Source organism: Alteribacter natronophilus, from assembly GCF_006007885.1.
Classification (GTDB): Bacteria; Bacillota; Bacilli; order Bacillales; family Salisediminibacteriaceae; genus Alteribacter; species Alteribacter natronophilus.
Genome location: NZ_VCRO01000006.1, coordinates 1 through 56,498, shown reverse-complemented (window position 1 = coordinate 56,498; position 56,498 = coordinate 1). Strand labels below are relative to the sequence as shown.

Annotated in this window: 63 protein-coding genes and 1 riboswitch (1 of these 64 running past the window's edge); of the genes, 40 read left to right on the top strand and 23 right to left on the bottom strand. The window is 48.8% G+C overall.

Translation table 11 applies throughout. The annotated features are described in order from the left end of the window. Positions 1–49 carry the end of a hypothetical protein gene (locus FGB90_RS16695; protein WP_138812008.1) on the top strand. Its footprint begins 938 nt before the window's first position, so 49 of the gene's 987 nt are visible here — the last part of the coding sequence; the start codon falls outside the window, past its left edge; its stop codon occupies positions 47–49. A 397-nt stretch (positions 50–446) separates the two neighbouring features. Here FGB90_RS16695 and FGB90_RS16690 read toward each other — a convergent pair whose 3' ends face one another. After that, the gene (locus tag FGB90_RS16690; RefSeq protein WP_138812007.1) at positions 447–959 is read right to left on the bottom strand and encodes a hypothetical protein; all 513 of its coding nucleotides are present in this window, start codon (positions 957–959) and stop codon (positions 447–449) included. A 124-nt stretch (positions 960–1,083) separates the two neighbouring features. Continuing rightward, a complete protein-coding gene (locus FGB90_RS16685) occupies positions 1,084–1,224 on the bottom strand; it encodes an FbpB family small basic protein (RefSeq protein ID WP_138812006.1) in 141 nt (46 codons plus the stop codon). 246 nt (positions 1,225–1,470) lie between these two features. Here FGB90_RS16685 and arsC point away from each other — a divergent pair, with 246 nt between their 5' ends. Beyond that, positions 1,471–1,890, top strand: a complete 420-nt coding sequence (gene arsC, locus FGB90_RS16680; RefSeq protein ID WP_138812005.1) for an arsenate reductase (thioredoxin) — start codon at positions 1,471–1,473, stop codon at positions 1,888–1,890. Positions 1,891–1,947: 57 nt separating this feature from the next. Here the strand turns inward: arsC and FGB90_RS16675 are convergent, their stop codons facing one another. After that, positions 1,948–2,814: a GNAT family N-acetyltransferase gene (locus FGB90_RS16675; protein WP_138812004.1), complete on the bottom strand. Its 867-nt coding sequence runs from the start codon at positions 2,812–2,814 to the stop codon at positions 1,948–1,950. 667 nt (positions 2,815–3,481) lie between these two features. Here FGB90_RS16675 and FGB90_RS16670 point away from each other — a divergent pair. Both FGB90_RS16670 and FGB90_RS19775 read left to right on the top strand, forming a co-directional pair. Then, positions 3,482–3,919, top strand: coding sequence for a hypothetical protein (locus FGB90_RS16670; RefSeq protein ID WP_138812003.1), 438 nt, complete (start codon positions 3,482–3,484; stop codon positions 3,917–3,919). A gap of 14 nt (positions 3,920–3,933) precedes the next feature. Further along, the gene (locus FGB90_RS19775; protein WP_171051891.1) at positions 3,934–4,110 is read left to right on the top strand and encodes a hypothetical protein; all 177 of its coding nucleotides are present in this window, start codon (positions 3,934–3,936) and stop codon (positions 4,108–4,110) included. A gap of 57 nt (positions 4,111–4,167) precedes the next feature. On the opposite strand, the gene FGB90_RS16665 is transcribed toward FGB90_RS19775, so the two are convergent. Beyond that, positions 4,168–5,271, bottom strand: coding sequence for a peptidoglycan-binding protein (locus FGB90_RS16665; protein WP_138812002.1), 1,104 nt, complete (start codon positions 5,269–5,271; stop codon positions 4,168–4,170). Between the two features lie 437 nt (positions 5,272–5,708). On the opposite strand from FGB90_RS16665, the gene FGB90_RS16660 reads away from it, so the two are divergent. Beyond that, entirely contained in the window at positions 5,709–6,017 is a 309-nt protein-coding gene (locus FGB90_RS16660; RefSeq protein ID WP_138812001.1) for a (2Fe-2S) ferredoxin domain-containing protein, read from the top strand. A 59-nt stretch (positions 6,018–6,076) separates the two neighbouring features. On the opposite strand, the gene FGB90_RS16655 is transcribed toward FGB90_RS16660, so the two are convergent. From FGB90_RS16655 to FGB90_RS16645, 3 genes are all read right to left on the bottom strand, one after another. Next, positions 6,077–6,619, bottom strand: a complete 543-nt coding sequence (locus FGB90_RS16655) for a GNAT family N-acetyltransferase (RefSeq protein WP_138812000.1) — start codon at positions 6,617–6,619, stop codon at positions 6,077–6,079. A 688-nt stretch (positions 6,620–7,307) separates the two neighbouring features. Continuing rightward, complete coding sequence (locus tag FGB90_RS16650; protein ID WP_138811999.1) at positions 7,308–7,961, bottom strand: response regulator; 654 nt, start codon at positions 7,959–7,961, stop codon at positions 7,308–7,310. After that, the gene (locus tag FGB90_RS16645) at positions 7,954–9,075 is read right to left on the bottom strand and encodes a GAF domain-containing sensor histidine kinase (RefSeq protein WP_138811998.1); all 1,122 of its coding nucleotides are present in this window, start codon (positions 9,073–9,075) and stop codon (positions 7,954–7,956) included. The genes FGB90_RS16650 and FGB90_RS16645 overlap by 8 nt, the downstream gene beginning before the upstream one ends. Positions 9,076–9,256: 181 nt before the next feature. Between FGB90_RS16645 and map the strand changes: the two genes are divergently transcribed. The 18 genes from map to FGB90_RS16555 all read left to right on the top strand — a co-directional run bounded on the left by map (position 9,257) and on the right by FGB90_RS16555 (position 24,921). Then, positions 9,257–10,012 (top strand): type I methionyl aminopeptidase, encoded by a 756-nt coding sequence (map, locus tag FGB90_RS16640; protein WP_138811997.1) that lies wholly within the window; start codon positions 9,257–9,259, stop codon positions 10,010–10,012. Positions 10,013–10,079: 67 nt separating this feature from the next. After that, positions 10,080–10,811, top strand: a complete 732-nt coding sequence (locus FGB90_RS16635; RefSeq protein ID WP_246056244.1) for a DUF421 domain-containing protein — start codon at positions 10,080–10,082, stop codon at positions 10,809–10,811. 77 nt (positions 10,812–10,888) lie between these two features. Continuing rightward, positions 10,889–11,341 carry a hypothetical protein gene (locus FGB90_RS19845; RefSeq protein WP_210237254.1) on the top strand — a complete coding sequence of 151 codons (453 nt, stop codon included), beginning with the start codon at positions 10,889–10,891 and terminating at the stop codon, positions 11,339–11,341. Between the two features lie 222 nt (positions 11,342–11,563). Next, positions 11,564–12,460: an STAS domain-containing protein gene (locus FGB90_RS16625; RefSeq protein WP_171051890.1), complete on the top strand. Its 897-nt coding sequence runs from the start codon at positions 11,564–11,566 to the stop codon at positions 12,458–12,460. A 440-nt stretch (positions 12,461–12,900) separates the two neighbouring features. Further along, a complete protein-coding gene (locus FGB90_RS16620; RefSeq protein ID WP_138811995.1) occupies positions 12,901–13,563 on the top strand; it encodes a CAP domain-containing protein in 663 nt (220 codons plus the stop codon). Positions 13,564–13,880: 317 nt separating this feature from the next. Next, positions 13,881–14,720: a GNAT family N-acetyltransferase gene (locus tag FGB90_RS16615; RefSeq protein ID WP_138811994.1), complete on the top strand. Its 840-nt coding sequence runs from the start codon at positions 13,881–13,883 to the stop codon at positions 14,718–14,720. A gap of 97 nt (positions 14,721–14,817) precedes the next feature. Further along, entirely contained in the window at positions 14,818–15,522 is a 705-nt protein-coding gene (locus FGB90_RS16610; protein WP_138811993.1) for an aspartate/glutamate racemase family protein, read from the top strand. A 112-nt stretch (positions 15,523–15,634) separates the two neighbouring features. Further along, positions 15,635–16,423 (top strand): GNAT family N-acetyltransferase, encoded by a 789-nt coding sequence (locus tag FGB90_RS16605; RefSeq protein ID WP_138811992.1) that lies wholly within the window; start codon positions 15,635–15,637, stop codon positions 16,421–16,423. 24 nt (positions 16,424–16,447) lie between these two features. Continuing rightward, positions 16,448–17,134, top strand: a complete 687-nt coding sequence (locus tag FGB90_RS16600; protein ID WP_138811991.1) for a carboxylesterase family protein — start codon at positions 16,448–16,450, stop codon at positions 17,132–17,134. A gap of 6 nt (positions 17,135–17,140) precedes the next feature. Next, the gene (locus FGB90_RS16595; protein ID WP_138811990.1) at positions 17,141–17,803 is read left to right on the top strand and encodes a Type 1 glutamine amidotransferase-like domain-containing protein; all 663 of its coding nucleotides are present in this window, start codon (positions 17,141–17,143) and stop codon (positions 17,801–17,803) included. A gap of 123 nt (positions 17,804–17,926) precedes the next feature. Next, a complete protein-coding gene (locus FGB90_RS16590; protein WP_138811989.1) occupies positions 17,927–18,721 on the top strand; it encodes a hypothetical protein in 795 nt (264 codons plus the stop codon). 100 nt (positions 18,722–18,821) lie between these two features. Next, positions 18,822–19,385: a GNAT family N-acetyltransferase gene (locus FGB90_RS16585; RefSeq protein WP_138811988.1), complete on the top strand. Its 564-nt coding sequence runs from the start codon at positions 18,822–18,824 to the stop codon at positions 19,383–19,385. Positions 19,386–19,437: 52 nt separating this feature from the next. Then, positions 19,438–19,782, top strand: a complete 345-nt coding sequence (locus FGB90_RS16580) for a hypothetical protein (protein WP_138811987.1) — start codon at positions 19,438–19,440, stop codon at positions 19,780–19,782. 250 nt (positions 19,783–20,032) lie between these two features. After that, a riboswitch (TPP riboswitch) is annotated at positions 20,033–20,137 on the top strand. Between the two features lie 156 nt (positions 20,138–20,293). After that, entirely contained in the window at positions 20,294–20,896 is a 603-nt protein-coding gene (locus tag FGB90_RS16575; protein ID WP_138811986.1) for a YkoF family thiamine/hydroxymethylpyrimidine-binding protein, read from the top strand. A 44-nt stretch (positions 20,897–20,940) separates the two neighbouring features. After that, complete coding sequence (locus FGB90_RS16570) at positions 20,941–21,546, top strand: ECF transporter S component (protein WP_138812162.1); 606 nt, start codon at positions 20,941–20,943, stop codon at positions 21,544–21,546. Next, entirely contained in the window at positions 21,527–23,203 is a 1,677-nt protein-coding gene (locus FGB90_RS16565; RefSeq protein WP_138811985.1) for an ABC transporter ATP-binding protein, read from the top strand. The genes FGB90_RS16570 and FGB90_RS16565 overlap by 20 nt, the downstream gene beginning before the upstream one ends. Further along, positions 23,187–23,966: an energy-coupling factor transporter transmembrane component T family protein gene (locus FGB90_RS16560; RefSeq protein ID WP_138811984.1), complete on the top strand. Its 780-nt coding sequence runs from the start codon at positions 23,187–23,189 to the stop codon at positions 23,964–23,966. The genes FGB90_RS16565 and FGB90_RS16560 overlap by 17 nt, the downstream gene beginning before the upstream one ends. Before the next feature lie 115 nt (positions 23,967–24,081). Next, positions 24,082–24,921 (top strand): nucleotidyltransferase domain-containing protein, encoded by an 840-nt coding sequence (locus tag FGB90_RS16555; protein WP_246056242.1) that lies wholly within the window; start codon positions 24,082–24,084, stop codon positions 24,919–24,921. Positions 24,922–25,221: 300 nt separating this feature from the next. Here FGB90_RS16555 and splB read toward each other — a convergent pair whose 3' ends face one another. The 8 genes from splB to FGB90_RS16515 all read right to left on the bottom strand — a co-directional run bounded on the left by splB (position 25,222) and on the right by FGB90_RS16515 (position 32,930). Beyond that, on the bottom strand, positions 25,222–26,250 hold the full coding sequence (gene splB / locus FGB90_RS16550) for a spore photoproduct lyase (RefSeq protein WP_138811982.1): 1,029 nt from the start codon (positions 26,248–26,250) through the stop codon (positions 25,222–25,224). 16 nt (positions 26,251–26,266) lie between these two features. After that, on the bottom strand, positions 26,267–26,518 hold the full coding sequence (locus FGB90_RS16545) for a transcriptional regulator SplA domain-containing protein (protein WP_138811981.1): 252 nt from the start codon (positions 26,516–26,518) through the stop codon (positions 26,267–26,269). Between the two features lie 124 nt (positions 26,519–26,642). Further along, complete coding sequence (locus FGB90_RS16540; protein WP_138811980.1) at positions 26,643–27,029, bottom strand: phasin family protein; 387 nt, start codon at positions 27,027–27,029, stop codon at positions 26,643–26,645. Between the two features lie 12 nt (positions 27,030–27,041). After that, positions 27,042–28,703, bottom strand: a complete 1,662-nt coding sequence (locus tag FGB90_RS16535; RefSeq protein ID WP_171051888.1) for an ABC1 kinase family protein — start codon at positions 28,701–28,703, stop codon at positions 27,042–27,044. Between the two features lie 160 nt (positions 28,704–28,863). Next, entirely contained in the window at positions 28,864–30,285 is a 1,422-nt protein-coding gene (treP, locus tag FGB90_RS16530; RefSeq protein WP_138811978.1) for a PTS system trehalose-specific EIIBC component, read from the bottom strand. A gap of 368 nt (positions 30,286–30,653) precedes the next feature. Next, positions 30,654–31,679, bottom strand: a complete 1,026-nt coding sequence (locus tag FGB90_RS16525) for an ABC transporter permease (RefSeq protein WP_138811977.1) — start codon at positions 31,677–31,679, stop codon at positions 30,654–30,656. Next, positions 31,669–32,544, bottom strand: coding sequence for an ABC transporter ATP-binding protein (locus FGB90_RS16520; protein WP_138811976.1), 876 nt, complete (start codon positions 32,542–32,544; stop codon positions 31,669–31,671). Before FGB90_RS16520 ends, FGB90_RS16525 begins: the two co-directional genes overlap by 11 nt. Next, positions 32,541–32,930, bottom strand: coding sequence for a GntR family transcriptional regulator (locus tag FGB90_RS16515; protein ID WP_138811975.1), 390 nt, complete (start codon positions 32,928–32,930; stop codon positions 32,541–32,543). The genes FGB90_RS16520 and FGB90_RS16515 overlap by 4 nt, the downstream gene beginning before the upstream one ends. Positions 32,931–33,148: 218 nt before the next feature. Here FGB90_RS16515 and FGB90_RS16510 point away from each other — a divergent pair, with 218 nt between their 5' ends. Then, on the top strand, positions 33,149–34,045 hold the full coding sequence (locus tag FGB90_RS16510; protein WP_138811974.1) for an NAD-dependent epimerase/dehydratase family protein: 897 nt from the start codon (positions 33,149–33,151) through the stop codon (positions 34,043–34,045). 83 nt (positions 34,046–34,128) lie between these two features. On the opposite strand, the gene cydS is transcribed toward FGB90_RS16510, so the two are convergent. Genes cydS through FGB90_RS16500 form a run of 3 tightly spaced genes read right to left on the bottom strand, consistent with a single transcriptional unit; the run spans position 34,129 to position 36,640 of the window. Next, the gene (gene cydS / locus FGB90_RS20225; protein WP_438502710.1) at positions 34,129–34,236 is read right to left on the bottom strand and encodes a cytochrome bd oxidase small subunit CydS family protein; all 108 of its coding nucleotides are present in this window, start codon (positions 34,234–34,236) and stop codon (positions 34,129–34,131) included. Between the two features lie 14 nt (positions 34,237–34,250). After that, complete coding sequence (locus FGB90_RS16505) at positions 34,251–35,264, bottom strand: cytochrome d ubiquinol oxidase subunit II (protein WP_138811973.1); 1,014 nt, start codon at positions 35,262–35,264, stop codon at positions 34,251–34,253. A gap of 14 nt (positions 35,265–35,278) precedes the next feature. Beyond that, the gene (locus FGB90_RS16500) at positions 35,279–36,640 is read right to left on the bottom strand and encodes a cytochrome ubiquinol oxidase subunit I (RefSeq protein WP_138811972.1); all 1,362 of its coding nucleotides are present in this window, start codon (positions 36,638–36,640) and stop codon (positions 35,279–35,281) included. Between the two features lie 245 nt (positions 36,641–36,885). On the opposite strand from FGB90_RS16500, the gene FGB90_RS16495 reads away from it, so the two are divergent. Next, a complete protein-coding gene (locus FGB90_RS16495) occupies positions 36,886–37,377 on the top strand; it encodes a carboxymuconolactone decarboxylase family protein (RefSeq protein ID WP_138811971.1) in 492 nt (163 codons plus the stop codon). Between the two features lie 36 nt (positions 37,378–37,413). Continuing rightward, the gene (locus FGB90_RS16490; RefSeq protein WP_138811970.1) at positions 37,414–38,043 is read left to right on the top strand and encodes a response regulator transcription factor; all 630 of its coding nucleotides are present in this window, start codon (positions 37,414–37,416) and stop codon (positions 38,041–38,043) included. A gap of 12 nt (positions 38,044–38,055) precedes the next feature. On the opposite strand, the gene FGB90_RS16485 is transcribed toward FGB90_RS16490, so the two are convergent. Then, on the bottom strand, positions 38,056–38,679 hold the full coding sequence (locus FGB90_RS16485; protein ID WP_138811969.1) for an NAD(P)-dependent oxidoreductase: 624 nt from the start codon (positions 38,677–38,679) through the stop codon (positions 38,056–38,058). A 133-nt stretch (positions 38,680–38,812) separates the two neighbouring features. Between FGB90_RS16485 and FGB90_RS16480 the strand changes: the two genes are divergently transcribed. Next, entirely contained in the window at positions 38,813–39,538 is a 726-nt protein-coding gene (locus tag FGB90_RS16480) for an urease accessory protein UreH domain-containing protein (protein WP_138811968.1), read from the top strand. Between the two features lie 46 nt (positions 39,539–39,584). On the opposite strand, the gene FGB90_RS16475 is transcribed toward FGB90_RS16480, so the two are convergent. Then, positions 39,585–40,130, bottom strand: coding sequence for a transcription repressor NadR (locus tag FGB90_RS16475; RefSeq protein WP_138811967.1), 546 nt, complete (start codon positions 40,128–40,130; stop codon positions 39,585–39,587). A gap of 6 nt (positions 40,131–40,136) precedes the next feature. Further along, positions 40,137–41,282, bottom strand: coding sequence for a cysteine desulfurase family protein (locus tag FGB90_RS16470; RefSeq protein ID WP_138811966.1), 1,146 nt, complete (start codon positions 41,280–41,282; stop codon positions 40,137–40,139). A 94-nt stretch (positions 41,283–41,376) separates the two neighbouring features. On the opposite strand from FGB90_RS16470, the gene nadB reads away from it, so the two are divergent. From nadB to FGB90_RS16405, 13 genes are all read left to right on the top strand, one after another. Continuing rightward, positions 41,377–42,927 (top strand): L-aspartate oxidase, encoded by a 1,551-nt coding sequence (gene nadB / locus FGB90_RS16465; protein WP_246056226.1) that lies wholly within the window; start codon positions 41,377–41,379, stop codon positions 42,925–42,927. Next, positions 42,924–43,784: a carboxylating nicotinate-nucleotide diphosphorylase gene (gene nadC, locus FGB90_RS16460; protein ID WP_138812161.1), complete on the top strand. Its 861-nt coding sequence runs from the start codon at positions 42,924–42,926 to the stop codon at positions 43,782–43,784. Before nadB ends, nadC begins: the two co-directional genes overlap by 4 nt. Next, complete coding sequence (gene nadA, locus FGB90_RS16455; protein WP_138811964.1) at positions 43,771–44,877, top strand: quinolinate synthase NadA; 1,107 nt, start codon at positions 43,771–43,773, stop codon at positions 44,875–44,877. Before nadC ends, nadA begins: the two co-directional genes overlap by 14 nt. Before the next feature lie 419 nt (positions 44,878–45,296). After that, the gene (locus FGB90_RS16450; protein ID WP_138811963.1) at positions 45,297–46,481 is read left to right on the top strand and encodes an acyl-CoA dehydrogenase family protein; all 1,185 of its coding nucleotides are present in this window, start codon (positions 45,297–45,299) and stop codon (positions 46,479–46,481) included. Between the two features lie 114 nt (positions 46,482–46,595). Next, a complete protein-coding gene (locus FGB90_RS16445) occupies positions 46,596–47,951 on the top strand; it encodes an acetyl-CoA carboxylase biotin carboxylase subunit (protein WP_138811962.1) in 1,356 nt (451 codons plus the stop codon). Between the two features lie 18 nt (positions 47,952–47,969). After that, positions 47,970–48,182, top strand: a complete 213-nt coding sequence (locus tag FGB90_RS16440; RefSeq protein ID WP_138811961.1) for an acetyl-CoA carboxylase biotin carboxyl carrier protein subunit — start codon at positions 47,970–47,972, stop codon at positions 48,180–48,182. 223 nt (positions 48,183–48,405) lie between these two features. Continuing rightward, positions 48,406–49,323, top strand: a complete 918-nt coding sequence (locus FGB90_RS16435; protein ID WP_138811960.1) for a hydroxymethylglutaryl-CoA lyase — start codon at positions 48,406–48,408, stop codon at positions 49,321–49,323. 16 nt (positions 49,324–49,339) lie between these two features. Next, the gene (locus FGB90_RS16430; protein WP_138811959.1) at positions 49,340–50,116 is read left to right on the top strand and encodes an enoyl-CoA hydratase-related protein; all 777 of its coding nucleotides are present in this window, start codon (positions 49,340–49,342) and stop codon (positions 50,114–50,116) included. Between the two features lie 27 nt (positions 50,117–50,143). Next, positions 50,144–51,673, top strand: a complete 1,530-nt coding sequence (locus tag FGB90_RS16425; RefSeq protein WP_138811958.1) for an acyl-CoA carboxylase subunit beta — start codon at positions 50,144–50,146, stop codon at positions 51,671–51,673. A 153-nt stretch (positions 51,674–51,826) separates the two neighbouring features. Beyond that, on the top strand, positions 51,827–52,522 hold the full coding sequence (locus tag FGB90_RS16420; RefSeq protein WP_138811957.1) for a CoA transferase subunit A: 696 nt from the start codon (positions 51,827–51,829) through the stop codon (positions 52,520–52,522). A gap of 18 nt (positions 52,523–52,540) precedes the next feature. After that, positions 52,541–53,200 (top strand): CoA transferase subunit B, encoded by a 660-nt coding sequence (locus FGB90_RS16415; protein WP_138811956.1) that lies wholly within the window; start codon positions 52,541–52,543, stop codon positions 53,198–53,200. 237 nt (positions 53,201–53,437) lie between these two features. Further along, positions 53,438–53,629: an alpha/beta-type small acid-soluble spore protein gene (locus FGB90_RS16410; RefSeq protein WP_138811955.1), complete on the top strand. Its 192-nt coding sequence runs from the start codon at positions 53,438–53,440 to the stop codon at positions 53,627–53,629. 161 nt (positions 53,630–53,790) lie between these two features. Continuing rightward, complete coding sequence (locus tag FGB90_RS16405) at positions 53,791–54,072, top strand: hypothetical protein (RefSeq protein WP_138811954.1); 282 nt, start codon at positions 53,791–53,793, stop codon at positions 54,070–54,072. Between the two features lie 60 nt (positions 54,073–54,132). On the opposite strand, the gene FGB90_RS16400 is transcribed toward FGB90_RS16405, so the two are convergent. Together FGB90_RS16400 and FGB90_RS16395 are read right to left on the bottom strand one after the other, a co-directional pair. After that, positions 54,133–55,224, bottom strand: coding sequence for an ABC transporter ATP-binding protein (locus FGB90_RS16400; protein WP_138811953.1), 1,092 nt, complete (start codon positions 55,222–55,224; stop codon positions 54,133–54,135). Positions 55,225–55,417: 193 nt separating this feature from the next. Next, on the bottom strand, positions 55,418–56,311 hold the full coding sequence (locus FGB90_RS16395) for a PucR family transcriptional regulator (protein ID WP_138811952.1): 894 nt from the start codon (positions 56,309–56,311) through the stop codon (positions 55,418–55,420). Positions 56,312–56,498 lie beyond the last annotated feature (187 nt).

Genomic DNA, 56,498 nt, shown 5'->3' with positions numbered 1-56,498 from the left:
CGAGAGAGAGCAGTATGTAAATCAGCTGGAAAAGGTTAAAGTGAAATGAAAAAGTTCTTTTCGTAAAGATTGTTGCTATTGCTATTATTAATTTCGGAGCGAAAGGCCGCAACTCCCAGCGACGAACGTTTACTGCGTGATTAATCTGCGAGTTGCTTCGACGTACCTGGCTGCGGAGCTTAACTGGCAGAGGAAGAAGCAGGAACTTTCCCGAGGAGGCTGAGGTGTTGCCCGCGGAAAGAGTCGGTCTGTAGCGTAGAAAAACAACAATCTTTGATAAAACAGCCAATGAAAAAAGTCTGCTTCCACCACTGGTGGGGCAGGCTTTTTCGGATGAAGGGTACTGACCCGGCTGGGCCCGGCCGCTGGAAGCAGCAGAGGACAATAAAACCGTGTGAAGGGCAGTAAGCCATTATACATCCCAAAAATTCCGTTCGCCGCTCCCTCTATGAAAACAGCAGCTTATAAGTACCGATCACAATGAGAATCAGCGATGGCAGCACCTTATTGTTTCGCGCCAGAAATTTAAACCGGGCCGAACTGCCGGCAACCATTCCGAACACAAAGAGCACAAAAAATGCCGCTGCCACAAATACACCGGTAACCGGATGCACTTCCTGCACACCGGACACAACTCCGTAGCCGATATTATCAATATTGACGATAATAAACAGGTTTCTCACAAGCCTGGCAAACAGAAACCGGCCTGAGTGGGTGAGCTGCAGAAGACCGACAGCGAGAAAAACCATGCCGCTCAGTCGGTTAAGAAGTGAGGTGGAGATCTCGACGCCAACAAGAGAGCCGAACAGATAAGTAAAAAAGAAGATTACCCCCACGCCGGCAGAAAGAAACAGAAGCTGGCCCAACGAAAAATAGACGCGCTTATAGCCGATAATCGCGCCCCACAGAAGACCGTCAAACCCGATCAGCATACAGAAAAGCAGAGTAGTCAGCACCATGTCCCCTCACACACCTTTACACTATCGTATTAGGCAGTGAAGAGGGTTAGGACATGAAATAATCCGGTATGATCGAAGAATAATAAAAGGCCCGATATGAATTGTTCATATCAGGCCCTGATCTTTATTTGTTTTCAAATTTCCGGGTTGTTTTTCGTGTCAGCTTCTGATCAAGTTTCTCTTCAATACGATCGAGTTCGCGCTCATTTTTAAGGATTTCTTCTTTATTCTGGTTAATGAGCATTGTCATGGACTTCCTGAGCATATATACCATCCTTTCGTGATTGTTTTAACCCAAAAGAATCGCTTTTCCCCTGTGAAGAAGTACACTATTAATATAATTGAAAACGATTATCAGGGTCAATAAAGATGCTCTCTTTTTGAAACTCTCACACAACTTTGCGTCAATCCCGTGAACATTCGAGGTTGATTATATAAATGTTTGATTATATAATAGGCTTGAAAATGGAGAGGATCCTGAAAATACTTCCCTTTAAAGGAGTTATTTAAAATGACAAAGCCGGTAATCTACTTTCTATGTACAGGAAATTCCTGCCGCAGCCAGATGGCTGAAGCGTGGGGAAAGCACTACATTGGTGACAGATATGAAGTTTATTCTGCAGGAATCAAGGCCCACGGAGTAAATCCGAAAGCCGTAAAGGCTATGGAGGAAGTGGACATCGATATTTCCGAACAGACATCCGATACGATTGACAAAGACCTCCTTGACCGTGCTGACCTGGTGGTTACTCTCTGTGGCCACGCCAGCGATGTATGTCCGGCAACACCTCCGGACAGGGAACGCGTGCACTGGGGATTTGATGATCCGGCGAAAGCAGAAGGAACCGATGAAGAAAAGTGGGCTGTATTCCAGCGCGTCCGTGATGAAATTGGAAGCCGAATCCGGCACTTTGCTGAGACAGGGAAGTAATAAGTCACATAAAAAGAGAGAGAGCTGCATGGGAGCTCCCTCTCTTTTCTGCTGTAATTAAACCGGCTTTTTTTCCCCGTGAAGAATCCATGGTGACGGAAGCCTGAACGGGTGCTCTGCAGGGAGGGACTTAACCCCCTCTTTTGTCAGGTCCATCCACACGTATGTTTCCTCGTCGGTATGTTCTGCCGCAAGTTTCCGGTAATCCTGAGTGATCGTTTCCCAGAGGCCGGGCTGCCCAGTGAAATCGTTCCACGGGTAAATTGCATGCAGGTAGTGATACTTTTTCTGGTCGTACTTTGTAATGAGTACCCGTGTACCATCACTGTTTTCGTAAAAGTTCCAGTCCCTGATGGCATCCTCCACGAACAGGTCATCCGATGCTGGGAACGGATAGTAGCATTCATATGGAAAAACAGCTTCAGACTCGGTAAATACGTGTTTGAGCCACTGTTTTTTTCCGGTATCGGTTTTAACGGGTTTCCAAGTGCTGCAGCCTGTTTCAAGAGCAGCTGTATTTTTAGTAACTGCCCCGTGAAGCACTGCACACGGCGTCAGCCCTGCCTTCTCAAGAACGCGCCGGGCAGCTGTGTTTTCCTCCTGGGTATTGGCACCGGCCCAGCGGATCTCATCCAGCCTGAATGCCTCTTCTTTTACAAAGCGAAGAAGTTCGGTTGTATGATTCATGCCTCTGTAGTTCCGGTCACTTCTAAGACGCCCGAGCATGGCGTAGCTCCTTGCGAAAATGGAATATCCCCCAACACTTACGAGACGATCGTCCAGAAACATGCCGTACAGTTTGTGCGGGCCGCTCGTCAGCCTTTCAAAAATCCGTTTTATATAGTCGTCCTCAATTGCCGTATCCATCGCTTTCATATAAGGATAGTCTTCCATCGTAAGCATACGAATCATCTTCGTCGTCATGACTGCTCCTCCTCTGATTCTCATTTTCTCTGTTTCCCATTTTAAAGGATTACGCTGCGAATCGCGACAATATGGCACTGCTGGATTTTTTTAGCAACCGAACAGGCGGCAGGTGATCTTTAAAATGGCAAAAGAGTGATTCCAGCGAAAGTAAGTATTTCATATCCGTTTCAAAAGCGCAGGGCAGGGATAACAGCATAAATAGAAGCATTTATAACCCTGTCAAAATAGAGGTGTGGTAATTACCTTTAAATAAAACCATTCAACCCTTGTCAAAAGAGCGGCGTGGGAATTACGGTATTAATAGAAGCATTTATAACGCTGTCAAAAGAGTGGCGTGGGAATTACGGTATTAATAGAAGCATTATAACGCTGTCAAAAGAGCGGCATGGGAAATACGGTATAAATAGAAGCGTTCATAAACCTGTCAAAAGAGCAGCGTAGGAATTACCTTATAAATAAAATCATTCATAACCGTGTCAAAAAAGCATGGTGGGAATTACGGCATAAATAGAGCATTTACTGCTGAACAAAGAGATGTGCTGCGATAAAAGTAAGAACTCTAAGCAGTGAACATCCGTAAATCCGTACATTCAGACGGGCAGTCACATGATATACTGTTACAGGACTAATGGGGGCCTGCAGAGCTTTTTGGAGGGAGAATACTGTGGAATATTTATTTGCAGCCGCGAGCATCGGCTATATGGTCTGTTTCTATTTTCTTTTCTCCGAAATAATGAAGCCCGTGGCATCAGGGAAACGCGGCGCTGAAGAACTCTCCCGAGCCCAGGGCCCTTTCTACCTGAAAGCGGCACTGATGGAGACACCTTTTATACTCGGCGTTGTACTGCTGTTTTTCTTCATGGACGGCAGGGGGACGATCGATCCGGTCATTCCGGTGGTACTCATTGCTGCACCGGCAGCCATGATGAAAATATGGATGTTTAAGCTCGGAGGAGAGGCAGTGCGCAAATCGGGGGCGGACAAAAAGCTCAGGGAAACAGCCCAGCTGATTCTGGTTGCCGGCTTTGCTCTTGTAACAGCGGTACCGATCGTATCCATTGTTTTTCTGCTGATCCTTGGCGATATGGCTTCAATCAGGTAAGGGGAGTGATAGCCGTGGAAAAACAGGATGTATTTATACCTGTTTATGTGATTGGGGTAATCTGCTTTCTGACTGCGCTGGCGGCAGCGTATATGTACGATTCGGAAGCTCTTCACCTGACGGGGAGAATCGGGCTTGCCGGACTCCTTGTCATTTTTCTGATCCGGCAGAGGAAAAGAAAGAGAACATAACAAAGCAAACCCGGTATTCACATTGGAATACCGGGTTTTAATGCTCTGTTTTTACAATTAGTCGAGTACTTCTACTGTTACAGTACGACGGCCGAATTCGAGTGCTTCTTCTTTTGTTGCCATGTGAAGATCGATTCTGTTACCCTGGATCGCACCGCCGATGTCGCCGGCAATCGCTTCACCATAGCCTTCAACATATACTGTTGAACCAAGCGGGATAACGTCAGGGTCTACAGCTACAACCTTCTTGTCAGGGTTGGCGCGAAGATCCTGGCCAGTGTAAGTGATGCCTGTGCATCCGTCACAGTAAGCTGTGTAAGCAGTTGCTTCCATCTCATAAACAGCACCTACTTCACTGCTGTCACCGGAGCTGCTTTCTTCAGAAGAAGTGCTTTCTTCGGAAGAGCTGCTCTCGCTGGAAGAACTGTCGTCACTTGATGTGCTTTCTTCGGAAGAGCTGCTCTCGCTGGAAGAACTGTCGTCAGTTGAAGTGCTTTCTTCGGAAGAGCTGCTTTCGCTGGAAGAGCTGTCTTCACTTGAAGTGCTTTCTTCAGAAGTGCTTCCTTCATCGGAGCTGCTCTCGCTTCCACTCTCAGAAGAAGAATCGGAAGCGGATTCTTCACGTGCTTCACCGGAACCGGTAAGTGCTGCGTGAAGGGTGCCGTAAGTTTGTGGTCCGGCAAGACCATCTACAAGAATATCCTCAGCAGACTGGAAGTCTACTACCGCGTCGTGTGTGGACCGGTCAAACTCGCCATCTGCATTGTTGTCAAAGTAACCAAGTTCTTTCAGGTCTTCCTGAAGGGCTGCCACTGCTGGACCTTCATCACCTTCACGAAGAATGGCAAGAGCTCCAATCGTCTGTACACCTGCAAGTCCATCTACCAGAATGTTGGAATCTTTCTGGAATGCTGTTACTGCGTCCCTTGTATCGCGATCAAAGAATCCGTCAACTGCATCTTCTTCTAAGTATCCGCGCTCAGAAAGCAGTTCCTGGAGTTCCTCCACCTGCGCGTTTTCCTTGCCTTCAAGGAGAAGGCGGTCACCTAAGGATACATTGTCCGAAGCTTCACTGACCATCGGTGCTGCAAAGAAAAAGGCGCCTGCAGCCAGAACCGGCAGACTCAGCTTTTTCAGTTTGGATAAACCAAAGCTTTTCATATGTCAGCCTCCTTAATATTTCATTGGTGTTCGCTAACGAGTCTAATACTACCAATCCGGCTGATAGAAAAGCAATGGAAAAAGGGCAACTTAAAGGAATTGAAATATAGTTGTAACTGATGTCATTTCTCTTAACATTCCTGCTGTTTTTGTCACATTTGATTCGCCAAAAACTACGTTTTATCGCGCTTTTTCTGGGGTAATTGGAAATGTTGTCCTCTATATCCAGTAGTCGATAAAAGTATATTAATATAATAATGTGCCCGTTCAGCTTAATAAAGATGTGTTACCCTGCAGGCTTTTTTTCTATAATACCTGCGAGGGAGAAATAATTTATAAGGGAGAGATCGGCTGTGGCAATGTGGAATTTCAGCAGGACACAACATCATCTGCTGCTCTGTAATGGAGGAACCTGTGCAAAAAACGGGGGAGATGATATGACAAAAGCTGTAAGGGATGAAATAAAAAAACGGGGACTGGATGATCAAATCCATACGACCAGAACAAAATGCAACGGGCGCTGTGACGATCACTGTGTAGCGATAGCCTACCCGGAAGGCAGCTGGTACAGAGGACTGAAACCTGAAGACGCGGGGGCGCTCCTTGACTCTCTTGGGAAAAAAGATGACGCGACCGGAAAACGGAGTCATACCTACAGCAGAGAAACCAATACGTTCGTCCAGGAAAAAGGGGCGGAAAAGGGGCGGTTTAAAAGTGACCCTTCCGGGGGTAAATGCTGTTCCTGATTATCCTGTCCGGTGAAGTTCAAAACATAAAAAGAGAAGGAAGCCGGGGATTATTCCTTTCAGCTTCCTTCTTTTTTCTTTTTATATTCCGGTGCCAGCATGCTCATCTCGTACATATCCCAGTACTCATCACCGACTCTCCTGAAGTCACGGAAGTACCCCTCTTCGCGAAACCCCACTTTCCTGTAAAGCCTGTAAGCCGGTCTGTTAAAGGAAAACACACCAAGAGCCAGGCGGTGGAGGTGCTCTGTCTCGAATGCTTCCGTCAGCGCTTTTTCGATCATAGGAACGGCAAGTCCCATCCCACGCCATTCAGGTGCGATTAATACTTTTCCCAGTCTGGCGCTGTTATGAAAGCGGTCGATCTTTCTGATAGCGAGATGTCCGATCGTCTCACCGGATGGCTGGTGGACAGCTTTATATATGCGGTCTCCACCTTCGGGGGGATCAGCGTTTTTAATATAGTCCTTCAGCTGCTCACATGTAAGAGGATATGTAAATGTGGGGCCGCTCCACTGCATAAAAAAGCGTTCGGAAGTATCGTTGACCCAGCCCATCAGCTGTTCGAAATCGTTTTCGGTAAAAAAATCAAGCCTGATCAATGGGTCCGGCTCCTTTCTTTTGCTGGATAACTTTCATTTTATCATTAGAAGCAGCATGTGCTACTGTTGTGCCTTTGAGGTTACAGCAAAATAATAATCAGGTATTGCCGAAAGAGCAATGAGGCTGGGACATAAGGGAAGTGTTTAGATTAAAATCCGAACAAAAAGCTGATAAGCGGATGAAAATTCGCCGACTCCTGCGGAAGGAAAAGCGCAGGTGAAACCCCTTAAGCAGCGAAGCACGCGGAGGCTCAGCCGCTTCCCGCGGAAAGCGGCGAATATTTCAGGAGCGATTTCCCTGCACCGCATATTGGTTGTTCGGATTTTCGTAAGAAGATACTTCTGTCCCAGCCACTTAACAGAATCAGATGCGGTAGTATCTTTGTGACAGGAACTGATTGTAGTGTTCCGAATGGATGACTTTTTTATCTTTATTGAGTGAACAGATCGCAGCTGGACGGAAGGAAGTGATAATACTCATTAGTGTTTTAATCATGGAAAACACCCTTTCTTTTAGTAACTGAATGTTTTTGGTTTCTACATTCAGTATAGGAAGGAAAGGGTGCCGTTTCTTCCGTACAGCGGTTGATTTTCACAGGGATGGCAGGATGATTTTTTCTCAGACCCTGGTCGGAGAGGTCTGCATATATTGATAAGGTGATCCCCGGATAATGAAGAGGCAGTGCTGTCATTTTTCCAGCAGCTGTTTATTACGCAGGGCAAGAAGGGCAGCCTGGGTCCGGTCCTCGCACGGAAGCTTTGAAAACAGGTTTGTAATGTGCGTCTTGACGGTTTTCTCCGAGATAAACAGCCGTTCTGCAATCTGAACATTCGTATGACCGAGAGCGATTTCAAGTAGGACCTCCCGCTCCCGGCGGGTAAGGCTCTTCAGGGCTCTTGTCTCGTCGGATTCTTCTTTATTGACGTGGTGAAACAGGTGGGTGGCGACTTTTGGATCGATGTTTTTCGTTCCTTCGGCAACCTGGTGAATGGCTCTGAGCAGCTCTTCAGGCTCCGTGTCTTTCAGGCAGTAGCCGTCAGCTCCGGCCTGAACAGCCCGGATAACGTGATCTTCGTCTTCAAAACTGGTAAGAACGAGAATCCTGATGTCAGGGAAAGTCCTTTTCACTTCAGCGGTCACTTCCACCCCTGACATCCCGGGCATGTTCAGATCAAGGAGCATCACATCAGGCCGGAGTCCTGCTTTAAGCATGTCGAGTGCTTCGCGCCCGTCCGACGCCTCGCCTGCAATTTCCACCGATGGCTCGCCTTTAAAAAAATAAATGAGTCCTTTCCTTACCACCTGGTGATCATCAACAATAAAAATGGAACGTTTATCCATATTCGTTTTCCTCCTTTCCTGCAGTAACGGTTATGGAGGTGCCTATTCCCGGTGTGCTCTCGATGCTCATAAGGCCGTTCAGGAGTACAGCGCGTTCACGCATGCTGATCAGGCCGAGGCATCCGGAATCTGCCTGGCCCTCAGGAAACCCTTTTCCCCTGTCCGTAATTGTCATGATGTATTGTTCCTTTGTTTCATCCAGGGTGACTTCGGCTTCCCTTGTACCGGCATGTTTACGGATATTGTTCAGCGCCTCCCTGGCAATTTTCCAGAATCCGTTCTGAACGTGAGGGGGAAGCTGAGCAGGGATAGTCCGGCAGCTTACATGGAGATCCTGTTCTTTACCGTAGGCAGTAATTCTTCGCTGAAGTCCTTCAGGTATACTGTCCGGACGAAGCTGCCATATGAGGGTTTTCATCTGAGCGAGGGCCTCTTTAGTCATTGTGTGGACTTCCTTAAGACCTGTACTTACGGCCGGATCCGTTACATTCCGCTCCAGCCCTTTTGCTGTAAACATAATTGAAAAAAGCTGCTGGTTTACAGAATCATGAAGGTCCCTTGCCAGTCTGTTCCTCTCTTCAAGAACAAGAGAATCCTTTTCCCGTTCAGCGAGCCGGATTCGTTCCCATGCTGTGCCAATCTGTAAGGAGACCGATTCAAGAATCATCAGCTCTTCGGAGGAAAATGTCTTTTTTGCAGGAGAGGCTACATTAAGAAGGCCGAACGTCTCTGTTCCTGATTTCAGCGGAACACTGGCGTGGTGGGTAATGCCCCCAATATCCCCGCGCTTCTGCTCAATGGCATCCTCAATCCGTTTACATTCAATTATATTTGATGCTTCAGTCAGGCTGCCGTCAAAGCACTGGTTAAGGCAGTAACAACCACCGGTGCGCATATATCGTCTGTCCTCACACGAAAGAGCCTGCGGCAGGTGTGAGGATGCAGCCAGTTCAAAAGAGCGGCCGGGACCTGTAAGGAAAATCCACCCCGCTTTAAGGCCGGTTAATTCCAGCAGCTGCTCGAGTACTCCCTGAAGCATATTATTTAAAGTTGTTTCTTTATTAAGGCGTTCTGCGATCGATTTGATCAGAAAAAGTTCATCTTGACGGTTCAAGGTCTTTCATCCTCCCGTACCGGTTCTTTTGTAAGTGTAGCAGAAATCTGAAAATTCGTCTGAACGTGTTCCTGTTGAAATCCAAAATTAAACATTGGTATGATGTATACGTTCGAAAAACGGGTGTCATCTCCAATTGAATGAATAAAGTATATAGAAAAACCAGGAAGGGGCTCTCAGCGTGATAACATTAAAATCGGAACGTGAAATTGCACTGATGCACGAAGCGGGCAAGCTTCTGGCCAGCTGCCACCGGGAGGTTGCAAAGCGGATTAAACCGGGTGTAACAACGCTTGAAATTGACACGTTTGTGGAGAAGTATCTGAAAAAGCACGGTGCAGTACCGGAGCAGAAGGGCTATCAGGGCTATGAGTTTGCAACCTGTGCTTCGATCAATGATGAAATCTGTCATGGTTTTCCCCGGAACGAACCGCTTAAGAGCGGAGATATTGTCACGATTGATTTTGTGGTGAATTTAAACGGAGGTCTGGCCGATTCGGCATGGACATATACAGTTGGAGATGTTTCAGATGAAGCGAAGGAACTCTGCAAAGTCACAAAGCAGTGTCTTTACCGTGCGATCCGCCAGGCCAGACCGGGCAAAAGACTCGGGGATCTCGGTCACGCCATTCAGTCCTACGCTGAGGCAAAAGGGTATTCTGTTGTCCGCGATTTTGCCGGTCATGGCCTGGGGCCGACGATACACGAGGAACCGAACATCCCCCACTTTGGCAGTCCGGGGCGTGGCCCGAGGCTGAAAGAGGGGATGGTTATTACAATTGAACCAATGATCAATATCGGACTGTGGGGGTCCCGGATGGATGCCAACGGCTGGACTGCAAGGACCGTTGATGGAACCCTTTCAGCGCAGTACGAACACACCCTTGCCATTACAAAGGACGGTCCGATCATTCTTACAGAACAGGATGACGTGTAAATAATAATACGAAAGCACCCGGCCCTTTTTCAAAGGAATAAAGGCTTCGGGTGTTTTTTTCGTGCCGATGGTAAAAGCTTTTAGTAAAGACCAGGGTACAGAAGGTGAACACATGGAGTCCCATATCATTGAAGTCATCATCCGAAGCTTTGGCGCGTACACGCTCCTGCTGATTATTAATACATTCCTCGGGAAACAGACACTTTCCCAGATGACAAACCATGACTTTATTACCGCTGTTATGATGGGGGCAATCGGCGCAAACCTTGCCTTTGATGTACAGGTAAACTACTGGTATTCATTTACGGCACTCGTCATTATCGGTGGAATCGGCTATGTCACCACATTTCTGTCTCTTAAAAACAGAGGATTGCGGAAATGGTTTTCCGGCTCCCCGACAGTGCTTATTGAAGACGGCAAAATACTTGAACGAAACCTTAAAAAGCAGAAATACAATATCGATTCCCTGAACCAGGCACTGAGGGAAAAAGACATTTTTGACCCGCAGGAAGTAAAGTATGCTGTACTGGAGCCGGACGGGCACCTGTCTGTGATGAAAAAGGCGGAAGCATCCGGTGAAAGGAAACAGCAGTTTCCTGTGGAGCTGATTATGGACGGGAAAATCGTAAAACGGAACCTGGAAAGTATTAGACTGTCCGAAGAGTGTCTCCATCAGCACCTTCGCCGCAGAAAGGTCCGTCTAGAAGAGGTGTTTTACTGTGTGAGAGGCCCGGACGGGACTCTTGCATTTGATTTTTATGAGGACCGGATCGACCGCCCGGTGGACAAAGAGAAGTAGTTTTCACAATCAGTCAGGCACTTTCCCATATCCTCTCACATAGGCTTTAAGGAAGGAATGTGAAAGGAGCGGTAAATATGGACAACGATCAGAGACAGTTTCAAGTGGGGGGATTCACGATCGGGCTGCCTGGATTCGGTCAGCCTGCCACCGGTTTTCAGCAGTTCGGCCCAGGAGGTTACGGCCCGCCGGCAGGTCCGCCCCCGGGTGGACCGGGACAGCAGCAGGGATTTGCAGGCCCACCTTCCGGCCCACCACCGGCCACACCGCCATCACCCCAGTCCTTTTCAGCAGGACCTGCTGCATTAGGAGGAGCAGGGGGACCCGCTGCACTAGCAGTTGATCCCGGTGCCCTGTTTGGCTGTCTGTTCCGGTACACGTATATCATTCTGGAAACCGGTCAGCGTTTCTGGTTTTATCCGGTCTTTATCGGGAGGACATCTGTAGCAGGATGGCGCTGGCGTCCGAGACAGTTCAGATGGGTGTATACAGGATTTGATACGAGGCTCATTCGATCATTTTCATGCTGATGCGAAAACCAGGCTCCCTTCAGGGAGGGCCTGGTTTTTCTTTGTTTTTGTTACAGTCATTAACTGGTAAAAAGTAAGCATTTGATCTTTTTTTAAGGAGTATATTACAATTGGATTACAATTACATTTGTAATGTTACCTGAAATTAGGTTTAAGGACGTACTGCTTGTGGTACGGGCCTACATGATTTTTTATTATGAAGGTTATTGGAGGAAGGGAAAAATGGTGTGCGGTAACGATCTGATAAAGCTCGGGGAAGCTGTAAAAGAAAACAGTCTTCAAATGTCCCGGGATTTGTATGAGGAGTATGATGCAAAATACGAATTTGATCATCACTTCAGCTTATCAAAGGATGAATTAATTGCTTTTCGTCAGGAGTTTTTTGATCACCTTGGAGAAGGTCTGATCACCGAAGATGTACAGCAGGTGGGAAATAATGTCTACCACTGGGCCAAGGAAGCAGGCCGCAAAGCTGTAAGAGGCGGGCTGTCTGCTGATATGGCTATGATGGGCCTTTCGCCTGTTAGGAAGGTCGTTCACGATCTGCTGAGAGAAGAATTCAGGAATTTTAATTTTGGGATAGACATGTACTTTGACGTATTTGACCGTCTTAATCCGTTAATTGATAAGGCTGTCTATTCCTTTGCACAGGCGTACACAGAGTATAACGAGGAGACATTTTCCCATGCACAGGAGGAGCTGCTGGAGCTGTCTGTTCCTATAGTGCCGTTGACTGACAGTGTGGCACTTCTGCCGGTTGTGGGAACAATTGACACCTACCGTTCAAAGAAAATGCTGGACCAGGCACTAGAACAGGGAAATGAACTAGGGCTTGACTATTTAATCATTGACCTCTCAGGGGTCCATATGATTGATACAGCCGTTGCCCACAATCTTTTCCAGCTTCACGATGCTCTCAAAATCATCGGTGTGACAGCGATTATCAGCGGCCTTCGTCCTGAACTGGCACAGACCATTGTGAATCTGGGGATCTCCTTTAAGCACATGAATGTTACGAGCCGGCTTGAACAGGCACTTGAAAAAACAGGTCTTGTTATTCAGTCCGAGAATGACGTGCCCGGTTCCGAGATCTTTGATGCGGAGAAACTGAAGGCATAAATACTCTGCAGCCCCGCCCGCCTGTCCGGCGGGCTTTTTCATTCAGCTGTTTGAGGATAAATTGCTGCTTTTCGTAAAATTAATAATGGAGCAGAAGGCGGTGACTCCTGCAGCGTTTTTGCCGAGGAGGCTGAAGCAACGCCCGCGGAAAGCGTCAGCCAGAAGCGTAGAAAAAGAACAATCTTTCCGAAAAGATCCTTTCATTACAGTGACCTATTTTACAAAATGATTACAGCAGTGTAAGCAGTATTTCGCCGGTCTGTTTTCTGTCCGTTCCAAACCTCCTGTTTTGAGCGGCAATATATGTTATTAAATGGATCATAATGGAACCGTTCACAGACTTTAGCGCGATTTCTATGTTTTGATGACTGGTAATACTTTCCCCTTGTCCAAAGAGGTTTTTATTTATGGCATAATGTCCACGTGGAGGTGTTGAGTACATGTTGAAAAAACTCATTTACTCAGTATTGGCTGTAGCTGTTGCGGCTCCGCTTGCATTTTCCGATGCAGCAGAAGCTTCAGACACGCATACAGTCGAATCAGGAGACACACTGTTCCAAATCTCTCAGCAGTACGGTGTAAGTCTTTCTGATATCATTGATGCCAACAGTGACATCCAGGATCCAAATATGATCTATCCTGGACAGGTTGTAACACTGCCGTCATCCGATTCTGCACAGCAGTCACGTCAGACTTCCGAGCAGACGTCAAGCGAACTTTCCCAGTTTGAACAGGAAGTGGTGCGCCTTACAAACGAAGAGCGTACACAGCGCGGCCTGCCTGAACTGGAGATTGCAGAAGACGTGGCCGATGTTGCACGGGACAAGTCAGCGGACATGAGAGACCAGGGCTATTTCTCACACAACAGCCCGACTCACGGAAGCCCGTTTGACATGATGAGAAGCTACGGTGTTGACTACAATGCTGCCGGTGAAAACATTGCTGCAGGCCAGCAGACTCCGGAGCAGGTTGTTGATGCGTGGATGAACTCCCAGGGTCACCGTGACAACATTCTCAGCAGCAGCTACACTGAAATCGGTGTAGGTCATGTCGAAGGTGGACAGTACGGTCACTACTGGACACAGATGTTTATTTCAAGATAAGCTTGTTTCAGTTAGTCTTACAGAGGCGTTAAACGAAATAATAGATTGATATTTTACCCGGATCTTCCGCAGCGAAGATCCGGGTTTTTTCCTGTTTCAATACGGGGCGGGCAGGTTAATTGGAGATAGGTGAAATGAGGCTTTCATACTGGCACCGGTTATTGTGAAACTCCACTTTGACTGACATGGGCAGAGTGGTGTTTTAATTTCCGGATTTTTCAAAATATTGCGTACGATTTAAGGGAATTATGGTACGATAGAAAGCACAATCTATAACTTTTGAACTTCTTAAACCGGCACAGGGAGGGAGACTCATCGTGACTTTCAGAAGGTTTACTTCAGCAGGTAAGCTGCTTGAGCATGTAAAAGAAAAACTTGAGGTGGAAGAAGCAAAGCACAGTCTTCCTCTTGGGATTCTCGCAAATTTAATAAAAACAGAAAATCCTGGTGATGAAACACAAAGCGGGGATGCCCCGTTTCTTGCAGCAAACGATCGTGGAACGATGACACTGATCCAGACGCCTCCCTGGAATCTCATCGCAGCCGGCAGCCCGGAAGACGTTCCGGCTGCAGTTGAATGGCTGAAGGACTCCGGGGCCTCCTTTCCCGGAATCACAGGGGAAAAGGAGCTTGTGAAGGCGTTCATACAGGAATTGAACCCCGAAAACGCCTCGGTTTTTATGCGCCAGAGGATTTACCGGCTGGATGAAGTTAATCCGTTACCGCGGCAGAAGGGGACTTTTGGGAAGGCAGAACACGGGGATCTTGATCTCGTAACGGACTGGGTGATGCAGTTTTCCGAACAGGCGCTAACCCCGACTTCCAAAGAAGAAGCGAGAGAGCTTGCTGAGCACTCGATCAGCGAGAACCGCCTTTATCTGTGGAAAAACGAAGAAGGAACGCCTGTGTCCATGGCAAAAAAAGCGAGGGAAACAGCGCACGGAGCCTCTGTGAATCTGGTATTTACTCCTGACGAATACAAGCGGCAGGGCTATGCCACAAGCTGTGTGGCCGCATTAAGTGAACTGCTTCTCAGCGAGGGCTTTCATTTCTGCAGTCTTTACACTGATCTGGATAACCCTGTTTCAAACAGTATTTATACAAAAATCGGCTACAGACCTGTTGCCGATTCAGTGGATTACCGTTTTAACGCTTAAATTTTCACGGCAGCCTGCCCGCGCTTCAACCGTGAGGCAGGCAGTCCGCCTGTGTTTTTGTTCTATGCAGCGTCAGATACTGGAGGAGGAACAAGGAATGAAAACGATTGGAATGATCGGCGGTATGAGCTGGGAGTCTACACAGATTTACTACCGGATGCTGAATGAGCTGACGAGGCGTCACCTCGGCGGGCTTCACTCGGCCTCCTGTATCATCCACAGTGTGGATTTTGCACCGGTGGAAAAAATGCAGAGCGATGGGAATTGGGGAGAGGCTGGAAAGCTTCTTGCCTCCATTGCCGTAAATCTGGAGCAGGCAGGTGCGGATGCTATTGTGATCACTTCGAATACGATGCACAAACTGGCCCCTGAGATTGGCAAAGCCTGCTCTCTTCCTTTGCTGCACATCGGAGATGCAGTCGCAGAAAATGTAAAGAAGCGGGAAATTGGCCGCGTTGCCCTGCTTGGTACCCGCTATACGATGGAAGAACCTTTCATGAAGGAGCGTCTGGAGGAACACGGTCTTGAAGTCTTTACTCCCGATTCCAATGACCGGGATCTCATTAATCACATCATTTTTCAGGAGCTCTGTGTGGGAAAAGTAAGGGATATTTCCAGGAAGCGTATGCTACAGGTCATTGAAAAGCTTTACGATGAAGGCATTCACGGCATTGTTCTCGGGTGCACGGAACTTCATATGCTTGTAAAACAGGAGGAACTTAATCTTCCGCTGTTTGATTCCACCCAGCTGCACGTGGAAAGCATTGCTGAATATATGCTTGAAGGTGTTTTGGCAGGCTGATCTTTCTGCTGGTATACAGACTGGTAAAATGAGAGAATACAGGGGTACCGCGCTTCCTGAGCAGGAGCCGAGGTACCCTCTTTCAGTCTGTTAATAAAGGTGGGATTCTGTAATGAGTAACCGATGCAGGCTGCTTCGGCCTGATGATCTTGAATATCTTAAAGTGAAAACCGACTGTGAAAAGGAACAGCTGTTTTATACATATCTCACGGCAAGAAGAAGCCGCTGTTCCTTTGCAGGCCTGGAGAATGGGAACCGGGAGATCCGGCATGCAGCGGGATATCTCAGCGGCATGCCGTTTCAGGCGTTTGCCTTTCTGATTGGAGAAGAAATGGAAAGCGCGCAGACCGGGGATCTTGTAAGGATGCTGGCTGAACAGAACAGTCTTTCCGGTACAGGTACGACTATGGTGCAGCCGCACGAGCTTCCGGTAGTTATGAACGAGCTGGACATTGTATCTCCGCCCAGGAGACAGTTTCATATGAAACTGGCAGACAGGGAACGTCTTATGCGGAATCCGGAAGCAATCCGGCTTTCGGAAGGACACCGTTTTTATACTGAACAATTTGCCAGTGAACTGGATATGATCGCATTTACGAAAGAACAGAGCGATTCGAGTCCGCTGTACGGGATTTTCAGAAACGATGAACTTGCGGCGCTCGGCGGGTTCCATGTATATGACACACAGATCATGGAAATTGGCAATATCGGCACCCTTCCTGAATACAGAGGGCAGGGGCTTGCAAAGGACGTGACAAGTGCCCTGGTACATGAGGCGCTGAAGCATTCCGGGGAAGTGTATCTCTATGTGTTTGCTGATAACACAGAAGCCGTATCCCTCTATGAAAGCCTCGGTTTTGAAATTGCGGGGGAACGCTTTTTTACTGAATTCCGAATATAAGCTACAGCCTGGGAGTGATATTGCATGCAGAAACATGTACATGTTGAGAAGACGTTTAAAAAAGAAATGACCTTCCGTTATGTGGTCGATTTTCCTGAACAATACGGAGAAACAGAAGAGAATTATCCACTTATTCTTTTTCTTCACGGGATGGGCCAGAGAGGGGAAAGCTTTGAAGATATGAAAGTATACGGCATGCCGAAATTGGCAGCGGAAAGAAACATTCCGGCCGTAATTGTATCTCCAGTTTGTCCGGAAACAACAACGTGGATCGAGGAGCTCGATGCTCTTCACTCACTTGTGATTCACGCAGCGAGGGAATATCGTGTAGACCCGGAGCGGATTTATCTTACAGGACTCAGCATGGGCGGATTCGGCGCTTGGCACCTGGCAGAAAAGTATCCTTACCTGTTCGCGGCTCTGGCTCCGATCTGTGGTGGGGCTCTTCATGAGTTCGGTTTTCTCGACCGGATCCACCGGATTGCCCATATGCCTGTTTGGACATTCCACGGGGCAAAGGACGATGTTGTTCCAATTGAACGGACGCAGGTGCTTGTTGACCGTCTCAGAAAGGATGGGGGAAACGTGGAATTTACCGTCTATCCTGAAGCCGGTCACGATTCCTGGACTGAAACGTATGATGATCCGCGGTTTTTGGACTGGCTGCTCCGCCAGCGGAATCCGGAAGTGGACTTTTACCGGAAGGGATGATGAACGGTGACTAAGCACCTGTTTTTATACGGAGGTAATCCATCGATTGAAAAGCCCGGCCGCCTCTTTGCTAAACTGGCAGGCAAAGAGGAGGGACGGGTTGCCCTTCTGATTGAACGCAGGGACGGCTGGGAGTCCTATCTCCCACGGTATACAGTACCATGGGAAAAAGAAGGGCTCACTTCTGTTGATGTTGTTATGGATGAAAAGGACGGAACTCTTGATGTGGAAGCGGCAGTGAAAACGATCAGGGAAGCGACAGGCATTTTCATCGGCGGAGGGAACACAGAGCACTATCACGCTCTCTATACCAGACCGGAGATTAAAGAGGCGATCCTCGCAAAAGTAAAGTCGGGGGCACCGTTTGGAGGCAATTCCGCAGGGGCCCTTATTGCACCGGAGACATGTCTGATTTCCCCTTCCGACAGTGACGACCGGGAGCCCAAAAAACTTGAGGGGCTAGGGCTCCTTACGAGTCTTGCGGTTTCTGTGCACTACACTGAATGGAACGAAGAAAAAGCGTTCCGCAAGGCAATGAAACATGCGGGGTTAAAAGACGGAATCGGCATTGATGAAAATGCCTGTGTTCATTTAAAGAACGGCCGCATAGAGGAAAAGTTCGGGGAGCATGTCCATACGGTTTCAAGAAGCGACCTTCTGAAATTTTAATAGGGATGATTCTGCATCTGTCTGATAAAATAGACTATATTCGGAAAATTCGCACCTTATGTTTTCTCTGTCATGTCCTGGGAAGAAGAACTGTAAATCTGCTTTTTCAAGGGGGAAGCCGACATGAAAAAACTGATCCTGTTTATACCGGTGGCCTTTTTTGCAGCAGGCCTCGCAGGGTGTAACGGAGAGGAAGGAACAGCCGGTGAGGAGGAGCAGCCGGACGCCGGGCAGAGTGAGGAAGCAAGTGATCATAACGGTGACAAGGAAGAAAACGGTGCAGACAGTAGTGAGCTTGAAAGCGAACTGGAAGAGCGGGAGGAAACGATCCGGGAACAGGAAGATCGGATCGCCGAACTGGAAGCGGAGATTGACAGACTGAGTGAGGAAGAAGGAGAAAGCGAATCGGATGGAGGCAGCGGTGATCCTGCCGGGAACGGTGAAACCGGTGAAAACGGGAGCGATGGGGAAACGTCACGGCCACGTATGACACCGGAAGAGGACTTTTACACCCAGTTCTGGTTCGGTTCCGGTCAGACGCCTGAGGAAGAGGAAATGGGCTTTGAGCCTGGAGTGACGGACTGGCAGGACTACCGCGGTGACATCAGCAGCCGGTACACGGAAGGTGAAAGTGAATACGTAACTGCCGAGGTGCTTGCGATGGACTGGATCCGCGAGCGGGAGACAGAGACGATGATGGAAACAGAGGAAGAGCTGGCAATGCGCACGTATTATGAAGAGAACGGCGAATCGGCGAAGATCCTGTTTCTTCATTGGGGGCTAAAGGACGATGCCATAGCAGGCGAGGATTTCCTTCTCCACCTGTCCCGGGACGGTGACATCTGGACGCTGGATGAAGTGGAAGAGAGGTACTACTGCCGCCGGGGCATGGATGAAGACGCTTCGATCTGTCATTAAGTAAGGCCGGGCCAGCCGCCGGGTGGTGGCGGCTGTTTTTCCCGGATAAGAGCCGGCGCGCTGCACTGCCTGATTGAAAAAAACAGGGGGAGGCTTCACTGTGTTTTACAAGACAATTAACGAAGATACAAAACTGGAAATTCTGCAGGAAAAGCACGCGGAAGAACTGTTCCGGCTCACTGACAGGGGGCGGACGTACCTTGGGGAATGGATGCCCTGGGCACCGGCGATTAAAACGGTGGATGATACGAAAGGCTATATCCGGTCCACTCTGAAGGAGTTTGGAGAGGGGAAAAACCTTGCTGTGGCCATTTTACATAGAGGAGAGGTAGCCGGAACAGCTTCCTATCACGTGATCGACCGTGCGAATAAGAAGACCAGCATCGGCTACTGGCTTGGAGAAAATTATCAGGGCAGGGGGCTGATGACTGCCACGGTGCAGGTACTTGTGGACTATGCCTTTACAGAGCTTGACCTCAATCGGGTGGAAATCCGGGCAGGGGTGGAAAATACGAAGAGCCGGGCAATTCCGGAGCGCCTCGGTTTTGTACAGGAAGGGATTCACCGTCAGGCTGAAATCGTGGACGGAAGATTTGTCGATCACGCATCATACAGCATGCTTCGGGATGAATGGAAAAAGAACGGCAGCCGCAGCTCCTCCTGAACCTGTGGTAGAATAGCAGACAGACATCAAACGCAGGAAGGACGTTTTCACCATGAAAGACCGTAAAGAACGTATGAGGGCTCTGGTGGAGGAGGGGCGCTGGGCTTTTATCTGGAAAGAAGGTATTCTCGGGTTCGGGATCAAGCTGTGGCTGATTTACCTGGTCGTAAGTCTGGTAATCTTTTATGGTTTTGATTTCACCATGTTTCTCGTACCGGAAGAGTGGTTCAGACTGCTTGTCTGGCTGGGAATTTTTCTGGTTATGGGCCTTTACTGGGGATTCATCTGGTACGCGGTGCACAATACGGATAAAAAGCGCGAAGCTGCCGAGCGTGAGCAAAAGGAAGCGGATAGGAAGGCTTCCGGGAGCGGGAAAAAGAAGAGGCGGCGGGGGTAAGGGCTAAACCAGGAAATACAGGCCGGAGCTTTCGGAGCTGGCTTGCAATTTCGCTGCGTTGGTTCGGGAGTTCGCTATGTTGAGTTGGGATTTCGCTATGTTGAAGCGGAATTTCGCTATGTTGAGCAGTAATTCCGCTATATTGGCGCCGGGTTTCGCTGCGTTCAGGCGTTTTACCGCTGACGTAATAATCCCCCCTGTTTACAAATTCACCGGTTTACGTTTACAATAATGTCACAACATCAAATCGTGTTCGCACTAGGGGTGCTATAAGCTGAGATTCAGGTGAAATTCCTGTTAACCCTTCGGACCCGAACTGGATAATACCAGCGTGGGGAAGTGCAGGTGACGTCATACTGCGTCCGGGTATTTACCCGTGCGCGGACAGAAATGGACTGATACTGCATCTTTTCCGACCGGGAAAGGTGCTTTTTTATTTGCTGTAACAACCGCAGCCGATGCGGACCGGATGTTGAGAAAAAGAGACAAATCAGAGGAGGAATCATTCAAAATGCAGGGACTTAGCTGTGGAACAAGCCGAATCGTCGGGTGCCGTTTTTCCGTGTATCCGATGGCAGACAACTTTGTGGAAATTATTAAAGGTGCACTGGAAGAAGTAAGTACAGAGAAGGTGTGGATGAAGACGGATGATGTAAGTACGTGTATCCGCGGGAGAAGTGAGCACGTGTTCGACGTAGCAAAAGCAATCTTCACCCACGCTGCAAAAACAGGTGTTCATGTCGTTTTCAATGGCACTTTTTCAATCGGATGCCCGGGGGATTCGGACGGTGACACGTACATGTCGGAAGACGACGTCCGCCTAAACGAGGAAGCCGTCCGGAACGAGCGTGTGGAAGTGGCGACCCAGTTCAGCCTCTACCCGCTCAATAACCCGGATTACATGCAGATCATTGCCGACCAGGTAGCTGTAGCCGATAAACACGGTACGTTCACTAAAGGTGTGCACTATGCGAGCCGGCTTGACGGCGATGTGAACGATGTATTCCGTACACTTGAAGAAGCATTCTACAATGCGGCCCAGACCCATGAGCGCAGTCATGTCACAATGACCGCCGCGGTTTCTGCCAACAGCCCGTCCACTAAGGACAAGTAAGGAGGCGGCACAAAGTGAGTAACAGACTGACAGAATTTAAGGAAATGCTGAACTCCTGGAAACTGAAGGAAATCGTTCTCATGTCCCTTCTGGGAGTAGTGTTTGCAGTCATCTACCTGATGTTTTATTTCTTCGGGATGGGACTGACAAATGTCCTGACACCGTTCGGACTCGCACCGTTCGGCTACGAGATTATCTTCGGGATCTGGTTTATCGTTTCCATCGTTGCCGCCTATATTATCCGTAAACCGGGAGCGGCCCTCGTGTCGGAGACTATCGCGGCAACAGTACAGGTGCTGCTTGGAAGTCCGGCCGGCCCGCGTCTCATTATTTCCGGGATTATTCAGGGGCTCGGTGCGGAAGTGGCCTTTGCTGCTACCCGCTGGAAAAACTACACTTTGAGTGTTCTCGTCCTTGCTGGTGTATCTGCGGCGGTGTTCAGTTTTGTATGGGGATGGTTTATCTCCGGCTTTGCAGCACTCTCACCAGGCCTTGTTGTGGCTATGTTCATCGTACGATGCCTGAGCGGGGCACTGCTTGCAGGACTGCTCGGAAAATATGTAAGTGACCAGCTTGCCAATACGGGCGTTCTTCGCGGCTACGCTCTCGGAAAGGAGCGCCAGAATAAACGTGAAAAGAAATCAGCGTAAAGATGATATACAGCCCCTTGTGGACGTTTCATCCTTTTCGTTCGGTTTTGAAGAAAAAGAGGCTCCTGTTCTGAATGACCTGTCTTTTAATATTCAGCGCGGTGAAACAGTTCTGCTGATGGGGCCGAGCGGATCCGGTAAAAGCACACTGGCACTCTGCCTCAACCGCCTTTATCCTGCGGCGGTTGAAGGGTGGACCAAGGGAACGATCCGCTTTAAGGGCAGCGATACAGCGTCATACAGAGACGGGGAACTCAATCAGCAGATCGGCGTTGTCTTTCAGGATCCGGAAAGTCAGTTCTGCATGATTACGGTGGAAAACGAGCTGGCTTTTACCCTCGAAAACCTTCATACCCCCCGGGGAGAAATGGATGGCAGGATGGAGGAAGTGCTTGAAGCAACGGGCATGACGGAGTACCGCTACCGAAATATTCATGAGCTTTCCGGCGGGGAAAAGCAGAAAATTGCCCTTGCCTCTGTTCTCCTTCTTAACCCGGATCTTCTGATTCTTGATGAGCCGACGGCAAATCTCGATCCGGCCTCAAGGAAAATGTTTATCGATTTGATCAGCCGTCTGAAAGAAGACTGGAACATGAGTGTACTGGTAATTGAACATCAGCTTGATGACTGGGTTGAGCAGACGGACAGGGTCCTCGCTGTAAATAGCGAAGGCCGGCTGTTTCTGGAAGGTGCGCCTGACAGTGTTTTTTACGATCGTTTCCAGGAACTTAAGGCGGAAGGTATCCACCTTCCCAAGGTTGTAAAGACCGCCGTGGAAAATGGGATCCCCGGCCGCCCGCTCAGCGAGGCTGACCTGGTCAGCGGGCGGGTGCCTGACCCTGCAGCATCAGAGCATAAATCTCCGGCGATGCCAGGGAGTTCGGGAACGATTCTGTCACTAAATCAGGTTGCTTTTTCAAGAAAAAAGAAGTCTGTATTAAAGGACGTATCACTGGAAATTAGACAGGGAGAGTTCCTGGCGATTGCCGGGGAAAACGGGGCCGGGAAATCCACACTCCTGCAGCTTATGGCGGGACTTTTAAAGCCATCTTCGGGCAGCCGGACGTTTCTGGACAAAGCGTTCGAAAAGTGGGACGAAAAAGATCTTCGCAGGCAGCTCGGATTCGTCTTTCAGAACCCGGAGCATCAGTTTATTACCGATACGGTTTATGATGAGATTACGTTTGGGATGAAGCTGAACGGCGCAGGAGAACCGGTCATGGAGCAGCGGGCAAAAGAGCTGATGACGAAATTCCATCTCTCCGGTAAAAAGTACAGCAACCCGTTTTCACTGAGCGGAGGACAGAAGCGCCGCCTCAGCGTGGCCTCGATGCTTGACGATACACCGGAACTGCTTTTGTTTGATGAACCTACATTCGGTCAGGATGCCAGGACAACCGATGAACTGATGAAAATTATCAGCAGTCTCCAGCAGTCCGGCACGGCCGTTGTTTTTGTCACTCATGACATGGACCTGGTTGACCGGTACTGCGAAAGAGTCTGTGTGATCAGCAGCGGTACGATTGCTTTCAGCGGTTCCCCGGATAAGCTCTGGAACAGGCCCGATCTGGTGGCAGGAGCAAGACTCCGCCTGCCGTTCAGGGCACGTATACAGCAGGCGGTGAAAGGGGAGAAGCCTCATGCTGTCGTCCGTTAATCCTTCAGTCAAAGCAATGACGATTCTGATTCCAGGGGTGCTGCTGGCATTTATGTTTGATATTTTCACCCCGCTTGCCTATCTCATTTTTACAGTGGCGATGACGTTTATTCTGAGTGATATACCGGTAAAACGGTACCTGGCGATTTTTTCCCCTTTTATCATTGTTGCGCTGGGGTTTTCGTGGATGACGATGCTTTACACGAGTGACCGCTTTGCAGGTGGTGAGATCGTTTTTTCATTTCTGTGGTTTGATATTACAGAGGGGGCGATTATCACGGCTGTTAGCCTTGGGATCCGGTCACTGTGCATCGTGGCGCTGTCGCTGATGTTCGTGCTTACGACTGATTCCACCAAATTTATGCTAAGTCTGATGCAGCAGGCGAAACTGCCGCCAAAGCTGACGTTCGGTATTCTGGCCGGCTATCGGTTTCTGCCTACGTTCAGGCATGAATTCGAAGTTCTCCGGCAGGCGCACCGGATCCGTGGCGTAGGCAGGGCAAAAGGGATCAGGGGGCGGATCCGACAGTTCCGCCGTTATTCCATTCCTCTCATGGCAAACGCCATTCGGAAAGCAGAACGGGTAGCGATCGCCATGGAATCGAAAGGATTTACCGGTTCCACCGGGCGCACCCATTATCACGAGATGAAAGTCGGCCGAAAAGACTGGATGTTTTTTTCAGCATTCGTTACTGCGTTTTTTGCAGTGGTGTTCGCTTCGTACCTTTTCGGCTATCTGAATATATTCGGTTATCAGTTTTAAAGTGGAAAGTCTCCTGTCCGTGTTCCTGCGGGGGAGGCTTTTCTTTTGGGCACTGGGGAAAATTATGGTATTATCCTTTAAAAATAATGCTCAAAGAGGAGGGGGGGTGGTTTTGATGAACATGACAGACCGCGACAGGAGCATCCCTGAAGAGCGTGACAAGGTGCGTCGTGCCCTCGAGGAAGATCTGAAAACGACAGATGCCGTCATCGGCCTGTTTTATGGAGGATCAGTTGCTACAGGAACAGCAGATCTTTACTCTGACCTTGATTTGAGGATTGTAGTAAAGGAAGAGAAGTTTAAGCGGTTTGTTAATGAAAAGAAAAAGCTGCCTTTAAGGTGGGGGCGGGTCCTGTTCTTTGAGGATACAGGTTCCGCGATGCCGTACACTATAGCCCACTATGAAGGGTTCTTTAAGGTCGATATCTTTTATTACCGTCCAGGTGACCTTGCCCCCGGTATCTGGATGCGGGATATCAGTATTTTACATGATCCGGAAGGTCTCATTGCAGCCGTACAGCAGCAGTCCCTTCAGGTCAGATGGGAGATCTCAGAGGAATATGCTGAAAAATGGCGCGGAAAGACGCTTGCCTATGTACATGAATCATACAGACGAGCCATGCGGGGAGAGTGGTATTATGCCGTGCAGTGTGTAGATGCGGTACGCTGGTCCATTGCGGCTGGATGGCAGATGGAAATGGGACTTACACCGAATAATCCGATGGACTGGGCCAGGCTCGAAGGTGAAAAAAGTCCGCTGACAGAAAACCAGAGAAAGATGCTGTCACACTGGTGGATGAAAAAAAGGACAATTGAAGAAGTGGACAGGGTGCTTCGTGACATGCTTGAGGTTTATCTCCCCCTGGAAAATACGGTTGCTGGAAGAAGCGGGCTCCAGGTAAACGAGAATGAGACGAGGAGGGTGTGGGAGATGTCGCTGCAAAGTGCAGACTGACGGAGTGAAGTGGGAGATCTATCTGAATGAGTAAAGGGTGTTTTCGTGTTTAGCGGAGTTGATTTGGTGTTTAGCGGAGTTGATTTGGTGTTTAGCGGAGTTGATTTGGTGTTTAGCGGAGTTGATTTGGTGTTTAGCGGAGTTGATTTGGTGTTTAGCGGAGTTGATTTGGTGTTTAGCGGAGTTGATTTGGTGTTTAGCGGAGTTAATTAGTGTTTACCGGCCTTAATCCCCCTCGGTCGACTTACCCCCGGGGAAAAGGAACCGCCATTCTGTCAGTAAAGCAGAATGGCGGTTTTTTCAGGTGAAGTATTCCAGTTTTGCATCCGGGAAGTACTTTTCAATGTAACCATGGAGCGTTTCCTTCAGGTCTTCCTGTTCATCTTTCTGGTAAACGTATTTACCAATCCCGTACTTGCCCCATTTGTATTTCCTTTTTTCCTCGTCGAGCTCAAGCTTGGTCATAGGGTAGTTTTTCTGGATAACACGTTTGGCGGGCTTGGTGAACCTGTGCTGAATCAGCTCAAAGGTAAGGTCATCCCTCGCCTTGCTCGTAAGTTTTTTATCGAGCTTTTTAAACATCTCCTCATAGCCTTCTTTCCACCCCTCATGGAGGTAGAGGGGAGCGACAATAAATCCAAGGGGAAAATCTGCATCAGCCACCTTGGCAGCCGCACCAATCCGGTAATCGAGAGGGGAGGTGCCGTGCTCAAAGTTTCTGATCACGTAATCGGCATTAACGCTGAAGCGGAACCTTGTTTTCCCTTTGTGGTCTGCGTCCAGAAGGTGATCCACATGGTGATACTTCGTTACGAAGCGCAGTTTACCGCTATCCGAATTGCCGAAGTATTCAATGGCTTTTTTAAGGGAGTGGGTGAGATGGTCGATTCCAACGATATCCGAAGTACAGGAGGCTTCGAACCTGGTGTCCTGGGGATCTCTTTCGTCCATGTATTTCTGCGCCTGGTCGAAAATCTCTTCGAGGTTTACGTAGGTGCGGATGTATGGTTTACTGCCCATTGTTGTCTGGAGATAACAGTACTGGCAGTGTCCCATGCATCCGGTAGCAAGCGGGATCGCATACTCTGCTGATGGTTTCGACGTATCAAATTTCAGCGTTTTCCGTACACCGATGACGAGAGTGGATTTGGCGTTCCGGTACTTCTGGAGGTGGTTTTCTCCCGGGATGTTGCGCACCTGATTGTGTGAAGTGGTTTTCCGGATCTCCACACCGAGGTCCTCGAATTTCTTTTTCAGCTGGGCACCGAGCGGGTATTCCAGTGCGCCTGGTTCAATATAAACGAGCTGCGGCATAAAGGGTTTGATCATGAGCTACAGTCCTCCTCTAGTATAGGTCTTCGTCCTGGGGAAGGTCGAAGTACTGGTTGTATTCGTGCTCGGCTTCCTGGTAGCTCCGGTACATGGCATATTCGTCCGTAAGCGGGTAATATTCCTCAAACAGGAACAGACTCATCTGCCCCGGATGGAAGGGGTCATCCACAATTGTGGCCTCCTGGATCTGGGCCACGTTCTGGGTGTGGGGGTTTCTGTAGATTACATACACCTGATCACCGGATGAAAGCTCGGAAATATTCATAAACGTACCTCCTGTAAAGTTCAGTACTGTTAGGTTTAGTCCGACTGGGGAGTTTATTCGGGTCATAAGGTGTAAGATTCTGGGTATGAAAAAACGCCCCCGGGAAGGGAGCGTTAAAAGTGTATTACTCGTTTTTATCCGGATCTCTGTACGGAACAGGGTCGTCTTCCGGGGCCGGATCCCGTTCAGGCTCGCCGGCATCGGCTTCAGGCTGCAGTGCGGAGAGACGGGATTCAAGTTCGTTAATCCGCGCTTCAAGGGCCGCAACCTCGGTTTTTGTGGCAATATCCATGTCTGCAAAAAACTGCTGGGCTTTTTCCCTGGAGCGGCGGTTCCACTGCTCGTTCGTTTCGTTTCCTTTTTTCTCAAACGCTTCAAACATTTCGTTTGCTTCGTCCGGGGTGACCTTGCCTTTAACGATCAGTTCGTTAAAATACTTCTCGGCTTTTTCCTTGCTTGTAACAGCGGCACCAAGTCCGATTAGAAATCCTTTTTTCAGTAAATCACTCATGTTATCCACTCCTTAATCATTAGGTTCATCTGAATCTGCCTGCCGGAAACCTGTAACCCATCGCTTGTGAAGGGTAAGAAAAATACAGGCGGCAGTAAGGCTGGCAACGGACAGTGCGGCACTCGTCATCATCAGAAGTTCTGCTTCCTGCAGAAGCCCGATGAAGAGAAACGTAAGACTCAGGAGAAAGGTCAGGGATGCAAGGGTGACAAAGACCAGATAACGGTGATGGTCATATCGCCGCCATTCCCTCCGCCGGGCAGCCCGCCTTGCGTACTTGGGCCCCTGCAGCCACTCATTTAAGTTACGTGGTACCGAAATGAGAGGTTTCGCCGAATCCCGTAAAACCTGAAATTTCAGGCTGCCTTCCTCTTCCTCGGTTTCATCGAGCCAGTCTTTGACAATCGGCTTTCCAAGAGCAATAAAGTCGATGTCAGGGTCAATAAGGGTGAGGAGACCGAGAGCAATGGATGCTGCCCTGCCAAGAAATGCAAACTCCGCCGGCAGCTGAATCGGCTGCTCCTGTACGAGTTCCTGAAGATCCTCAAAAATTTCCCCCACAAGCTCCTGATCGAGCTGTTTAACTCCTTTATCCAGATACGTTTCCACAGACTGTCTGAGGATCATCTGCAGTTTGTACTTGTTCGCGTGGGGAAGAAGAAATCCCATCTCTTCCAGCTGTTTAACGACCAGGGAGTAATCTTCGAGAACAAAACCCTGTGCAATCTTTCTGAGCTTGAGAGCATCTTCTCTTCTCAGGGAACCTACCATACCGAAATCCAGGACCACAATTGTGCCATCTGCTTTTACCAGAATGTTTCCCGGATGCGGGTCGGCATGAAACATTCCGTCATCCAGAAGCTGCTCGATGAAAAGCCTGAACACTCTGGAGGCCAGCTCTTTTCTGTCAATGTTGTGTTTTCTGAGAAAAGAGGTGTTGTTGACACGTTCGGCGTCAATCCATTCCATCACAAGCACACGCCGCGTGGAAAAGTCCTCATAATACTGGGGGACCTTCAGATTATCATGCCCATGGAACCGTTTCTGAAAGTATTCCCCGTTTTTCAGTTCCTTTGAGAAGTTGAGTTCGTCGCTCATCGTTTTCACGAGCTCTTTATGAAGAGAGCCGAGATCTGCCTGTCTGCCGAACCTTGTGAAACGGCCGGCAATCCAGAGAATGATCCGGAGAGCTTTAAAATCCGTCTTAATAATTTTTTCCACATTGTGACGCTGGATTTTAATGGCCACTTCGTCCCCGTTATGTAGCCGCCCTTTGTATACCTCTCCAATTGAAGCGGAAGCAACAGGCTGATCGCCCATTTCATCAAGCCAGTCCCAGATGCTCCTGCCCCACTCATTTTCGAGAAGCTGCCTTGAAATCCGTGCCGGTACCGGCGGCACCCGATCAATCAGGTCTTCCAGTTCCTTTAGAAACACTTCCGGAAAAAGATCGGCGCGTGTACTCAGGAACTGCCCACCCTTAATCATAAGACCTTCAAGTCTGATCGCTTTTTCACGGTATTCTGCAGCCTGCTTCCTGAGGAGGTCCTCCCACTTTTCATGTGCAGCGGAGTCCCACGTTTTATGGCGTTTATTGAAGATATAGAGCTGAAACAGGAATTTGATAAACATAAAGACAATGACTGTAATCCGGTAGATGGAATTGTTTTTCATCCGCGTCCTCCCTTCCTCTCTGCACATCTAGATTACCTATTCCCCTGTATAAAAGGAATTATGTCACGGATTTTGACTGTGGGGGAAAGTCAAGGGTTTTCTTTAACCGGGAAAACACGAAAAAGCCGGCTGTCCGTAAAAGACAGCCGGCTGAAAACCATTATTTTTTAAACTCTTTGGAAGCAAACTGTGCATAAAGATATGTCAGGACAAACGGAACAACGATTGAGATCCCCATTCCAATGAGAAAGGACATCCAGAACTCAGGGATGATGGAGAAAATCCCCGGAAGACCGCCGACACCGATGGAGTTTGCAAGAACGCCGTTAATGGTAATGAACATACCTGCCGTTGAAGCCCCGATAATGGCACAGATGAACGGGAACTTATAGCGGAGGTTAACCCCAAACAATGCCGGCTCTGTAACACCGAGATAGGCTGAGACAGTGGAGGTACCTGCGAGTCCCTTCATGTTTTCATTACGTGTCGCAAAGAAAATGGCAAGAGCGGCAGATCCTTGTGCGATGTTGGAAAGTGCCAGGATCGGCCATAGGAACGTTCCGTCTCCGGTTCCGACCAGCTGCAGGTCCACTGCAAGGAATGCGTGGTGCATACCTGTAATTACGAGCGGGGCGTAAACCGCACCGTACACGAGACCTCCGATTGCAGGCAGGGTGGAGAAGAGCCATACGAATCCGCCTGTAATCGCATTTGCAATGGCGAAAGTGACCGGTCCAATAACGATAAATGCGAGAAAACCTGTAACGAGAAGAGCAACCGGAGCCACAACGAGCATCTGGATGGAATCAGGAACTCTTTTTCTAAGGTATATATCAATTTTAGCAAGTACCCACGCGGAAACAAGAACAGGCAGCACCTGGCCCTGGTAGCCGATTGCTTCGATATTAAAACCGAACAGGTTCCAGACCGGAACCTCACCGGCTTCCTGAGCTTCAGCATAGGCCCAGGCATTTAGAAGATCAGGGTGAACAAGGAACAGTCCCAGAACAATACCGAGAAGTTCGCTTCCTCCAAACCGCTTTACAGCCGACCAGCCGATTAAAGCGGGTAAAAACACGAAGGCGGCACTGGCAATAATATTAATCATTTCCGCCAGGCCGGCCCACTGAGGATACTCCGCTACAATGGAGGATCCCTCAAAGAAAATATCTTCGCCTGTAAGAAGGTTGTTAATACCGAGAAGAAGACCGGCGGTTACAATGGCAGGCAGGATCGGGATAAAAATGTCTGCGAGCATTTTCACGCCGCGCTGCAGCCAGTTCTGTTTTTCAGCAGACGTTTCCTTAACGTCATCCTTGGTGGATTCCCCTATATCGGTCATCGCCACCATTTCCCTGTACACTTTATCAACCGTACCCTGACCGATGATGATCTGGAACTGGCCATTCGTTGAAAAAGAACCTTTGACGATGTCGATGCTTTCAAGTTTTTCCGAATCCACTTTGGATTCGTCTTTCAGCGCCATGCGCAGGCGCGTCACGCAGTGAGTGGCTTTCTCAACGTTCTCTTCACCACCGATGGCTTCCAATATCTCTTTAACCTGCTTTTCATACTGAGCCATTTGCTGAACCTCCTGTCAATTATGTTTTCCGGATAAAAACCGAACCGGGGAAAGGTAATCGTTTTCATAAACAGGGAAAAAAGCTTGTCCTGTCGTAGAATCCCCTTGTTTAAGGCGATTATGAGCATCTGACGACTCGCTCCTTTATACCTCTGATCGGAACAGATTAAACCTGAAAACCTGAATTAATGTATATACAAGTTAATTGAATCGGTTATTATTTTATCCTGTATATACACGTTTTGCAAGCGTTTTAATCCTAAAAAAAGAATGGTTTTTTCTGCCATGGTGAATCGATTCCATGACAGATCCATCACGCTTCTCAGAAACTGAAAAAAAGCCCTCCCAGCGGGGGAGAGCTTTCTTTTTTATCTGTTCCTGACGGTCAGGTTCATGCTGAGGAGACGTTTGGCAATGAGATAACTGAACAGGCCGAACGTGAGGTAACCAATCCAGTACATTCCCAATCTGAAGCTTCCTGACCAGGAAAACAGTCCACTTGTAATAAACCCTCCGAGCAGGGCAAAACAGATCACAATTCCAACCAGGAAAACCGGATGAAGCTCTTTAATAAGAAGAAATTCTCCGTTATGTTCAACCCGTGACCGGTTGTAAAGAGCGGTTCCTGCATAGATCAGCACCATAATTCCAATGATCATAAGGATAAGAGGATAACCCTGTTCAGCTGTATCAGTGTGAACAAAAGGATAGCTGAAAACAGTGAGACGCGCCACAAGTTCATCCTCAATCCCCTGGTAAGTATAGATAGCCCGGCCGCCATGAGCGTAAAAGAAGCCGGTAATCAGCATAAAAAATCCGGTAGGGAAAATGCCGAAAATGAATGAAAGAACCACCTGTGAAATCATCTCTCCGGCTACAGTTCCAATAAAAAGGGCAAATGAAAACACGAGAATAAATGATAACAAAGGCGACAGATACAGTTCAATCATGCCGTACTCGTTTAAAAGATAGCCGAAGTCGGAAAAACTGAAAACCACATAACCGAGCGTAAAATGAAAGAGATGAAAGGATGCGATCACAAGCGTTCCGAATAACCATTTTGCCAGAAACAGGTCGCGTCTTTTGAAAGGAAGTGAGAAAGTGAAGTCATTCCGCCTTGTGTTTCTTTCGACGCCGATCAGAAGGGAGGCAAGTATTATGGTGGATACAATCATCATTAAGGAGAGTGCTCCTCCATTGAAAATGTTCGCTGCATGAAGACCGGAGGGAGTATAGTCGTAGCTGTGGAGAACACTCAGCCGTATCTGCTCTTCCATATTGGCAACGGTTGTCATGGCGTTAAAGGGAAAGTGGAACAGCATGATTACAAAAATGACCCACACCATGAGTTTGGACTGTTTATAATTCTGCATCCACAGTGCTTTATGAAACAAATTCATCACCCCCCAGCTTAGTGACAAAGATATCTTCAAGGTTCATGGCCAATTCCTCATAAAGAAGCGGCTCTGCGCCCCGGATCCTCTTATCCGCTTCTTCATTCCCGCGGTCGACGATCAACGTATAGACGCGGCCAGTCTGGCTGTGGATACTCACGTGCGGCTTAATATCCTCGGGAAGATAGCCTTTAAAAACCACCTGTACTTTTTTGTACTGGGATTTAAGGGTATCCAGGTCGTAATAGCTGTCCTGCAGGCCTTCCTTAATAATAAGAACATCATTGGCCATATACTCCAGTTCATCGAGACGGTGGGAAGAAATGAGTACAGATACATTATTGCCGGCCACTTCCTCCACGAGCGTACGGAGAATACGGCGTTTCACGATGACGTCAAGACCGTCAGTCGGTTCGTCGAGAATAATGTATTCGGCACGGGTGGCAAAAGCAGTAACGAGGCTGAACAGAGCCTTCATGCCTTTTGAGTAGTTTTTAATTTTCTTTGCCTCTGAAAGATTAAAGCGCTCCATCAGTTCATGAAAGTAGACTTCATCAAACCTCGGGTAAACCGATTTGTAAAGTCGCACGAGCTCCCGGGTTGAGTAGTTTTTCATTGCCTCGGATGAATCAGGGACAAAGATGACGTCCTGCTTGACTTCCGGTGACTTAAAAATGCTTTTTCCTTTAATCTGAACGTCTCCTGCTGTTGGATCCATAATGCCTGTAAGGATGCGGAGAAGTGTTGTTTTCCCGGCACCGTTACGGCCGATAATTCCCACTATACTCCCTGGTTTCACCTCGAATGAAATGTTATCCAGAACGGTTTTTCCGTTAATTGATTTTGTTATCTGTTCAACAATCATTCCCTGTCCCCCCTCAGTTCCCTGTCGAATTCCTCAACCCATTCCATAATGGTTTTTTTGTCAATCCCGGCATAGTGGCTGTCAATGACTGTCTGCTTCAGTGTCTGCCGGATTGCCTCTGTTTTTTTCGGATCCTTTGCCTGGATCACATCTTCGTTAATAAACGTTCCTCTGCCGCGAATCGTCACGATCACTTCCTGCCGTTCCAGTTCCTGATAGGCTTTGCTGACGGTATTGGGGTTAATGACAATCCGGGAGCTCAGTTCCCGTACTGAAGGAAGCTTCTCGCCAGGCTGCAGAATTCCTTTGGCGACCATCTCCTTAACCTGCTGAATAATCTGCTCGTACAGCGGAACATTCTTTTTTGGATCGATATGAAAGTACATCGCATCTCCACCTTGTTAGTCAGGCTGATTTGTCTGCTTTGCTACAAGTGTATTACGTAGTGTAGTACACTTCATTTTAATCATGTTAATTTGCCGCTGTCAAGCTTCAATCTGTTACTGATCCACGGTCTTTACAGCGATGGTTTCGGGATAGGGGAGGATTTTGCCTGGAGGCTGAAGAAATTAACGAGGATGCAGAAAAAAGAGGTGATCGATTCATGACAGGAAATCATACACGAAGAAAAGTGCTTGTGCTTGGAGGCAGCCGTTTTTTCGGCAGACGCCTTGCAGAGAAGCTGATCGAAAATGGAGACGATGTCACTATTGCCACAAGAGGTAACCGGGAGGATGGGTTTGGAAGCCGGGTCAGACGTGTAACAGTGGACCGTTCCGACAGGGGGGCGATGGAAAAAACCTTCGAAGACACCCGCTGGGATGTGGTATACGACCAGATCTGTTTTTCTCCCGACGATGCAGCGATAGCCTGCGATATATTTAAAGAACGGGTCAGTCATTATGTTTTGACGTCAACTCTTTCTGTTTATGATTATGACCGTAAGGAAGTAAAGGAAGAGAAGGATTTCGATCCGTATGACTATCCGATTCATTACGGCAGCAGCAGTGATTTCAGCTATGGGGAGGGAAAACGTCTTGCCGAGGCGGTATTTTTTCAGCGCGCCGGGTATCCGGTAACGGCAGTACGCCCCCCAATCGTCCTTGGTGATGACGATTATACGGAAAGGCTCCATTACCATATCCGCAAAGTAAAAAACGGCGAGCCGATCGGCATCACCGATCTGCAGACCTCTCTATCTTTTGTGGAAGCCGGTGATCTTGCGGAATTCCTTTTCTGGGCCGGCAGTAAGGAGATTTACGGTCCCGTGAATGCCTCATCACCGGATTCGATAACTCTAGGCACCCTGATCGGGCTCATTGAGGAAGCAGCAGGAAAAAAAGCAGACGTGGAAGTTCCGGGAGAAAAAGTGGAGCAGTCACCATTTAACTTTCCTTCTTCCGCTTATCAGGATGTAAGCCTGGCGGAAGCATCAGGGTATTCCTTCAGGAAGCTGACCGAATGGCTGCCGGGGCTGATCAGAAGAATTAAGGATAAATAGCCTGTACAGTAAACAGTAAAAGGTGTCCCGGGAAGTGAAAACCGGGACACCTTTTTGTGGTAACTGAATTTATTTACTGTTGTTTATTCGAAATGATCTTTTCCTTTCGCTCCCCAGATGAATACGACAGCTACAGCAGCCACCAGTACGAGGGGAGGTGCAATCATGATAAGAAAATAGGTGAGATCCATGTCGATACCCTCCTTTATTTTCGTCCTTCCAGATATTCCGCGTCAAAGAGGAAAAGTCTCATAAGCAGGTAAAGAGACGGAATAAGCATGAGCAGTCCACCGATAAACGCAGCAATCAGCGCGATGGCCATACTCTCGTTCGTAAATCCGTCATAAATCGTAAGATACGGGAAGAGCAGGTAAGGCAGATGGGATGCGCCGTAGGCAAAGAATGCTGTGAAAAACTGCAGCATTACGAAGATAAAGGCTACTCCCAGGAAACGACGCTTCCAGATGAGCCAGACAGCTGCTGCAAAAGAAACAAGAGAAAGGGCGAACATCCACCACAGATCCATCATGTTGGCAAAGTGAACCGGATTTCTCTGGCCGAGAAGGAAAAAGACGATAAACGCCATAATGATGGTCGGAAACGCCCAGGAAAGGGCATATCTGCGGACGATCTCAAGTGCCTGGCTGTCTTTTGCCCGGTCTGCATAGTACGTAAGAAACGCAGCCGAAATGAACAGGACACTGAATATAGCTAGAAATACAACTCCCCATGAATAAGGGCTTGTAAACAGTTCACCGTAAAGAAGGGTAACGCTGCCGTTATCCACAACGAGGTAGCCGCCTTCCGAGATCGTAAGCACCGTTGTGAGGGATGCGGGAATCAAAAGTCCCGTTGCTCCGTATAAAAGTGAATAGATGTGACTGTCTTTCGCTCCATAGGTGGCAAAGGCATAATAGGATCCGCGAATCGCCAGCAGAATGATAGAGATGCTCCCCGGGATAAGAAGCGCCGTTCCGTAGTAATAGGCGGTGTCCGGAAAAAATCCGATAATCCCGACAAAAAAGAACACAAGAAAGACGTTGGTTACCTCCCATACAGGAGAGAGGTAACGCTGAATAATATGGTGAAGGGCGTGCCTTTTTTTCGTAATCCGGCTGTAGTAGCTGAAGAAGCCGGCGCCGAAATCAATCGACGCCACGATCAGGTAGCCGTACAGAAAGATCCAGAGCACAGTAATGCCCAGCAGTTCATAGCTCAATGGAGGTACCTCCTTTACTCATTACTAACACGCTTTGGCTGTTCCATGCCGCGCTTTTCAAGTTCGTGCTCAACAGGGTTCTCTTTAAACATTTTTCTGAGAACTGCTCCGCATGTCACCCCGAGGATGGTATACAGGATAAGGAAGAGAACAAGCATAAGTCCTACGTGATCGGATGTTGTGGCCCCTTCCTCCACGCGCATGATACCGTTAATGATCCATGGCTGACGGCCTACTTCGGCAAAAATCCAGCCTGATTCAATGGCAATCATACTGAGCGGTCCACCGGCCGCGACCATGATGAGAAGCGGTTTGTTAAACGCATTCCAGTTTTTCTTCCAGTTCATTACCACAAACAGAGTGGAAACAAACGCCAGATACATGCCGATAAACACCATCATGTCAAAGGCGTAGTGCACCCAGAGCGGCGGAAGTTCATCTTCCGGAAACTCGTTGAGTCCCACAACCTCGGAATCCGGCATACCACCGGCGAGGATACTGAGGGCATAGGGGATTTCCAGGGCATATTTCACTTCATTGTCTTCGGTAAGCACGCCACCTAAAATCAGCGGAGCGTGTGTTTCTGTTTCAAAGTGCCACTCTGCTGCAGCCAGTTTTTCCGGCTGGTATTCATGAAGGTATTTACCTGAGAGGTCGCCGATGACTGCTGTGGCGATGGCAAATACAGCACCGGACACCATGGTGAGCTTGAGCGCCTTTTTGTGATAGACATGATTGTTTCCTTTCAGCAGGTGAATGGCTGCAATCGTCCCGAGAATAAAGGCAGCGGTCAGGTAGCATGTGATAATTACATGCGAAATCTTTGTCGGTGTTGCAGGGTTAAACATCGCCTCAATTGGACTTACGTTCGTAATCATACCGTTAACAATGTCAAATCCCTGTGGAATATTCATAAACGCATTGGCGGTTGTAATGAAAAAAGCAGACGCTGTGGCGCCGATTACAACTGGGATAATGAGCAGGAAGTGACGCATTTGCGTCTTGAACCGGTCCCATGTGTACAGATAGATTCCGAGAAAGATCGCTTCAAAGAAGAAAGCAAAAATCTCCATAAACAGCGGCAGACCAATTGTATGGCCGGCTGCCTGCATGAAGTTCGGCCACAGAAGGCTCAGCTGCAGACCGATGGCTGTTCCTGTTACAACTCCGACAGCTACGGTAACTACAAAGCCACGGGCCCATCTCCTCGCGAGAAGGGTGTAGTGGGGATCATTTCTTTTAATTCCCATCCATTCAGCAATGGCAATCATCAGTGGAACCCCTACACCGAGGGTAGCGAAAATTATATGAAAACCGAGTGTCAGTGCAGTCAGAAGACGGCTGAGAAGCACCGGATCATTTTCAATGCCGAACATAGAACGTTCCCTCTCTTTCAGTGAATAATGGATAAGGTTACAGGCACAAATGTAAGTATACTAATCATAAAATATGTGAAATAATAAACATATAGGTGACAACACCTAAGATAGTGTGAACTTGTGAGCAAATTTTGAACAAATACAGAGTAAATTGTGACAAATGAAATAAGAGCCTGAAAGGCTGAATGATGGGACCTGTCAGTAAAGTACACCTCATTAAATCTGAAAAAGGATGATGACCGATGCCGTGGATTAAACCAGTTAAGATGAGCGAAATGAAATCAGTGATGACGGATTCAGAAGAGAGTCCGACAGTTTTTCATCGGCTGATGGGACACACACCTGAACTCCTAACAGCCTTTACCCCTTTACAGAATGCCGTAAAACAAGTCTCCCTCAGTGATCTCATGAGGGAACGGCTCATAACGTATGTTTCAAACCTGAATGGGTGCACGTACTGTACTGCAGGCCATACAAAAGCTCTTGAAGCACTTGGTGAAACGGAGAAGAACATTCAGGCTCTGCTCGACAGCAGAATTTCCGCCTTTGATGATCGGACTCAGGCAGTCCTTACTTATGCGCGAAGACTCGTACAAGACAGAAACGAACTTTCACGGGAGAGTTTTGAGGAAATGAAAAGAGCTGGAATGAGCGAGAGGGAAGTGGTGGAAGTCAATCACGTAACGGCTTATACAAGCTATACGAATCAGCTGTCTATAGGACTCGGTCTGTAGGTACCGGGCTGCAGTTTAGTAAGAGGGGGAGAGAATATGAGAAGCCTGATTTATGAAAAACACGAACTGATCCGTTACGGGTTTATTCAGCTTCTGAAGGACATGTTTCCTGTTGAGTATTGTCTTGAAGCGGAAAGTCCGGAGGCCGTCGAGTCACTCCTTGATCAGTATTCATTCGACTGGCTCTTTATTAACGGAGAAGAATTGGACAGGGAAACAACGGGAGGAATGATTGATGCAGCGAGATCAGGAAACCCTGCGGTTAAAACTGTCCTGCTTCATAACGCCGGGGGGAAAGCGGATCTCTCTTTCCTTGAAAAAAAGCGGATCAGCGGAGTTGCAGGAACAAACGAACCTGTGGAAGATCTGATGAAGGTTCTGAAAGGGATAGAGGAAGGAAACATCAGGTACAGCTTTGCCCATAACTCAGGCCCGGACAGTGCAGGCGCGCTTTCACAATCCGGGGTGCTGACAAGGCGGGAAAATGAAGTTTTTGTTCATTTAATCAGAGGCTATTCGGTTGCAGAGTCCGCCCGGGCTCTCGGCATTTCCTTAAAAACGGTGGAAAATCACAGGAACAGTCTCAGAGCAAAACTGAAAGTGACTTCCCAGAAGGAACTGATGAGTGCCGCGGAGAGACTCGGTTACATTCAGTTTAAAAGCTGAGCCTTTTGTTTTTTATTCTGTCAGACCGACCCGGTGACCGGTATACTCCTCCCGGAAAAACTCCCTGAACGCAAACTCTGCGGTATCTCCGGTTGTAATCCGAGATGGGTTTTCCGGGAGCACATCCGCCTGGGCGCGGATACGGCCTGAAGCCTCTCCGTCAGGCAGGTAGGTGGGGCAGACGATCGTCCAGTGAAGATCTGAATCACGCAGTGCTTCATAGGCGGCCAGGTGGTCACGGGCAGCAGTGGTAGATTTCCTTTTAGACTCCGTAGACTGGAACCGGAACAGTTCCGGTTCTGTACGGGACTGCAGAATGCCGGCTGTGCCGATCGTAACCGCTCTTTTTATACCTTTCTTATTCATGCTCTCAACAAGGTGAGGGGTGAATGTGCTGAGAAGGTTCTGTTTATCAGTGGACAGGCATGAAATAACGCCGTCTATGCCCGACATAGCTCTTTCAATATGAACCCTGTCTGAAGCATCGCCCTGAAAGACGCGCACGTTTGCAGGAAGAGGTGACGGGAGTCTGTGGGGAGAGCGGACAAAAACTGTAAAGTGATGTGCGCTTTCCCCGGCAAGCTGAAGCAGATGCCGGCCTGTTCTGCCGGTGGTGCCGAAGAGAAGAATATTCATAACTGATACCTCCTTTGACTGCTGTAAGTATAACTGCCCTTTTCCGATGGGTACAGCAGATTGACAGCTTTCCGGGATCCTGCTGCCTCTGGTACACTGGGGATGAGAAAAAAGACAGTTAGGAAGATCGCCTATGTTTGAATTAGCCGAAGCCTTCAGCCAGTGGCTGCGGAGCCCGTTTATGAATGCTGCCGAAAGTGCAGAATCCTGGCCCGTCCTGTTTGCCCTTCTACTGGGACTCGTAGGTGCCCTGGCTCCGTGTCAGCTCTCGGGTAACCTCAGTGCCATTACCCTTTACGGCACACGGTCGCTCAAAAATGGGGTCTCATGGCGGGAAGCAGCGTTTTATACAGTTGGAAAAATAGCAGCCTTTATGCTTGCCGGCGGAATTGTGTGGCTGATCGGCCAGGAGTTTCAGCAGCAGCTTACCCTTTATTTTCCCTGGTTCAGACGACTCCTTGGTCCACTGCTTATTGTAATTGGTCTATACATGATGGGACTGTTTACGATGAGATGGACAATGAGGCTCTGGAAAAACAGGAGAGAGGTAAGGGGTGGATCCTGGGGTGCTTTTATGCTTGGTTTCACCTTTTCGCTCGGATTCTGTCCGACGATGTTTCTCCTGTTTTTCATGCTTCTCATGCCTGCGGCTTTTACGAGCAGTGCAGGAATTGTCCTCCCGGCAGTATTCGCAGTCGGAACCGCTGTGCCGTTCCTAATCGTGATCGGCCTCATTTCCTATCTGGGTGCCGGAGGCGTTGTAATGAAAAAAAGCCGGAAGCTTGGACTGATCGTCCAGCGTACGGCTGGTGCGGTCATGATCGTCATCGGGGTACTGGATATCCTGACGTTCTGGTAGTTTACGGCGGCCCGTATTTTATCCCTCGCCTGATAAGAGCTCCAAATCAGGAGTCCTCCACAAGAAACCCCGCTTCCCTTATTGCCGCCACACCCTCATCGAGCATGTCTTCGGAGCTTCCCTCAATTGTATGGAGGTGAACGCCGTCAGTGAGCTCGGAGAGGTAGGCGGCTTTTTCCTGTTCAATCCGTTCAATGAAACGCTCCACTTCCTTCCGGTTCCTTACCATGATCGAAGCAGTCAGATCGCCGTAAACGGGATGCTCGATTTTTACGTCCCGGACAGTAATACCGTGGTCCACGAGGAGAAACAGTTCTTTTTTTGCCTCGTCAGGTTTGTGACGGCATGCAATAACTCTCTCTGCGCCGCTATGCTGACGGCCGTGATTCGGCACCAGTACGTAGCCTTCGGATGTAGCCATCACAGGTATGCCTCTTGCTTTTAACAGGGAGACATCCTGAACGATAACCTGTCTGCTTACGTTCAGCTTTTTTCCGAGTTCTGTACCCGTCAGGGGGGATGTTTCCCGGAGGAGTGCATTGATTTTTTCCCGACGCTCCTCGCCGCGCCACTTCTTTTCAGAATCGTTCACGTTTGATTAAGCCTCCTTTTTCATTGAAGCAGCCAGCGTCTTAAGGTGTCCGGCTGTCTGCGTCAGGTCTTTGTACGTTGTGGTGATTCCTATGGAGACTCTGAAAAATTCCCGTGCCTCCTGATCACTTTTTCCTAAAGAAGATAATACATGGGAAGCTTCCTGTCTGGCAACCTGACAGGCACTCCCTGTGGATACGCAGATTCCGTACCGATCGAGAGAGAGCATGACGTACTGGCCTTCGATACCCGGAAGCCGGAGTCCGACAATGTGCGGAGCGCAGTGTTCGGCGTGACCCTCAATTTTCACTTCAGGCACTTCCGACCGGATCATTGTTATGAAGAAACGGCGAAGTTTGTCCATGTGGTTCCTGTTTGCCTCAAGTTCAGAACAGGCCTTTGAAACTGCTGCACCGAATGCGGCAATGGACGGTGTGTCCACGGTGCCTGGACGAAATCCCCGCTCGTGGGAAGGGGAGGTATAAGGGTCCGGACACTTCCACGGCGTGCCTTCGCGAATGTAAACAGCGCCGGTGCCTTTTGGTCCCTGAACTTTGTGCGCAGAAAAAGTCAGGCTGTCAGCGTACTTCATGAGTGCTTTTATCGGCATTTTCCCGAATGACTGAACGGCATCGGAGTGAAACAGAACGCCGCGGGATTGGCAGAGCGAACCTATCTCCTCCACGGGCTGAACCGTCCCTGTTTCGGAGTTGACATGCTGGATCGATACAAGTGCAGTGTCCAGGGTGAGATTGTGTTTCAGTTCACTTATGGAAATAATGCCATCCCTGCTTACCGGCAGGAAGATAACTTCGTATCCCCGCTCCTGAAGGTAATGACATACCGATAAAACGGAAGGATGTTCCACACTGCTTGTGACGATCCGCTTTCTGCCGGTATCAGCTCCGAGGACAAGGGAAAGTATTGCCCGGAAATTTCCTTCCGTTCCACCGCCGGTAAAATAAACCTCTTCCGGATTTGCCCCGATTGCCCGGGCAATCTCCGCCCGTGATGCTTCCGTCAGCCTTGCAGCATGGTAGCCGCTTTCATGGAGGCTGCCGGTATTGCCGTAGTAGCTTTCCGCGGCCTCTTTGTATATCTCCAGAGCTTCTGTGCTCATAGGTGTTGTGGATGCGTGATCAAGAAAAATCATTCTCTCTCCCCCAGTTAAGAAAACAGTTGTATTTAGTTTAAATCTGTGTAAATATATGTGTCAAGACACCTGTAAACTTACAGGAGGGGTGAATTTGCATAAACAGACTGTGATCATTCTCGGGAGCGGGCTTGCAGCACTCACTGCGGCCCGGGAACTGAGACGGCATTTTAATGTGAGGATAATCACAAAGAACCCGCTTGGAGCGAGTTCGTGGAAAGCGCAGGGAGGAATTGCTGCAGCCGTCTGCGAGGAGGATGGCGGTTTGAAGCACAAACTGGATACATTGAAGGCGGGGAGCGGCCACAGTAATGCTGATGCCGTATCCATTATGGTAAGAGAAGGGGCCGAGGCTGTAAAAAGGATGATTGCGGACGGAATGGTTTTCGATCACGGTCTCGGCCTGGAAGGAGCCCATTCGGCAAGGAGAATATTTCGTGCAGGTGGTGACAGCACCGGTAAAAAAATGATGGGGCATATGCTTGACCACTGTCACGATGTTGAAATGGATGAAAAGGTGAGGGCAGTGGATCTTCTCGTGGAAAAAGGGGTGTGCACCGGTGTGCTGGTTAAGCACGTGGAAACAGGCAGGCTTGAAAGGATGAAGGCCTCAGCTGTTGTGATTGCAACGGGAGGATACAGCGGCCTTTTTGAAGTTACATCGAACGATCCCACTCTTACAGGGGAGGGAATAGCCATGGCCTACCGTGCAGGTGCTGTGCTGAGTGATCTTGAGTTCGTCCAGTTCCACCCTACACTTCTTTACCGGAAGAAGATGTCCTACGGTCTTCTTTCCGAAGCACTGAGAGGGGAGGGGGCCCGGCTCGTGACCTCGGATGGGAAATATGTTATGGACCATCACCCACTGAAGGATCTTGCCCCGAGGGACATCGTATCCAGAACACTTCACCGCTCCCTCCGGAATGGAGCAGAAATATATCTTGATATTTCATCAACCGGTGATTTCTCACTCCGATTTCCTACAGCCGCCGCACAGTGCATGCAGGCAGGACTCAATGCTTCGGACAAAAAACTGCCGGTGCGTCCCGGCGCACATTTTACGATCGGAGGCATCGGTACAAATACAGACGGGGAGACTTCAGTCCCTGGATTGTATGCCGTGGGAGAATCAGCATGCACAGGTGTGCACGGAGCAAACAGACTTGCAAGCAATTCCCTTCTGGAAGCAGTCGTTTTCGCAGAACGTGCAGCACATAGTATAATCAGGCGATCAGCGGGAGGACGGCGGACTTACACGGCTGAAGGGGGCATACAGCCGGCAGAAAAAGAGTGTGCACCGGTAATGCCGCCGATCGGAAAGATCCGCAGGCATGTTTCGGAGCATGCTGGAATTGAACGGGACCGTGAAGGACTTGAAAAGCTTACGTCATGGCTTGATGAATACAGTCCGGAGCTTCATTTTCACAGTTTCAGAGGTTCCTGGACACTTGAGGAAATTGAAACGAGCAACTGCCTGATTGTCGCTTCCCTGCTGGCATCTTCAGCGCTTATGCGCAAAGAATCCCGCGGCACGCACTGGCGCAGTGATTTTCCTGAGCAGGATGATCCAAGGTGGGCACAGCGGCCCATCCGCCGGCAGAGGAATCGGAAAATACAAACAGAACAAGAGGTGCATTTGTCATGAACAAGTGGATGCTGAAACAGCTCCTGGAAAACTGGCTGATTGAAGATTCGGGTTTCCGGGATATCACTACTGAAGCGATTTTTCCGGAAGGGGCAAAAGGGGAAGCCCGGTTTATTGCTAAAGAAGAAGGAATCTTTTTTGGCATGGAAGTGCTGGAGACAGCCTACAGTTCACTGGGCATGGATGTGACATTTGTCTGTGAAATCCGTGACGGGGCAGAACTGAAAAAGGGAGATACAATTGCATCTGTTTCCGGCAGCATGAGAGATATTCTTACGAGCGAGCGGGTGCTGTTAAACCTTGTGCAGCGTCTGAGCGGTATTGCAACAGCCACACAGGAAGCCGTCAGAGCCGTTGAAGGTCTTCCTGTAAAAATAACCGATACGAGAAAGACGACGCCAGGCCTGAGGATGCTTGAAAAAGCTGCCGTCCGTGCTGGAGGAGGCGTAAATCACCGGCTTCGTCTGGACGATGCGGTCATGATTAAAGACAACCATATTTCCGCGTGCGGATCGATTGCAGAAGCTGTGGAGCGGGTCCGGGATACTGCCGGCCATATGGTGAAAATCGAAGTGGAAGCTGAGACCGAAGAACAGGTTACTGAAGCGGTGAAGGCAGGGGCGGATGTCATTATGTTTGATAACGCTGATCCGGAAACCGTGAAAAATTGGCTCAGACACGTGCCAAAGAGGATCGTAACCGAAGTTTCAGGCGGCATTACTCTGGGCGAACTTGCTGCGTTTGGGGAAACGGGGGTAAATGTTATTTCCATGGGTGCCCTGACCCACACTGTAAGTGCCCTTGATATCAGTCTTGCTGTCGTTGAAGAAGGAGGACAAACCAATGAGCGCAATTGATCTTCTGATGAAAAACGAATCGATGCTCCCGGAAGTCTATAAAAAGATGACGGATGACGAGCTGACTGCAAAAATAAGCCGTGTTAAAAAGGCGCTTGGCAGTGATCTTTATCTGCCGGGTCACCATTACCAGAAAGATGACATCATCCGCTTTGCTGACGCTGCAGGAGATTCCCTTAAGCTGGCACAGCTTTCAGCTGCGAACAAAGAAGCACGGTATGTTGTTTTCTGCGGTGTTCATTTTATGGCAGAAACAGCGGATATTCTGACGGAGGATCACCAGGAAGTGATTCTGCCGGATATGCGGGCCGGCTGTTCCATGGCGGATATGGCGGATTACCGCCAGACAGAGCGGGCGTGGGAAGCCCTGACACACCAGTTTGGAGACACGATTATTCCGATTACCTATGTCAATTCCACTGCGGAAATCAAGGCATTTGTCGGCCGTCATGGAGGGGCGTGCGTAACGTCGTCAAACGCCAGACAGATCGTTACATGGGCTCTTGAACAGAAGAAACGCATTCTGTTTCTTCCTGATCAGCATCTGGGCCGCAACACAGCCTATGAACTGGGAATTCCGCTTGATGAAATGCTGGTATGGGATCCGATTGCTGAAGAGCTGGAAGAGAGCGGTGCTCCTGAAAAATGCCGGGTCCTTCTCTGGAAAGGCCACTGTTCGGTCCATGAGAATTTCCGGATGCCCCACGTGGAGCATCTTCGTGAAAAAGAGCCCGACAGACGGATTCTCGTCCACCCTGAATGCACGTGGGAAGTTGTCCAGGCAAGTGATGATGCAGGATCCACAAGCTACATTATTGATCAGATCAGAAACGCGCCCGATGGAAGCCGCTGGGCCATTGGAACGGAAATGAATCTGGTGAACAGACTGATTGATACGAATCCGCATCTTGATATCATTTCACTGAACCCGTATATGTGCCCGTGTCTGACGATGAACAGGATCGATCTTCCACATCTCGCGTGGGCCCTGGATCAGGTGGAAGCCGGAAAGCCGGTAAATACGATCCGGGTGCCTGAAAAAACAGCCAGCGATGCCAAAAAGGCTCTTGAGCGGATGCTGGAGCTGGTTTGATATATCGATTTTACAGCCTTCCTGCCCGGAAGGCTGTTACTTTATTTCTGCAGAAGGAAGGGACCCGGTAAACAGGAGGGACCCCTGAAGAGTTTATGAAGAAACTTAACAGTTGGCGAACAGAGCCAGATAGGTGGTGAAGAAACCTGAATTAATGCTCCGTCAGGTAAAAGAAGATCCTGTTCATCAATTCACAAATAGTCAAAATAATATAAATTTATTTACAATTAGAAAACCGTTGCCTATAATTAAACTGAACGATTGCTCAGTCAGATTGTCCTTGGCTGATTTTTTTAATCAGCAATTGTAAGCCTTTACATCAGCATGATTGATCATACTCATCCAGAACCCGCATCCGGAGGATCACGACTTTATATTTCCAGGCGAAGAGCCTGCAATACTTACAGGGAGAGGATTATATGAATTTTTCACTCACAAAGGAACAGCAGATGATTAAGGAAATGGTCAGGGATTTTGCGAAAAAGGAAATTGAACCGAAAGCCGACGAAGTGGACCGTACGAGCCGTTTCCCGGAAGAAACATTCAAACGCATTGGTGAACTTGGCCTGCTGGGAATTCCGTTTCCTGAAAAGTACGGCGGATCCGGCGGAGACACCATTTCCTACGCACTTGCTGTAGAGGAAATCGGAAAAGCCTGCGGAGGAACCGGACTCAGCTATGCTGCAGCGGTTTCACTGGGTGCCTCACCGCTTTACTATTTTGGAACCGAGCAGCAGAAGCAGGAATACCTTGTACCGATTACAACCGGGGAAACACTTGGTGCTTTCGGTCTTACTGAGCCAAGCGCAGGATCGGATGCAGGCGGAACACGTACACGTGCAGAGCTTGTCGGTGATCACTACGTGATTAACGGTGAAAAGTGCTGGATTACAAACACGGAATATTCCCGGATCGTCATCGTTACTGCCGTAAACGGAAAGGATGACCGCGGCAGAAATAAAATTTCCGCCTTTATTGTGCCTACGGATTCCCCGGGAGTGACCATTCGGAGCGACTACGAAAAATTCGGAGTAAGAGGTTCCAATACATGTGAAATTCACCTTGAGGATGTCAAAGTGCCGAAAGAAAACATTCTCGGTGATCCGGATAAAGGATTTAACCAGTTTCTTTACACACTTGATGGCGGACGTATCTCAATTGCAGCACTTGCCGTTGGAATCGGGCAGGCAGCATATGAAGCAGCACTTGCCTATTCAAAAGAGCGCAGACAGTTCGGCCAGGCGATCGGGAGCTTCCAGGCAATCCAGTTTAAGCTCAGCGATATGGCAACAGAACTTGAACTTGCAAGAAACATGGTCCATAAGGCAGCCTGGCTGAAAGATCAGAACAAACCATTCAAGAAAGAATCAGCAATGGCGAAGCTGTTTGCTTCCGAAGCTGCATCCCGTGCCTGTAACCAGGCGATTCAGATCCACGGCGGCTACGGCTACATGCGCGAATATAAAGTGGAAAGATTCCTCCGGGACGCCAAGCTCATGGAAATCGGGGAAGGAACTTCCGAAATTCAGCGTCTCGTCATTGCCCGTGAAATCGGCTGTCCGAGAACAGAATCAGGCGAAAAACAGACAGCGGGCCGTTCGTAACGTTTACAGACTGAATTACAGAAACGAGAGGCCGGGTGCCCCGCGCCTTCTTTACGGAAAGCAGAGGGCACCAGGACTTTTTAGGATTTCAGATCAAAAAACGGAGGAGATACGATGATTAAAAAACTGCTCGTAGCCAACCGCGGTGAAATTGCCGTTCGTATTTTCAGAACATGTGAACGCCTCGGCATCAGGACTGTGGCCGTATTTTCAGATGCCGATGAAGAGGCCGTACATACAAAAGCAGCCGACGAAGCAAGGTGGATCGGTCCAGCCAGGGTTAAGGAGAGCTATCTGAACGCAGATAAAATTTTAGAGGTGGCAAAGGAAACAGGAGCAGATGCCATCCATCCGGGATACGGCTTCCTTTCTGAAAATCCTGATTTCAGCAGACGGGTAAAAGAAGCCGGGATTACTTTTATCGGGCCGGCTGAAAACATCATGGAAACGATGGGAAATAAGATCGCAGCAAGAGAAGCCATGATTGAAGCCGGTGTTCCTGTTGTGCCTGGCGCTACCCTGAAATCGGAAAACGAAGACGAAGTGGCCAAAGTCTGCGCTGAAATCGGCTATCCGGTTATGATTAAAGCTGCTTCCGGAGGCGGCGGAATTGGTATGCAGCGTGTGGACCATAAGGATGAACTCGTGAAAGTGCTTCCTTCCGTCATAAAAAAGGCGGAAACGTTCTTTGGATCCGCTGAGCTTTACGTGGAGAAGTTTATTGAGAACCCGCGCCATATCGAGGCTCAGGTATTCGGTGATCACCACGGCAATGTTGTCTGCCTTGGAGAGCGTGACTGCTCCATTCAGCGACGCAATCAGAAAATCATCGAGGAGGCACCAGCGCCGAAGCTGAGTGATGAAACGAGAAAATCACTGTTTGCCTACGCCGAAAAAGCAGCAGGTAACATTGGATATACGAACGCAGGAACGATTGAATTTCTCGTGGACAGCGACGAAAATATCTACTTCCTTGAGATGAATACACGCCTTCAGGTTGAACATCCGGTAACAGAGGAAGTGACAGGAATCGATCTTGTCGAATGGCAGATTAGAATTGCAGAAGAAAAAAGGATTTCCGACCTTGAAGAACGAAATATGTCATACGAGCATGCGATTGAAGTCCGTGTTTATGCCGAAGACCCGGTCACGTTTTTTCCATCACCAGGAAAACTGAAGCGCTGGTCCTTCCCACAGATGGAGGACATCCGATACGATTCAGGTGTGGAAGAAGGTGTGCAGGTCACTCCGTTTTATGACCCTATGCTGGCAAAGATCATTGCAAAAGGCAGTTCCAGACAGGATGCGATTGAAAAGATGTCTGCCTGCCTGGAAAAGGCGGAAGTGGAAGGCATTAAAACGAACATTCCCATGCTTATTGAAACACTGCAGCACGACGTCTTTAAAGAAGGCAGCGCCACCACTCAGTTCGTACAGCAGTACGTAATTGAGAAAAGCTCAAAAGTCTAAGCACAGGAGTGAACAATCATGAAAGAAGTTAAAACATCAATGGCAGGAAACGTATGGAAAGTACAGGTTACACAAGGAGATCAGGTAACGGCGGGCCAGGAAGTGGTCATTCTGGAATCCATGAAAATGGAAATCCCGATCACAGCCGAAGAAGATGGCGTTGTTGAGGAACTCAAAGTCGAAGAAGGCAGCTTCGTAAACGAAGATGACGTTCTGATGACGTTGAAATAGTTTTTCATATAGCCAGGAAGGAAGTGGAAGGCGGCGACTCCTGCGGGAACAGGATCGACTGAAGGACCCCGCAGGGTGGTATTCCCGAGGAGGCTGAAGCGATGCCCGCGGAAAGCGCCCGCCTGAAACGTACTGCAGCCCTGGCATTAAAACATTCACCGGAAAAAGGAGCCTGCAGGCTCTTTTTCCCTGCCGGTGAAACACAGAACAGGAGGACGTGAATTTGGCTTATCCTGATCAGGTTCTCATAAAGGAAGTCGGTCCCCGGGACGGACTTCAGAACGAAAAAACATTTCTGCCGACGGAAAAAAAGGTCGAATGGATCGACCACCTTTCCGAAAGCGGTCTCTCCTATATTGAAATCACCTCATTTGTAAATCCGAAATGGATTCCCGCACTGGCGGACTGCTACGAGGTTGCCACACAGATCCGCCGTAAACCCGGCGTCACCTACGCCGCTCTCGTCCCGAACATGAAAGGACTGGAGAAAGCACTAAAGGCGGACGTGGATGAAGTGGCAGTTTTTATGTCCGCAAGCAGCACCCACAGCAGAAAAAACATTAACAAAACAATTGATGAAACACTGCCTGTACTTGAAGAAACCGTACGTGAAGCAAGAAGTGCAGGTAAAAAAGTAAGAGGGTACCTGAGTACGGTATTCGGATGTCCATACGAAGGAGAAGTATCCCCGGAAGAGGTGCTGCGCATAACCGACCGTCTCCTTGAGATGGGGGTATATGAAGTCTCTCTCGGCGACACCATCGGAGCCGGAAATCCCCTTCAGGTGGAAAGCAGTCTGGAGGAGTGGTGCTCCAGGGTTGCTCCTGAACACCTGGCCCTGCACTTTCACAACACACGTGGTATGGCTCTTGCCAACACACTCGTAGGCCTGAAGGCAGGAATTCATACATACGACGGGGCTCTCGGGGGACTCGGGGGATGTCCTTATGCAAAAGGCGCATCCGGAAACGTGGCAACCGACGACCTTGTTCACATGCTTCATGAAATGGGAATCAGGACAGGAGTGGATCTCTCAAGTCTGGCAGAGGCCGGGGAATTTATCGAATCAGCCCTGGGCAACCCTCTGGACAGCCATCATATGGAAGTGTTCCGCGCCAGTAAGGAAAAAGACCACTGCTGAAACGGAGGAGGCAATTATGGACTTTATCCGCACACATATTAAAAATAATACAGCCTGGCTGACTATTGACCGGCCAGAAGCTGCTAACGCACTTTCAAAACAGGTGCTCGAAGAAATCACAGAGACTCTTGCTTCACTGGAAAGAGACCGCAGCATTCGTGCCCTGGTGATTACAGGGGCCGGGGATAAAGTATTCAGCGCAGGAGCTGATCTGAAGGAGCGCCGCGAACTTCCTCAGGAGGAAGTGCCATTTGCCGTTAAACGGATCCGGGAAACGGTGGATGCAGTAGCTGCATTTCCTGTACCGACGATCTGTGCCCTGAACGGCCCGGCATTCGGCGGCGGCTTTGAACTGGCACTTGCCTGTGACATCCGTCTCTGTACGGAGCATACAACGTTTGCTCTTACGGAAACGACGCTTGCGATTATTCCTGGAGCCGGCGGTACCCAGCGTCTTCCCCGCGAAATCGGTCCGGCCCGTGCAAAGGAAATGATCTTTACCGGTAAGAAGATAGATGCAGTAAAAGCAGAAGAATGGGGTCTCGTCACAGCCGTCTGTGACCGTGATTCTTTAATCAGTGAAACTGAAGCGCTTACAGACCGGATTGCATCAAACGGTCCCGTTGCACTCAGACAGGCAAAGTTTGCAATCAGCGAAGGAACGCAGACCGATCTGACAACCGGTATTGCAATCGAGGCAAAAGCCTACGAAGTAACGATCCCGACGAGTGACCGTCTTGAAGGACTTGAGGCATTTAAGGAAAAAAGAAAACCGGAATATACCGGTAAATAAAGTTTGTTTGACCGAAAGGAGAAGGTTATGAGCAACGAAGTGCAGTGGCAGGAAAAAGTAGAGCAGATCTACCGCGGCGGCGGTGAGAAATATCATCAGAAAAATGCTGAAAAAGGGAAAATGTTTGTCCGTGACCGTCTCAAAATGCTTTTTGACGAAGGTTCGTGGGCCGAGGATGGCCTGTTTGCCAACTCTGAAAACGAGGGACTCCCTGCAGACGGGGTTGTAACGGCTACTGGAAAGATTAACGGTCAGACAGTGTGTGTCATGGCGAATGACTCCACCGTAAAAGCCGGTTCGTGGGGCGCCCGTACAGTGGAGAAGATCATCCGCATCCAGGAGACGGCTGAAAAGCTTGAAGTTCCGCTCCTATACCTGGTGGATTCAGCCGGGGCACGAATTACCGACCAGATCGAAATGTTTCCGAACAGGCGGGGAGCCGGAAAGATCTTCTATAACCAGGTGAAACTTAGCGGAAAAGTTCCGCAGATATGTCTTCTGTTCGGTCCCTCTGCAGCAGGCGGTGCCTACATTCCGGCCTTCTGTGACGTGGTCATGATGGTGGACGGAAATGCTTCCATGTACCTCGGATCTCCGCGGATGGCGGAAATGGTAATAGGAGAGAAAGTTTCCCTCGAGGAAATGGGCGGGGCGAAGATGCACTGCTCCACTTCCGGGTGCGGGGATGTGCTCGTCTCTTCCGAAGAAGAAGCCATTGAAAAAGCAAAGCAGTACCTTTCCTACTTCCCGAGCAACTACAAAAAGAAAACCGAACCGCAGCAGCCGGTACCGGTACCGGAGTTTGAGAAGACTCTTGAAGAAATCGTGCCTAAAAACCAGAACGCCCCATTCGATATGCATGAGCTGATTGCACGCATCACGGATGAAGGCAGCTTCTTTGAGATGAAAGCACTGTTTGCAAAGGAACTGATCACAGGATTCGCCCGTATCAACGGAAAGCCTGTCGGGCTTGTTGCCAATCAGCCCCGCCAGAAAGGCGGTGTACTGTTTCACGATTCCGCCGATAAGGCAGCCCGCTTTATTACATTGTGCGATGCCTATCATATTCCGCTTATTTTCCTTGCCGATGTACCGGGCTTCATGATCGGAACAAGAGTGGAAAAAGCAGGCATCATCCGGCATGGGGCAAAAATGATTTCCGCCATGTCCGAAGCAACAGTTCCGAAAATCAGCGTCATTGTCCGTAAAGCCTACGGTGCCGGTCTGTATGCAATGGCAGGCCCTGCATTTGAACCTGACTGCTGTATTGCGCTTCCAACTGCGCAGATTGCCGTAATGGGTCCCGAAGCAGCAGTAAACGCCGTTTACGCTAACAAAATTAGCGAACTGCCGCCTGAAGAGCGGGCAGCGTTTATCCAGGAAAAGCGGAAAGAGTACCAGGAGAACATTGACATTTACCGCCTTGCCTCCGAACTCATTGTTGATGAAATCGTGCCGGCGAATAAGCTCCGACAGGAACTTGAGGACCGCCTCGATCTCTACAGCTCAAAAAATCAGGTATTCACCGACAGGAAGCACCCTGTTTATCCGGTGTAGGCCTTCTGCTTTAGCAGCTGACCGCAGAAAAGACAGTTAAGGACAGCAAAATTGAATTACGTGCAGGTAAGCTGCAATTAAGTACAAGTAAATCCAAATAAGTACAAGTAATCCGAAAGTAAGTACCCAAAACCATTAGAGGAGGGGACAGCTGTGAAGGAACTTTACTCATCGTTTGAAGATGCAGTCAGTGAAATCAGGGACGGCTCCACGATCATGGTCGGAGGTTTCGGTCTCTGCGGCATTCCCGAAAACCTGATCAGGGCACTCCGGGAAACTGGTGTAAAAAACCTGACCATTATTTCCAACAACTGTGGAGTAGACGACTGGGGACTCGGACTGCTTCTTGAGAACAAACAGATCGATAAAATCTACGCCTCCTATGTAGGCGAAAACAAGGAATTTGAACGTCAGGTACTGAACGGGGAGCTTGAAGTGGAACTTGTTCCACAGGGAACGCTTGCCGAACGGATCCGCGCAGGCGGAGCAGGCATTCCCGCCTTTTACACTCCTGCCGGGGTGGGAACGAAAGTGGCAGAAGGAAAAGAAGTACGTATGTTCAACGGAAAGGAATACCTTCTGGAGGAAGCTTTCCAGGCCGATTTCAGTCTCGTGCGCGCATACAAAGGGGACCATCACGGAAACCTCGTGTACCGCAAAACTGCCCGTAACTTTAACCCGATGATCGCGGCTGCAGGAAAAGTGACCATCGCGGAAGTGGAAGAGCTGGTTGAAACAGGTGAACTTGATCCTGAAAGCATTCATACACCGAGTATCTACGTCAATAAACTCATCGTCGGTGAACAGGAGAAACGAATTGAGCGAAAAACACTGGCACAAAAAGCCTAAACGGAGGGGGAATGACACATGAGCGTAGTGGACCGGCATAAAATGCGGGAGCTGATCGCCCGCCGTGCAGAAAAGGAAATTCATGACGGTGATTATGTGAATCTGGGTATCGGCATGCCTACAATGGTAGCAAACTACATTACCGAAAATAAACAGGTGGTGCTCCAGTCCGAAAACGGTCTTCTCGGAATTGGCCCGTACCCTGATGAAGAAGAGCTTGATGCCGACCTGATCAATGCAGGAAAGGAAACTGTAACCGCCATTAAAGGTGCTTCATATTTCAGCAGTGCAGAAAGCTTTGCCATGATCCGCGGCGGACACATTGACGTAGCCATTCTGGGTGCCATGGAAGTAGCGGAAAACGGAGACCTGGCAAACTGGATGATTCCCGGCAAAATGATTAAAGGGATGGGCGGAGCCATGGATCTTGTTCATGGGGCAAAAAAAGTGGTCATTATAATGGAACACGTGAACCGTTCCGGGGAACCGAAAATCCTTAAGGAGTGCAAACTTCCTCTTACAGGTAAGCAGGTTGTGAACCGGATCATTACGGACCGCGCCGTAATCGATGTGACAGAAGACGGCCTTCTGCTCCGTGAAATTATTGGAGATTACAGTGTGGAAGATATTCAGGAAGTGACCGAACCGGAACTCCTGGTTGACCCTTCACTAAAATAACCTAAATTTGAAATACAAAATGAAAAACGGCCGATCCGGCCGTTTTTCTATGTTTTAATAAAAAATCACTGAGTATTAAACCGTCAGTAAGTGCGATTAGACTTAGTACAATAAAAGTGAATTTGCTTTTGGAATTGCGATCTGGTATTATAATTCATTTTCCTAAAAATTACTAACCTCCTTCACACATATAGATGATCCTTTGAAACAAACTAGGTGTACAAGGAGGTGAGAAACATGGCAAACAACAACAGCTCAAATCAACTTGTAGTACCTGGCGTACAACAGGCTCTTGATCAAATGAAGTACGAAATCGCACAGGAATTCGGGGTGGAACTTGGCCCGGACTCTACTGCACGCTCTAACGGATCTGTAGGTGGAGAGATCACTAAGCGTCTTGTGCAGCAGGCTGAACAGCAATTCCATTAAAAACAAATGAATAACATGGCTGTAAAGAGGGAGGGAAACCTTCCTCTTTTTAAATGTCAGGCAGATGGACACTTTGCAGGTAATCCTGGACTCCGAAGGGCGCACATTGAGGCCTGCCGGCGTGAACGTCAGCCTGAAGCTCTGAAAGGAGAGTCATTCACATGAGCAGCTACTGCCCTGTCTGTAACGGTATGAAAACAATCGAAGCGAGCACCTGTCCGGGCTGTTCAGGGTTAATGGAGGACTGTGGTAAGTATACCGATTTTTTTGACAAGTACAGTGCCTATGAGGATATTGAAACAGTGAAGCTCAGTAACGGCGTAAAAGACGACCACACCGGCCACCTTTGTGCCCATATGATGTACTGCCGCGACTGCCGGATTGAAAAGGTTGTGACTATAGACGAAAAAGGCGGGGAAAAAAGCGGAGAGGATGTCCTGTAAGTGCACAGGGCACGAACAATCGGACATCCTCTCCATATATATAAGGGGGGGTACACAGTTTTAGCGGATACGCTCTTCGGTATCAGCGTCAAAGAAGTGTGCTTTATTCATATCCAAAGCAAGCTGGACAGAGTTTCCGCTTGTAATATCAGTACGGCTGTCAACACGGGCGATAAATTCCTGCTCACCAATTTTGGAGTAAAGGAATGTTTCAGCACCCATAAGCTCCGCAACATCGATTTTAGCTTCCAGCTGCGTTTCTCTTGAAGACTCAAGGAAGACAGGCTCATCATGAATATCCTCCGGACGTACGCCAAGGATAAGATCCTTGTTTTCATACTGACCCAGAAGTTTCATCTTTCCTTCAGGAATCTTGACTTTTGTGTCTCCCATCTCAAAGTAGCCGTTTACGAGCTTACCGGAAAGGAAGTTCATGGCCGGAGACCCGATAAATCCGCCGACAAAGACGTTCTCAGGGTAGTCATAAATATCTTTCGGCCGTCCGACCTGCTGGACGAGACCATCCTTCATAACGACGATTCTCGTAGCCATTGTCATTGCTTCAGTCTGGTCGTGCGTTACATAAATAGTCGTTGTCTGCAGACGCTGGTGAAGCTTTGTAATTTCAGCACGCATCTGGACACGGAGTTTAGCGTCAAGATTTGAAAGAGGCTCGTCCATAAGGAAAACTTTTGGATCCCGTACGATTGCACGTCCAAGCGCGACACGCTGGCGCTGACCACCGGACATTGCTTTCGGTTTACGGTCAAGCATTTCTTCGAGGCCGAGAATCTTTGCAGCTTCGCGGACACGCTTATCAATATCCTCTTTCTTGAATTTACGGAGCTTAAGCCCAAAAGCCATGTTCTCGTAAACATTCATATGCGGGTACAGCGCGTAGTTCTGGAATACCATTGCAATGTCGCGGTCTTTTGGTGCCACGTCGTTTACAATGTTGTCTCCAATGTAAAGCTCACCTTTTGAAATATCCTCAAGTCCGGCAACCATCCGGAGTGTTGTAGACTTACCGCACCCTGACGGTCCTACGAATACGATAAATTCCTTATCTTCGATATCGAGGTTAAAGTCTGTTACGGCCTGAACATCGCCGTCATAAATTTTATAAAGTCCTTTAAAAGTAATATCAGCCATGATTTACCCTCCAGTGCTGTTTGTGCGCTTAAGCGCTTTCTTTAATGTGATTTCAGTGTACCGTAAAACGCTTACATGGAGCTATTGTAAACATGCACAAAAGTTAACAGTCTTTTTTGTGCACTTGATGCAGACATTTCGGCAGTATACAGAAAAAACCGGAGGGCACCCAGGCCGTCCGGCAGAATCGTAATTATTTCTTTTTGGACTTGAGGGCAAGCAGCATCAGGTATGCGGCTACTGCATTTGGAAACTGCTTAATATCAAGAGACGTTTTTTCAATAAATTTCTCAACCCTGTACTGAAGGGTGTTGCGGTGCACGAACATCTTTTTTGCTGCCATGGATGTGTTCATGTTGCATTCCAGGTAAACTCTGACCGAATGGAGGAGATCGTAATCCTCCCTGACATTGTCCAGCTGTTTTTTCAGGATCAATTCCGTTTCTTTTCCGAGACTGCTCAGAAGCCAGTGGGCAAGTACTTCTCTTTCAAAGAAAACATGCTGTGAGGGGGAATAGGACCGGGCAGCCTCAAACATCTTTTTTTCAAGCCGGTAATGCTCGAAAAGCAGCCCCGGTTCAGTCTGGGGGGTGCCGGCAAAGAAGGAAATCTGTACGTAAAAATCCCCTGTAAGGGCGTCGAGCATGCGCTGGTCCGGGCGGTCATCCTCGAAGTCACCGTCGAGGCGCTGAACAAGGACGCCGTCAGCGGGACCTGACCATACGATTGCCTCCGTGGAACTGAACAGACTGTGGACCGCTTCGGCGAATCCTTCCCGGTCATTAAGTTCCCCTTTAAGCGAGAAATGGATAAACCGGACAGGAAGAGACAGAGCTTTTCCTGCTGGAATTTCCCCTTCCAGCAGAATTCCGCTCCAGAGTCGTTCCGTTTTCGAAACAGGGGTTATGAATTGTTCAGCCGGTTCCTCAAATAAAGTCTGCAGGAGAGATTCCTCCTCTCCGGTGAGGAGATCCCGTTTCAGGGAAACCCGTTTCCCGTTTTCATCCTGCAGCGTAAGAACGTTTACGGTTTTTTCACTGCCGTCTGCAATGGCATATGCGTATTTCTGAATGACTTTATCGAGCATAAGTATTCTTTTCTCCCATCGGTGTGCTACAGCCTATTATAGAAAGACGGGAACATCCCCGCAAGAAAAACCTGGTCTGAAACATTAGAAACATACTAACATTAGTAGCACAGACCAAGGCCATGGTCTGTGCTACTATTTTTTTATAGTAGAAGTGAAGAAAGGCCGACCAGCCTCTGGGACCATG

Excerpts from the sequence above, each read along its gene's own strand:
- FGB90_RS16690 (WP_138812007.1), bottom strand. The coding sequence starts at position 959 with ATGGTGCTGACTACTCTGCTTTTCTGTATGCTGATCGGGTTTGACGGT.
- FGB90_RS16685 (WP_138812006.1), bottom strand. The coding sequence starts at position 1,224 with ATGCTCAGGAAGTCCATGACAATGCTCATTAACCAGAATAAAGAAGAA.
- arsC (WP_138812005.1), top strand. The coding sequence starts at position 1,471 with ATGACAAAGCCGGTAATCTACTTTCTATGTACAGGAAATTCCTGCCGC.
- FGB90_RS16675 (WP_138812004.1), bottom strand. The coding sequence starts at position 2,814 with ATGACGACGAAGATGATTCGTATGCTTACGATGGAAGACTATCCTTAT.
- FGB90_RS16665 (WP_138812002.1), bottom strand. The coding sequence starts at position 5,271 with ATGAAAAGCTTTGGTTTATCCAAACTGAAAAAGCTGAGTCTGCCGGTT.
- FGB90_RS16660 (WP_138812001.1), top strand. The coding sequence starts at position 5,709 with ATGACAAAAGCTGTAAGGGATGAAATAAAAAAACGGGGACTGGATGAT.
- FGB90_RS16650 (WP_138811999.1), bottom strand. The coding sequence starts at position 7,961 with ATGGATAAACGTTCCATTTTTATTGTTGATGATCACCAGGTGGTAAGG.
- FGB90_RS16635 (WP_246056244.1), top strand. The coding sequence starts at position 10,080 with ATGGTAAAAGCTTTTAGTAAAGACCAGGGTACAGAAGGTGAACACATG.
- FGB90_RS19845 (WP_210237254.1), top strand. The coding sequence starts at position 10,889 with ATGGACAACGATCAGAGACAGTTTCAAGTGGGGGGATTCACGATCGGG.
- FGB90_RS16625 (WP_171051890.1), top strand. The coding sequence starts at position 11,564 with ATGGTGTGCGGTAACGATCTGATAAAGCTCGGGGAAGCTGTAAAAGAA.
- FGB90_RS16620 (WP_138811995.1), top strand. The coding sequence starts at position 12,901 with ATGTTGAAAAAACTCATTTACTCAGTATTGGCTGTAGCTGTTGCGGCT.
- FGB90_RS16610 (WP_138811993.1), top strand. The coding sequence starts at position 14,818 with ATGAAAACGATTGGAATGATCGGCGGTATGAGCTGGGAGTCTACACAG.
- FGB90_RS16605 (WP_138811992.1), top strand. The coding sequence starts at position 15,635 with ATGAGTAACCGATGCAGGCTGCTTCGGCCTGATGATCTTGAATATCTT.
- FGB90_RS16600 (WP_138811991.1), top strand. The coding sequence starts at position 16,448 with ATGCAGAAACATGTACATGTTGAGAAGACGTTTAAAAAAGAAATGACC.
- FGB90_RS16590 (WP_138811989.1), top strand. The coding sequence starts at position 17,927 with ATGAAAAAACTGATCCTGTTTATACCGGTGGCCTTTTTTGCAGCAGGC.
- FGB90_RS16580 (WP_138811987.1), top strand. The coding sequence starts at position 19,438 with ATGAAAGACCGTAAAGAACGTATGAGGGCTCTGGTGGAGGAGGGGCGC.
- FGB90_RS16575 (WP_138811986.1), top strand. The coding sequence starts at position 20,294 with ATGCAGGGACTTAGCTGTGGAACAAGCCGAATCGTCGGGTGCCGTTTT.
- FGB90_RS16570 (WP_138812162.1), top strand. The coding sequence starts at position 20,941 with ATGCTGAACTCCTGGAAACTGAAGGAAATCGTTCTCATGTCCCTTCTG.
- FGB90_RS16560 (WP_138811984.1), top strand. The coding sequence starts at position 23,187 with ATGCTGTCGTCCGTTAATCCTTCAGTCAAAGCAATGACGATTCTGATT.
- FGB90_RS16555 (WP_246056242.1), top strand. The coding sequence starts at position 24,082 with ATGAACATGACAGACCGCGACAGGAGCATCCCTGAAGAGCGTGACAAG.
- splB (WP_138811982.1), bottom strand. The coding sequence starts at position 26,250 with ATGATCAAACCCTTTATGCCGCAGCTCGTTTATATTGAACCAGGCGCA.
- FGB90_RS16545 (WP_138811981.1), bottom strand. The coding sequence starts at position 26,518 with ATGAATATTTCCGAGCTTTCATCCGGTGATCAGGTGTATGTAATCTAC.
- FGB90_RS16540 (WP_138811980.1), bottom strand. The coding sequence starts at position 27,029 with ATGAGTGATTTACTGAAAAAAGGATTTCTAATCGGACTTGGTGCCGCT.
- FGB90_RS16535 (WP_171051888.1), bottom strand. The coding sequence starts at position 28,703 with ATGAAAAACAATTCCATCTACCGGATTACAGTCATTGTCTTTATGTTT.
- treP (WP_138811978.1), bottom strand. The coding sequence starts at position 30,285 with ATGGCTCAGTATGAAAAGCAGGTTAAAGAGATATTGGAAGCCATCGGT.
- FGB90_RS16520 (WP_138811976.1), bottom strand. The coding sequence starts at position 32,544 with ATGATTGTTGAACAGATAACAAAATCAATTAACGGAAAAACCGTTCTG.
- FGB90_RS16515 (WP_138811975.1), bottom strand. The coding sequence starts at position 32,930 with ATGTACTTTCATATCGATCCAAAAAAGAATGTTCCGCTGTACGAGCAG.
- FGB90_RS16510 (WP_138811974.1), top strand. The coding sequence starts at position 33,149 with ATGACAGGAAATCATACACGAAGAAAAGTGCTTGTGCTTGGAGGCAGC.
- cydS (WP_438502710.1), bottom strand. The coding sequence starts at position 34,236 with ATGGATCTCACCTATTTTCTTATCATGATTGCACCTCCCCTCGTACTG.
- FGB90_RS16500 (WP_138811972.1), bottom strand. The coding sequence starts at position 36,640 with ATGTTCGGCATTGAAAATGATCCGGTGCTTCTCAGCCGTCTTCTGACT.
- FGB90_RS16495 (WP_138811971.1), top strand. The coding sequence starts at position 36,886 with ATGCCGTGGATTAAACCAGTTAAGATGAGCGAAATGAAATCAGTGATG.
- FGB90_RS16490 (WP_138811970.1), top strand. The coding sequence starts at position 37,414 with ATGAGAAGCCTGATTTATGAAAAACACGAACTGATCCGTTACGGGTTT.
- FGB90_RS16485 (WP_138811969.1), bottom strand. The coding sequence starts at position 38,679 with ATGAATATTCTTCTCTTCGGCACCACCGGCAGAACAGGCCGGCATCTG.
- FGB90_RS16480 (WP_138811968.1), top strand. The coding sequence starts at position 38,813 with ATGTTTGAATTAGCCGAAGCCTTCAGCCAGTGGCTGCGGAGCCCGTTT.
- FGB90_RS16470 (WP_138811966.1), bottom strand. The coding sequence starts at position 41,282 with ATGATTTTTCTTGATCACGCATCCACAACACCTATGAGCACAGAAGCT.
- nadC (WP_138812161.1), top strand. The coding sequence starts at position 42,924 with ATGAACAAGTGGATGCTGAAACAGCTCCTGGAAAACTGGCTGATTGAA.
- nadA (WP_138811964.1), top strand. The coding sequence starts at position 43,771 with ATGAGCGCAATTGATCTTCTGATGAAAAACGAATCGATGCTCCCGGAA.
- FGB90_RS16450 (WP_138811963.1), top strand. The coding sequence starts at position 45,297 with ATGAATTTTTCACTCACAAAGGAACAGCAGATGATTAAGGAAATGGTC.
- FGB90_RS16445 (WP_138811962.1), top strand. The coding sequence starts at position 46,596 with ATGATTAAAAAACTGCTCGTAGCCAACCGCGGTGAAATTGCCGTTCGT.
- FGB90_RS16440 (WP_138811961.1), top strand. The coding sequence starts at position 47,970 with ATGAAAGAAGTTAAAACATCAATGGCAGGAAACGTATGGAAAGTACAG.
- FGB90_RS16430 (WP_138811959.1), top strand. The coding sequence starts at position 49,340 with ATGGACTTTATCCGCACACATATTAAAAATAATACAGCCTGGCTGACT.
- FGB90_RS16425 (WP_138811958.1), top strand. The coding sequence starts at position 50,144 with ATGAGCAACGAAGTGCAGTGGCAGGAAAAAGTAGAGCAGATCTACCGC.
- FGB90_RS16415 (WP_138811956.1), top strand. The coding sequence starts at position 52,541 with ATGAGCGTAGTGGACCGGCATAAAATGCGGGAGCTGATCGCCCGCCGT.
- FGB90_RS16410 (WP_138811955.1), top strand. The coding sequence starts at position 53,438 with ATGGCAAACAACAACAGCTCAAATCAACTTGTAGTACCTGGCGTACAA.
- FGB90_RS16405 (WP_138811954.1), top strand. The coding sequence starts at position 53,791 with ATGAGCAGCTACTGCCCTGTCTGTAACGGTATGAAAACAATCGAAGCG.
- FGB90_RS16400 (WP_138811953.1), bottom strand. The coding sequence starts at position 55,224 with ATGGCTGATATTACTTTTAAAGGACTTTATAAAATTTATGACGGCGAT.
- FGB90_RS16395 (WP_138811952.1), bottom strand. The coding sequence starts at position 56,311 with ATGCTCGATAAAGTCATTCAGAAATACGCATATGCCATTGCAGACGGC.